Origin of the sequence: Burkholderia perseverans, assembly GCF_022870505.1 — a bacterium.
GTDB classification, from domain to species: domain Bacteria; phylum Pseudomonadota; class Gammaproteobacteria; order Burkholderiales; family Burkholderiaceae; genus Burkholderia; species Burkholderia plantarii.
Genome location: NZ_CP045094.1, coordinates 928110 through 981696, shown reverse-complemented (window position 1 = coordinate 981696; position 53587 = coordinate 928110). Strand labels below are relative to the sequence as shown.

45 protein-coding genes and 4 tRNA genes (1 of these 49 running past the window's edge) are annotated in these 53587 nt (G+C 68.2%); 20 read left to right on the top strand and 29 right to left on the bottom strand.

Annotated elements, in window-relative coordinates:
• Window positions 1-188: 188 nt before the first annotated feature.
• Window positions 189-749, bottom strand: a complete 561-nt coding sequence (gene greB, locus BpN12_RS18970) for a transcription elongation factor GreB (RefSeq protein ID WP_246797033.1) — start codon at window positions 747-749, stop codon at window positions 189-191.
• A 114-nt stretch (window positions 750-863) separates the two neighbouring features.
• On the opposite strand from greB, the gene BpN12_RS18965 reads away from it, so the two are divergent.
• Window positions 864-940 (top strand) — tRNA-Arg (locus BpN12_RS18965).
• A 59-nt stretch (window positions 941-999) separates the two neighbouring features.
• A tRNA-Arg gene (locus tag BpN12_RS18960) sits at window positions 1000-1076 on the top strand.
• Window positions 1077-1258: 182 nt separating this feature from the next.
• Here the strand turns inward: BpN12_RS18960 and BpN12_RS18955 are convergent.
• From BpN12_RS18955 to BpN12_RS18940, 4 genes are all read right to left on the bottom strand, one after another.
• The gene (locus BpN12_RS18955; protein ID WP_246797032.1) at window positions 1259-3634 is read right to left on the bottom strand and encodes a RelA/SpoT family protein; all 2376 of its coding nucleotides are present in this window, start codon (window positions 3632-3634) and stop codon (window positions 1259-1261) included.
• Window positions 3635-3700: 66 nt separating this feature from the next.
• On the bottom strand, window positions 3701-3904 hold the full coding sequence (gene rpoZ, locus BpN12_RS18950) for a DNA-directed RNA polymerase subunit omega (protein WP_006999799.1): 204 nt from the start codon (window positions 3902-3904) through the stop codon (window positions 3701-3703).
• A 58-nt stretch (window positions 3905-3962) separates the two neighbouring features.
• A complete protein-coding gene (gene gmk / locus BpN12_RS18945) occupies window positions 3963-4637 on the bottom strand; it encodes a guanylate kinase (RefSeq protein ID WP_246797031.1) in 675 nt (224 codons plus the stop codon).
• 6 nt (window positions 4638-4643) lie between these two features.
• The gene (locus tag BpN12_RS18940; protein ID WP_246797030.1) at window positions 4644-5567 is read right to left on the bottom strand and encodes a YicC/YloC family endoribonuclease; all 924 of its coding nucleotides are present in this window, start codon (window positions 5565-5567) and stop codon (window positions 4644-4646) included.
• Window positions 5568-5789: 222 nt separating this feature from the next.
• Between BpN12_RS18940 and rph the strand changes: the two genes are divergently transcribed.
• The 4 genes from rph to BpN12_RS18920 all read left to right on the top strand — a co-directional run bounded on the left by rph (window position 5790) and on the right by BpN12_RS18920 (window position 8533).
• Entirely contained in the window at window positions 5790-6521 is a 732-nt protein-coding gene (gene rph, locus BpN12_RS18935) for a ribonuclease PH (protein ID WP_246797029.1), read from the top strand.
• Window position 6522: 1 nt separating this feature from the next.
• The gene (gene rdgB / locus BpN12_RS18930; RefSeq protein WP_246797028.1) at window positions 6523-7167 is read left to right on the top strand and encodes an RdgB/HAM1 family non-canonical purine NTP pyrophosphatase; all 645 of its coding nucleotides are present in this window, start codon (window positions 6523-6525) and stop codon (window positions 7165-7167) included.
• Window positions 7164-8381 carry a radical SAM family heme chaperone HemW gene (gene hemW / locus BpN12_RS18925; RefSeq protein ID WP_246797027.1) on the top strand — a complete coding sequence of 406 codons (1218 nt, stop codon included), beginning with the start codon at window positions 7164-7166 and terminating at the stop codon, window positions 8379-8381. The genes rdgB and hemW overlap by 4 nt, the downstream gene beginning before the upstream one ends.
• Window positions 8382-8445: 64 nt before the next feature.
• Window positions 8446-8533: transfer RNA gene (locus BpN12_RS18920), tRNA-Ser, on the top strand.
• A 312-nt stretch (window positions 8534-8845) separates the two neighbouring features.
• On the opposite strand, the gene BpN12_RS18915 is transcribed toward BpN12_RS18920, so the two are convergent.
• Window positions 8846-11164: an FAD/NAD(P)-binding protein gene (locus tag BpN12_RS18915; protein WP_246797026.1), complete on the bottom strand. Its 2319-nt coding sequence runs from the start codon at window positions 11162-11164 to the stop codon at window positions 8846-8848.
• Between the two features lie 42 nt (window positions 11165-11206).
• Here BpN12_RS18915 and BpN12_RS18910 point away from each other — a divergent pair, with 42 nt between their 5' ends.
• From BpN12_RS18910 to BpN12_RS18895, 4 genes are all read left to right on the top strand, one after another.
• Window positions 11207-12052, top strand: coding sequence for a hypothetical protein (locus BpN12_RS18910; protein ID WP_246797025.1), 846 nt, complete (start codon window positions 11207-11209; stop codon window positions 12050-12052).
• 353 nt (window positions 12053-12405) lie between these two features.
• Window positions 12406-12903, top strand: a complete 498-nt coding sequence (gene tolA, locus BpN12_RS18905) for a cell envelope integrity protein TolA (RefSeq protein WP_246797024.1) — start codon at window positions 12406-12408, stop codon at window positions 12901-12903.
• Window positions 12904-13371: 468 nt separating this feature from the next.
• Window positions 13372-14682 (top strand): MFS transporter, encoded by a 1311-nt coding sequence (locus BpN12_RS18900; RefSeq protein ID WP_246797023.1) that lies wholly within the window; start codon window positions 13372-13374, stop codon window positions 14680-14682.
• Window positions 14683-14907: 225 nt separating this feature from the next.
• Window positions 14908-16578: a chloride channel protein gene (locus BpN12_RS18895; RefSeq protein WP_246797022.1), complete on the top strand. Its 1671-nt coding sequence runs from the start codon at window positions 14908-14910 to the stop codon at window positions 16576-16578.
• A gap of 141 nt (window positions 16579-16719) precedes the next feature.
• On the opposite strand, the gene BpN12_RS18890 is transcribed toward BpN12_RS18895, so the two are convergent.
• The 11 genes from BpN12_RS18890 to BpN12_RS18840 all read right to left on the bottom strand — a co-directional run bounded on the left by BpN12_RS18890 (window position 16720) and on the right by BpN12_RS18840 (window position 27938).
• Window positions 16720-17040, bottom strand: a complete 321-nt coding sequence (locus BpN12_RS18890; RefSeq protein WP_246797021.1) for a YXWGXW repeat-containing protein — start codon at window positions 17038-17040, stop codon at window positions 16720-16722.
• Window positions 17041-17404: 364 nt separating this feature from the next.
• Entirely contained in the window at window positions 17405-17659 is a 255-nt protein-coding gene (gene minE, locus BpN12_RS18885) for a cell division topological specificity factor MinE (RefSeq protein ID WP_012734892.1), read from the bottom strand.
• Window positions 17660-17671: 12 nt separating this feature from the next.
• On the bottom strand, window positions 17672-18487 hold the full coding sequence (gene minD / locus BpN12_RS18880) for a septum site-determining protein MinD (RefSeq protein ID WP_012734891.1): 816 nt from the start codon (window positions 18485-18487) through the stop codon (window positions 17672-17674).
• A 62-nt stretch (window positions 18488-18549) separates the two neighbouring features.
• Window positions 18550-19380 (bottom strand): septum site-determining protein MinC, encoded by an 831-nt coding sequence (gene minC / locus BpN12_RS18875; protein ID WP_246797020.1) that lies wholly within the window; start codon window positions 19378-19380, stop codon window positions 18550-18552.
• 189 nt (window positions 19381-19569) lie between these two features.
• On the bottom strand, window positions 19570-20208 hold the full coding sequence (locus tag BpN12_RS18870) for a GNAT family N-acetyltransferase (RefSeq protein ID WP_246797933.1): 639 nt from the start codon (window positions 20206-20208) through the stop codon (window positions 19570-19572).
• A gap of 328 nt (window positions 20209-20536) precedes the next feature.
• Window positions 20537-21217 (bottom strand): class I SAM-dependent methyltransferase, encoded by a 681-nt coding sequence (locus BpN12_RS18865; protein ID WP_425306367.1) that lies wholly within the window; start codon window positions 21215-21217, stop codon window positions 20537-20539.
• A gap of 361 nt (window positions 21218-21578) precedes the next feature.
• Window positions 21579-21669 (bottom strand) — tRNA-Ser (locus BpN12_RS18860).
• A gap of 161 nt (window positions 21670-21830) precedes the next feature.
• Window positions 21831-23132, bottom strand: coding sequence for a serine--tRNA ligase (serS, locus tag BpN12_RS18855; protein WP_246797018.1), 1302 nt, complete (start codon window positions 23130-23132; stop codon window positions 21831-21833).
• A 180-nt stretch (window positions 23133-23312) separates the two neighbouring features.
• Window positions 23313-24620 (bottom strand): replication-associated recombination protein A, encoded by a 1308-nt coding sequence (locus BpN12_RS18850; RefSeq protein ID WP_246797017.1) that lies wholly within the window; start codon window positions 24618-24620, stop codon window positions 23313-23315.
• A 239-nt stretch (window positions 24621-24859) separates the two neighbouring features.
• A complete protein-coding gene (lolA, locus tag BpN12_RS18845; protein ID WP_246797016.1) occupies window positions 24860-25561 on the bottom strand; it encodes an outer membrane lipoprotein chaperone LolA in 702 nt (233 codons plus the stop codon).
• A gap of 64 nt (window positions 25562-25625) precedes the next feature.
• Window positions 25626-27938 (bottom strand): DNA translocase FtsK, encoded by a 2313-nt coding sequence (locus BpN12_RS18840; RefSeq protein WP_246797015.1) that lies wholly within the window; start codon window positions 27936-27938, stop codon window positions 25626-25628.
• 300 nt (window positions 27939-28238) lie between these two features.
• Between BpN12_RS18840 and trxB the strand changes: the two genes are divergently transcribed.
• The gene (gene trxB / locus BpN12_RS18835; RefSeq protein ID WP_042624100.1) at window positions 28239-29198 is read left to right on the top strand and encodes a thioredoxin-disulfide reductase; all 960 of its coding nucleotides are present in this window, start codon (window positions 28239-28241) and stop codon (window positions 29196-29198) included.
• A 183-nt stretch (window positions 29199-29381) separates the two neighbouring features.
• Window positions 29382-30179, top strand: coding sequence for a Smr/MutS family protein (locus BpN12_RS18830; protein ID WP_246797014.1), 798 nt, complete (start codon window positions 29382-29384; stop codon window positions 30177-30179).
• Window positions 30180-30589: 410 nt separating this feature from the next.
• Here the strand turns inward: BpN12_RS18830 and BpN12_RS18825 are convergent, their stop codons facing one another.
• From BpN12_RS18825 to BpN12_RS18810, 4 genes are all read right to left on the bottom strand, one after another.
• The gene (locus tag BpN12_RS18825) at window positions 30590-31708 is read right to left on the bottom strand and encodes an ABC transporter ATP-binding protein (RefSeq protein ID WP_246797013.1); all 1119 of its coding nucleotides are present in this window, start codon (window positions 31706-31708) and stop codon (window positions 30590-30592) included.
• 113 nt (window positions 31709-31821) lie between these two features.
• Window positions 31822-32679, bottom strand: coding sequence for a carbohydrate ABC transporter permease (locus BpN12_RS18820; protein WP_198249986.1), 858 nt, complete (start codon window positions 32677-32679; stop codon window positions 31822-31824).
• The gene (locus tag BpN12_RS18815; RefSeq protein WP_246797012.1) at window positions 32669-33610 is read right to left on the bottom strand and encodes a carbohydrate ABC transporter permease; all 942 of its coding nucleotides are present in this window, start codon (window positions 33608-33610) and stop codon (window positions 32669-32671) included. The genes BpN12_RS18820 and BpN12_RS18815 overlap by 11 nt, the downstream gene beginning before the upstream one ends.
• 142 nt (window positions 33611-33752) lie before the next feature.
• A complete protein-coding gene (locus BpN12_RS18810) occupies window positions 33753-35000 on the bottom strand; it encodes an ABC transporter substrate-binding protein (RefSeq protein ID WP_246797011.1) in 1248 nt (415 codons plus the stop codon).
• Between the two features lie 527 nt (window positions 35001-35527).
• Here BpN12_RS18810 and zwf point away from each other — a divergent pair.
• From zwf to BpN12_RS18795, 3 genes are all read left to right on the top strand, one after another.
• A complete protein-coding gene (gene zwf, locus BpN12_RS18805) occupies window positions 35528-36997 on the top strand; it encodes a glucose-6-phosphate dehydrogenase (protein WP_246797010.1) in 1470 nt (489 codons plus the stop codon).
• A 100-nt stretch (window positions 36998-37097) separates the two neighbouring features.
• Window positions 37098-37778, top strand: a complete 681-nt coding sequence (gene pgl, locus BpN12_RS18800) for a 6-phosphogluconolactonase (protein WP_246797009.1) — start codon at window positions 37098-37100, stop codon at window positions 37776-37778.
• The gene (locus BpN12_RS18795) at window positions 37756-39672 is read left to right on the top strand and encodes a bifunctional transcriptional regulator/glucokinase (RefSeq protein ID WP_246797008.1); all 1917 of its coding nucleotides are present in this window, start codon (window positions 37756-37758) and stop codon (window positions 39670-39672) included. Before pgl ends, BpN12_RS18795 begins: the two co-directional genes overlap by 23 nt.
• Window positions 39673-39811: 139 nt before the next feature.
• Here BpN12_RS18795 and BpN12_RS18790 read toward each other — a convergent pair whose 3' ends face one another.
• On the bottom strand, window positions 39812-41026 hold the full coding sequence (locus BpN12_RS18790) for a Bcr/CflA family multidrug efflux MFS transporter (protein ID WP_198250005.1): 1215 nt from the start codon (window positions 41024-41026) through the stop codon (window positions 39812-39814).
• A gap of 287 nt (window positions 41027-41313) precedes the next feature.
• Here BpN12_RS18790 and BpN12_RS18785 point away from each other — a divergent pair, with 287 nt between their 5' ends.
• The 4 genes from BpN12_RS18785 to BpN12_RS18770 all read left to right on the top strand — a co-directional run bounded on the left by BpN12_RS18785 (window position 41314) and on the right by BpN12_RS18770 (window position 45033).
• Window positions 41314-41769, top strand: coding sequence for a hypothetical protein (locus BpN12_RS18785; protein ID WP_246797007.1), 456 nt, complete (start codon window positions 41314-41316; stop codon window positions 41767-41769).
• A 179-nt stretch (window positions 41770-41948) separates the two neighbouring features.
• A complete protein-coding gene (gene hemL / locus BpN12_RS18780) occupies window positions 41949-43241 on the top strand; it encodes a glutamate-1-semialdehyde 2,1-aminomutase (RefSeq protein WP_246797006.1) in 1293 nt (430 codons plus the stop codon).
• Between the two features lie 17 nt (window positions 43242-43258).
• Complete coding sequence (gene ribD / locus BpN12_RS18775) at window positions 43259-44377, top strand: bifunctional diaminohydroxyphosphoribosylaminopyrimidine deaminase/5-amino-6-(5-phosphoribosylamino)uracil reductase RibD (RefSeq protein WP_246797005.1); 1119 nt, start codon at window positions 43259-43261, stop codon at window positions 44375-44377.
• 26 nt (window positions 44378-44403) lie between these two features.
• On the top strand, window positions 44404-45033 hold the full coding sequence (locus BpN12_RS18770) for a riboflavin synthase (RefSeq protein ID WP_246797004.1): 630 nt from the start codon (window positions 44404-44406) through the stop codon (window positions 45031-45033).
• Between the two features lie 150 nt (window positions 45034-45183).
• Here the strand turns inward: BpN12_RS18770 and BpN12_RS18765 are convergent, their stop codons facing one another.
• The 3 genes from BpN12_RS18765 to BpN12_RS18755 all read right to left on the bottom strand — a co-directional run bounded on the left by BpN12_RS18765 (window position 45184) and on the right by BpN12_RS18755 (window position 48571).
• The gene (locus BpN12_RS18765; protein ID WP_246797003.1) at window positions 45184-46197 is read right to left on the bottom strand and encodes a phosphatidylinositol-specific phospholipase C domain-containing protein; all 1014 of its coding nucleotides are present in this window, start codon (window positions 46195-46197) and stop codon (window positions 45184-45186) included.
• Between the two features lie 388 nt (window positions 46198-46585).
• Window positions 46586-47194, bottom strand: a complete 609-nt coding sequence (locus tag BpN12_RS18760; RefSeq protein WP_246797002.1) for a carboxymuconolactone decarboxylase family protein — start codon at window positions 47192-47194, stop codon at window positions 46586-46588.
• Between the two features lie 27 nt (window positions 47195-47221).
• A complete protein-coding gene (locus BpN12_RS18755) occupies window positions 47222-48571 on the bottom strand; it encodes an MFS transporter (protein ID WP_246797001.1) in 1350 nt (449 codons plus the stop codon).
• Window positions 48572-48756: 185 nt separating this feature from the next.
• On the opposite strand from BpN12_RS18755, the gene BpN12_RS18750 reads away from it, so the two are divergent.
• A complete protein-coding gene (locus BpN12_RS18750; protein ID WP_246797000.1) occupies window positions 48757-50139 on the top strand; it encodes an LLM class flavin-dependent oxidoreductase in 1383 nt (460 codons plus the stop codon).
• A gap of 78 nt (window positions 50140-50217) precedes the next feature.
• On the opposite strand, the gene BpN12_RS18745 is transcribed toward BpN12_RS18750, so the two are convergent.
• The 4 genes from BpN12_RS18745 to pheA form a co-directional block, all read right to left on the bottom strand.
• Entirely contained in the window at window positions 50218-50934 is a 717-nt protein-coding gene (locus BpN12_RS18745; protein ID WP_246796999.1) for an LbetaH domain-containing protein, read from the bottom strand.
• A 470-nt stretch (window positions 50935-51404) separates the two neighbouring features.
• Window positions 51405-51995: a shikimate kinase gene (locus tag BpN12_RS18740; RefSeq protein WP_246796998.1), complete on the bottom strand. Its 591-nt coding sequence runs from the start codon at window positions 51993-51995 to the stop codon at window positions 51405-51407.
• Window positions 51992-52834 carry a hypothetical protein gene (locus tag BpN12_RS18735; protein WP_246796997.1) on the bottom strand — a complete coding sequence of 281 codons (843 nt, stop codon included), beginning with the start codon at window positions 52832-52834 and terminating at the stop codon, window positions 51992-51994. Before BpN12_RS18735 ends, BpN12_RS18740 begins: the two co-directional genes overlap by 4 nt.
• Window positions 52831-53587, bottom strand: partial view of a prephenate dehydratase gene (gene pheA / locus BpN12_RS18730; RefSeq protein WP_425306351.1) — the 3' portion only. Its footprint extends 401 nt past the window's final position; the window shows 757 of its 1158 coding nt (coding positions 402-1158); the start codon falls outside the window, past its right edge; the stop codon is at window positions 52831-52833. Before pheA ends, BpN12_RS18735 begins: the two co-directional genes overlap by 4 nt.

Genomic DNA, 53587 nt, shown 5'->3' with positions numbered 1-53587 from the left:
AGCATGAAGGTCAGGTGGTCGGTCAGCATCGCGCCGAAAAGTTAACACTTCAGCGCAGCGTTTACAACCACTCCTTCCCAAAACAAAAATGCCGTCCAGTTGCTTAACTGAACGGCATTAGCCCCTCGGGGCGCTTTTTTGTTTTCGGGCGAGACGACGAGATGCCAGCGCGGCCGACGGCCGGGCAGCTACGCGGCGGCGGCCGGGTAACGGACGTCGAGCACGTCCACGGGCTGCGGGCCGCCCGGCGTCACCAGCGTGACGGTATCGCCGATGCGCGCCTTCAGCAGCGCGCGCGCGATCGGCGAGACCCAGCTGACGTGGCCGCGGTCCAGGTCGACCTCGTCGACGCCGACGATCGTGACGGTGTGCTCGTCGCCGTCCTCGGTCGCGTAATCGACGGTCGCGCCGAAGAACACCTGGTCGGCACTCTCCTGCCGGCTCGCGTCGACCACCTCGGCCAGATCGAGCCGCTTGGTCAGGAAGCGGATCCGCCGGTCGATCTCTCGCAGCCTGCGTTTGCCGTAGATGTAGTCGCCATTCTCGGAGCGGTCGCCGTTCGAAGCGGCCCACGACACCAGCTTGACCACCTCGGGACGCTCCTCGTCGATCAGGTGCAGCAGCTCGTCGCGCAGCCGCTTGTGACCGGCCGGCGTGATGTAGTTCTTCGCGCCGGCCGGGATCGGCGGCAAGGCCGCGTCGAGCTCGTCATCGTCGCCATCCGACTCCTTCACAAACGCCTTGTTCATTCCGTTCCAGACCACCCATGAGATGCTTCAAGGTTACACGAATGGCCTTCCTGAAGAAATTGGCGTCAAACACTTCCCTTTTCAAAAAAGGTTGCTATAATCTCACTTCTGCGTGCGGCTGTAGCTCAGTTGGATAGAGTACTTGGCTACGAACCAAGGGGTCGTGGGTTCGAATCCTGCCAGCCGCGCCACTTTTTAACGGGTTGTCCTACGGGATCTCCCGGCAGTACGATGCAGTACCGTTTTGCGTGCGGCTGTAGCTCAGTTGGATAGAGTACTTGGCTACGAACCAAGGGGTCGTGGGTTCGAATCCTGCCAGCCGCGCCATCTTTTGAAGGGCCTTCCTCCGGGAAGGCCCTTTTGTTTTTCCGGACCTTTTCTTTTGTCGGTCCAATTCGCGGGCCCATGTATTCGCATCGGCATCGTCCGCATCCCCTTCATGAAAAAAGCGGCACGCCGCTTTCGCGCGTACCGCCTCCCCACTGCGGCGGCCTGCGCCGCCAGTTCCGTCAGTAGTCCTGCCGCTCGCGGTCGATCCGCATCCCGCCATCGTGGCGCGTATGGGCCGTGTCGTCGCTCGAGCGCTCGCGCATGATCCGCATCACGTCCGGGTTGGTCCGCACGCGCCGCATCACGTTCGCGAGGTGGACGCGGTCGCTCACCTGGATCACGAAGCGCAGCACCGTCGATTCGTGCGACAGATCCTCGTCCATCGCGATGTGGACGATGTTCGCGTCGGCCGAGGTGATGTCGGCCGCGACGCGCGCGAAGATGCCCTTGGTGTTCTTCACCAGCACCTTCACCGTCACGTCGAACAGGCGGCCCGGCTGCGGCGCCCAGGCGACGTCGATCCAGCGGCCCGGATCGCGCCGGTGGATGCGCTGCGCCACCCGGCAATCCGTCGTATGGATCGCCATGCCCAGACCGATACCGATATAACCCATGATGCTGTCGCCCGGAATCGGCCGACAGCAGGCCGAGAGCTGCACCGACATGCCCTCGGTGCCGGTGATCGCGACGGGCGGCGCGTTGTGCGCCGGGCGGTCGGCACGCGGCATGTCGTCGTCGGCGTCGCGCCCGCTCATCAGCACCTCGATGCGCTTGGCCATCACCGCCGGCACGCGCCGGCCGAGGCCGATGTCGGCGAAGATTTCCTGGCGGCTCTTGTTGCCGGTCCACTGCACGAGCTTTTCCCACACGTCGGGCTGCACGTCGGCCAGCGCGAGACCGTAGCCCTTGAGGCTCTGGTCGACGAGCCGCTCGCCCAACTGCACCGATTCGTTCAGGCGCATCGTCTTCAGGTAGTGGCGGATCGCCGAACGCGCCTTGCCAGTGCGCACGAAGCCGAGCCAGACCGGATTCGGCTTCGAGTACGGCGCCGTGATCACCTCGACGATGTCGCCGCTCTTGAGCTCGGTGCGCAGCGGCAGCAGTTCGTTGTTGATCTTGACGGCCACGCACTGGTTGCCGAGATCGCTATGGACGGCGTAGGCGAAGTCGAGTGCCGTCGCGCCGCGCGGCAGCGCCATGATCTTCGACTTCGGCGTAAACACGTAGACGGCGTCCGGGAACAGGTCGATCTTGACGTGTTCGAGGAACTCGCTCGAGTCGCCCGCCTCGCTCTGGATGTCGAGCAGCGATTTGAGCCACTGGTGCGCGCGCATCTGCACGTCGTTGAGATCGGCGCCGCCGTTCTTGTAGAGCCAGTGGGCGGCCACGCCGGCCTCGGCGATCTCGTGCATCTTGCGGGTGCGGACCTGGAACTCGATCGGCGCGCCGAACGGGCCGACCACCGTGGTGTGCAGCGACTGATAGCCGTTCACCTTCGGGATCGCGATGTAGTCCTTGAACTTGCCCGGCACGGGCTTGTAGAGCGAATGCAGCGCGCCGATGCAGGTGTAGCACTCGAGCGGATGCTCGACCACCACGCGGAAGCCATACACGTCGAGCACCTGCGAGAACGACAATTGCTTGTCGCGCATCTTGCGGTAGATGCTGTAGATGGTCTTCTCGCGGCCGGTGATCTCGGCATCGAGCTTCGCGTCCACCACCGTGCGCTGCGCGGCCTCGAGGATCTTGCCGACCACTTCGCGGCGGTTGCCGCGCGCGGCCTTCACGGCCTTCTCGAGCGTCGCGTAGCGATGCGGGTTGAAGTTCGCGAAGCTCATCTCCTGCAGCTCGCGATAGGTATTGTTCAGGCCGAGCCGGTGCGCGATCGGCGCATAGATGTCGAGCGTCTCGCGCGCCACGCGGCGGCGCTTCTCCATCGGCACCGCGCCGAGCGTGCGCATGTTGTGCAGACGGTCGGCCAGCTTCACGAGGATCACGCGCACGTCGCGTGCCATCGCGAGCAGCATCTTGCGGAAGTTTTCCGCCTGCGCTTCCTCGCGGCTGCGGAACTCCATCTTGTCGAGCTTGGACAGCCCGTCGACGAGTTCGGCCACCTTCGGACCGAAGCGCTCGGCGAGCTCGCTCTTCATGACGCCCTGGTCTTCCATCACGTCGTGCAGCAGCGCGGCCATCACCGCCTGCGCGTCGAGCTTCCAGCCGGCGCAGATTTCGGCGACGGCGACGGGATGGGTGATGTAGGGTTCGCCGCTCTGGCGATATTGACCGAGGTGGGCTTCGTCACTGAAGTGGAACGCCGCCTTCACCTCCTTGATCTCTTCCGAGGGCAGATACTCGGCAAGCGCGGCCGTCAGCTTCGCGATCGAAACGACGCCGTGCTTGCGAGGTTGCTCCGGAGTGGCGGTCGGCCCGAACAGATGGCGAAACGATTGTTCGAGGACCGCGTCGATGTACTGCCGCGCCGGCGAGGTGACCGTCGCTTCCGTGCTTTCGGCCGGGCCGGTTTCCCCGGAGGCGGACGATGGTGAGTTGCTCATATTCGCCTCCTCAGGTTGGCACGTCGGGTTGCGCGGGACTACATGACTCGAGTGACCGAGTGTGCCTTAAACCGGCACTTTCTTCAGCATCTCGATGCCGACCTGGCCCGCCGCGATCTCGCGCAGCGCAACCACGGTGGGCTTGTCGCGGCTTTCGATCTTCGGCGTATGGCCTTGCGCGAGCTGCCGCGCGCGGTAGGTGGCGGCGAGCGCCAGTTCGAAGCGATTCGGGATTTGCTTCAGGCAGTCTTCGACGGTAATGCGAGCCATGTTGGTGTTCCTTCTGAATATGTTGCCTATTCTACCTTATGTCCCTCGTCCCTCGCCTTCACTCGGCGTGCGGGAGATGGATGCCCAGCTCGATGAAAAGCTCGGCGTGGCGTGCGTACTGCGAAGCGAAGCGCAGCCGCGTGGCGGCCACGATGCGCTGCAGCTCGGCGAGCGCCGTGTCGAAGTGTTCGTTGATCACCACGTACTCGGCCTCGGAGGCGTGCGCGATCTCGCTGCCGGCAGCGAGCAGACGCCGCGTGATCACGTTCGGCTCGTCCTGGCCGCGTTTCTTCAGACGCTCCTCGAGCGCCGCGAGCGAGGGCGGCAGGATGAAGATGCCGACCGCGTTGCGGAACTGCTTCTTGACCTGTTGCGCGCCCTGCCAGTCGATCTCGAGCAGCACGTCGCGCCCGCTCGCCATCTGCTCCTCGATCCAGACGCGCGAGGTGCCGTAGTAGTTGCCATGCACCTCGGCGCTTTCGAGGAATTCGTGCGCCGCGTGGCGCGCGCGGAAATCCTCGACGCTCGTGAAGTGATAGTGCTCGCCGTCCTGCTCGCCAGGACGCGGCTTGCGCGTCGTGTACGAGATCGACAGGCGGATCTCGTCGTCCTTGGCGAGCAGCGCGTTCACCAGCGTCGACTTGCCCGCGCCCGACGGCGCCACCACCATGAACAGGTTGCCGGGATACGCGCCGGCATGCAGCGCGTGCGCGTCTCGGTTCGATTCGGTCATCTTGCCTTACTCCAGGTTTTGCACTTGCTCGCGCATCTGCTCGATCAGCAGCTTGAGCGCCATCGACGCGTCGGCCAGTTCCTTGGCCGCCGCCTTCGAGCCGAGCGTGTTCGCCTCGCGGTTCAGCTCCTGCATCATGAAGTCGAGCCGCTTGCCCACGCGTCCGCCCTTCTCGATCACGTGGCGCGTCTCGTTCAGATGCGCGGTCAGTCGCGACAGCTCTTCCGCGATGTCGATGCGGATGCCGTACATCGTCACTTCCTGGCGGATCCGCTCCGCCGCTTCCTCGCGCGTGACCACCGTCTGCGCGCCCTCGGGCGCCGCGATGCCGAGCGCTTCCTGCAGGCGTTCGACGATCTTCTGCTGGTGCTTCGTGATCAGCTCCGGCACGAGCGGCGTGATGCGCGCGACGATCGCCTCCATCTCGGTGGCGTTCGCGAGCAGCATCGTGGCCAGTTGCGCGCCTTCGCGCGAACGCACCACCACCAGCTCGCCGATCGCTTCCTTGCCGCAGGCCAGCACCGCGTCGCGCAGCGCCTCGGCCGACACGCCGCTCTCGGCGAGCACGCCGGGCCAGCGCAGGATCTCGCCCGCGCGCAGCCGGCCCGCGCCGGGGAACGCGTCGAGCACCGAGCGCTCGAGCTGGGCGAGCTGGCCGAGCGCGGTGCCGTTCAGCGCGCCGGCCTGGGCCGTCTGCTCGCTGCGCTGCAGGTTGATGCGCACGTCGACCTTGCCGCGCGAGAGCTTGTTCATCAGCATCTCGCGCAGCGCCGGCTCGCAGACGCGCACGTCGTCCGGCATCCGGAAATTGAGGTCCAGGAAGCGCGAGTTCACCGTGCGCAGTTCGACCGACACGCTGGTGGTGCCATTGCCCGAAGTGGCCACGAGTTCGCGCGTCGCGCTCGCGTAGCCCGTCATGCTGTAGATCATGGTTGGTCTCGCCGGTGAATGGGCCGTACTGGCCCGGGATTCCAGAGGCGCCCGGCGCGGTCGAAGCACGGGGCGCGAAACCCGCATTATCCCATTTTTGACGACGCCCCCGCCCGCGCGTCCCCGCGCACGCATGCCCGCCACGCGCCGCGCGAGCGCAACCGATGCGCGGCGGCCTTGCGCGGTAAAATCGCGGTTTCCCTCCGGATGCCCCACCCCACCATGACGAATCCTTCCCTGCGCCCGAGCGGCCGCCAAGCCGACCAGCTCCGCGAGGTGCGCCTGACGCGCCACTACACGAAGCATGCCGAAGGATCGGTGCTCGTCGAATTCGGCGACACCAAGGTGATCTGCACGGCCAGCGTGGCCGAGCGCGTGCCCGAGTTCCTGCGCGATCGCGGCCAGGGCTGGCTCACCGCCGAATACGGCATGCTGCCGCGCGCCACCCACACGCGCAGCGACCGCGAGGCCGCGCGCGGCAAGCAGACCGGCCGCACCCAGGAGATCCAGCGCCTGATCGGCCGCGCGCTGCGCGCCGTGGTCGATCTCGAACAGCTCGGCCCGCGCACCATCCACATCGATTGCGACGTGATCCAGGCCGACGGCGGCACGCGCACGGCCAGCATTACGGGCGCGTTCGTCGCCGTGCAGGACGCGATCGAGAAGCTCGTCGCCGCCGGCAAGCTCGAACGCTCGCCGATCAACGATTCGGTCGCCGCGATCTCGGTGGGCGTCTATCAAGGCACGCCGCTGCTCGATCTCGACTACGCCGAGGATTCGCGCTGCGACACCGACATGAACGTCGTGATGACGGGCGCGGGCGGCCTCGTCGAGGTGCAGGGCACGGCCGAGGGCGCGCCGTTCACGCGCGCCGAGATGAACGCGCTGCTGGACCTCGCGCAGAAGGGCATCGGCGAACTGATCGCGCTGCAGAAAGCGGCGCGGGAAGCGTGACATGAGCCGCCACATCGAACCGGCTCGCGGCGGCGAACCGGCGCCGCTCACGCGCATCGTGCTCGCCTCGAACAACGCCGGCAAGCTGCGCGAATTCGCAGCGCTGTTCGAGACGGTCGGCATCGAGATCGTCCCGCAGGGCAAGCTCGACGTACCCGAAGCCGAGGAGCCGTACCTGACCTTCATCGAGAACGCGCTGACCAAGGCGCGCCACGCCTCGCGCGCGACCGGCCTGCCCGCGATCGCCGACGATTCTGGCCTCTGCGTGCGCGCGCTGCGCGGCGCGCCCGGCGTGCATTCGGCGCGCTACGCGCAGCGCGCTGGACTGGAGAAGAGCGACGCGGCCAACAACGCGCATCTGGTCGCGCAACTGCAGGGCATCGACGACCGGCACGCTTATTACTACTGCGTGCTCGCACTGGTTCGGCATCCCGACGATCCCGAGCCGCTGTTCGCCGAAGGCCGCTGGCAGGGCGAGGTGATCGACGCGCCGCGCGGCGCGAACGGCTTCGGCTACGATCCGCATTTCCTGCTGCCGACGCTGGGCGCGACCGTCGCCGAACTCGAGCCGGCCGCGAAGAACGGCATCAGCCATCGTGCGATCGCGCTGCGCGCGCTGCTCGCGCGCCTCGGAGAAGACGCGTGAGCCAGGCCGCCGACACCGGGCAACGGATCGTCGCGACGTTCGCGTCGCCGGGCAGGATCCGCCTCACCTCGCTGCCGCCGCTCGCGCTCTACGTGCATTTCCCGTGGTGCGTGCGCAAGTGTCCGTACTGCGATTTCAACTCGCATGAATGGAAGGGCGAGCGGTTTCCCGAGCAGGAATACCTCGACGCGCTGCGCGCCGACCTCGAACAGGCGCTGCCGTTCGTCTGGGGCCGCCAGGTGCATACCATCTTCATCGGCGGCGGCACGCCGAGCCTGCTGTCGGCGAGCGGGCTCGACCGGCTGCTGTCCGACGTGCGCGCGCTGCTGCCGCTCGACGCCGATGCCGAGATCACGCTCGAGGCCAACCCGGGCACGTTCGAGGCGGCCAAGTTCGCGCAGTTCCGCGCGAGCGGCGTGAACCGGCTGTCGATCGGCATCCAGAGCTTCAACGAGGCACACCTGAAGGCGCTCGGCCGCATCCACGACACCGCGCAGGCGCGCGCGGCCGTCGAGATCGCCGCGAACACGTTCGACAATTTCAACCTCGACCTGATGTTCGCGCTGCCGAACCAGAGCCTCGACGAATGCCGCGCCGACATCGAGACCGCGCTCGCCTACGCGCCGCCGCACCTGTCGCTCTATCACCTGACGCTCGAACCGAACACGATGTTCGCGAAGTTCCCGCCGGCGGTGCCCGACGACGACGCGTCGGCCGACATGCAGGACTGGATCCACGCGCGCACGGCCGAGGCCGGCTACGGGCGCTACGAGGTATCGGCCTATGCGCAGCCGAACCGCCAGTGCAGGCACAACCTCAATTACTGGCGCTTCGGCGACTATCTCGGCATCGGCGCGGGCGCGCACACGAAGCTGTCGTTCCCGAACCGGATCCTGCGGCAGGCGCGCTACAAGCATCCGGCCACCTTCATCGAACAGGCCATGGCCGGCACGCCGGTGCAGGAGGAACGCGAAGTCGGGCCGCGCGATCTGCCGTTCGAGTTCATGCTGAACACGCTGCGGCTGGTGGAAGGGTTTCCGGTGGCGAGCTATGTCGAGCGCACCGGGCTGCCGTTCTCGACGATCGAGCCGGCGCTGGTGGAAGCGGAACGGCGCGGGCTGATCGAGCGCGACTTCGAGCGCATCGCGCCGACGCCGCTCGGCCAGCGCTTCCTCAACGATCTCCAGGAACTGTTCCTGCGCGACGACGCGTGAGGTGTGGGCGCCATCGCGCCAAAGGGACGGACAGCGCCGGCATTTCGGTTACAATGCGCGGCTTGGAAGCGTGGCCGAGCGGTTTAAGGCACCGGTCTTGAAAACCGGCGACGGGCAACCGTCCGTGAGTTCGAATCTCACCGCTTCCGCCACGGCGGTGTTTCACGCAGATCCATAAAATCCCGCAAAGCCTTATCTAACAAGGCTTTCCGGCGAATCCAAAATTCCGCGAGATTCCAAAAATTCCCGTTTTCGTCGGGTACTTTCTGGACCTTCGCCGATGCCCGAATATCTTCGTCGTGACCTCCAATGCCGTTCGGCCAAATCGCGCGAACATGCCTGTCGTCTCAGCGACGGAGGCGGCCTTGCCTTGCTGATAAGACCGAACCGCCTGAAGCGCCGGCAGACGACAGGAAGGGACTGCTCCAGCGTCACCCTGGATCTCGCGCACACTTCGTCGGCACTTACCGGCGAGGAACCGGAATGACGCCGTTTGCGGTGTATTCGAAGTCCAGTTCGTGATCGGCATGCGGCTTCCAGCCCGTCATGTCGAGCACGATCGAATCCGCGATCTGTTTGGTCAGCGGTTCGAGGCCGGGCACGGCCTCGGAGATGACGTTGCTGAGCGGATCGCGGTCGCGGTTGGTGGGGAACATCAGTTCGCCTCTCGCCAATGAAGAGCCGAGGTACAGGTTCGGCACCGGTTGGCCGGCGAATCGCTCGGGGTCGGGCACCGCGCGTCCCGTTTCGTCCATTCTCGCGCCGACGCCCGTGGGGTGCGGCTGGATCAGGCCCTGTCCGACGAGGCCCGCGCTGAGCGGATCGACGTCGTCCGCGTTCGGGTCGAAGACCGGAACATGCCGGCGTCCGGAGAAATTGGCGATGTAGTCGAACGTCTCCGTCTTGCCGTCGGCGAACGTGACATCGAAACGGTCGCCGTTCTTTTTCACGCCGGCGATCATCGTCGCCTCGACCCGGCCGGTGTCGCGCAGGAAGCGGTTGACCGCGATGTTGGCGTCCGTGTTGGAGGTGCGCGATGTCGTGATCCACGCAGAGTGGGGCGCATCGATTTCCTCGAAAAACCGCTTCACCGTCTCGTTCGCGACCGCTTCGCCGTGCGCGTCGCGGAACTGGGGACCACGCAGGTTTTCGTAGCGGAACGTCGCGTATTGCGCGAGCAGCGCGCGGCAGACGCGCGTGCGGTCGAACGGCTGGCCGCGAATGACGAGCGGCGCGTCGGTCACCGGTTCGTAGGTGTCCGCCACCGATTTCGCGGCAAGAAACGCTTCCTTCACCTTCGTGACGTGGCTACCGACGATGTTGCCGTTACCGCTGAAAAACGCCCGGCTGACGAGGCGCGAATTCAGCGTCTCGTAGATCTCGTCGAGTTCGGCGAGCATCGGCTCGTAATCGTCGCCGAGGCACTGCTCGAGCGGCGGCATGTCCTGCGGTAGTTCGTGCGTGAGCCCGTTGCGCGAAACGACCTTGAAATTGTCGACCTTCAGATGCAGCAGACTTTTGGCGACGTCGTTCATCGTGAGCCCGGAGCCGACCATGAGCCCCCGGCGATTCTGCATTCGCGCGGGATGCTCGTGCGCTTCCGAGAGCAGCCGGCCGTACACGTCGTCGCCCGAATAGAAATGCGGGTCGTCCTCGATCCCCTTCAGCACGTCGGGCACCACGTCGCGTTCCTGCCCGGTTCCCAGCACGACACGCCGCGCGGTCAGCTCCTGCAGCTCGCCGGAACCGGGCTTTTTCAGCGTCAATCTGAACAGACGCGTGTCCTTGTCGTAGTCGATCCGCACGACGTCGCCTTCGATGCCGCGCACGTTGACCCGCTTGCTTCTCGCGACGACCCGCTTGACGGTATCGACGACATAGCGGCGGAACGTGTCGCGCGACACGTTCTTGCCGGAATGGCTGCCGGGATGAAGCAGCCGCTGTTTCCGGTTGTAGGCCGACAGCGAGTGCGGATTGCGGTATTCCGAGTCGATCGCGTAGCGAATCCCGTTTTCCGGCTTGCTGTAGGGTTTGGCGAACCGGACGGGCCGTTGACCGTTCAGCCGCCGCTCCTCGAAGTCGAGCGTGCATTTGAAGAGCTCGGCGTCGATCGGCGGTCGCTTGCCGCAGTTGAACTCCATCAGGTAATCCTGCAGGTTCACCTGATGACGCTTGGCATCCCACGACGGATAGCCGCGCGGACCGTACGCGCGACCGACACCATCGAGCGACGTCCCGACGATCGCCATCTTGACGTTGCCATCGGCGCTTTGCTGGTTGACGCGCTGCGCTTTCGGCGCGGCCTTGCGGGTGTCCGCGATATGGCCGATCGTAAAGTGACTGAAATAGCCGCCGCCGACCGCGACGACGTCGAGCGGTTCGGCCGGTGCCGCGGCCTTCTCCCGGGCTGACGCGGCTTTCTTCAGGCCGACGAGGTCGCCGATTTTCCCGAAGTGCGAAGCGGACGGTCGGGCCGCGGACGCATCCGACGACGACACGCTGCCCGACGTCGACGGTTCGGATGTTGCCTCGGTCGAAGCCGGCGGCTCGAAATGGGGACGTTTAGGGCCATCGGTGCGCATGATGTTCGTGGAATCCGGGCGAAGATTCCCATCCTGTCGGAAATGACATGGCGCGCGGCGGCGTTGCGCGAAGCCCCGTCGAGGATCGCGAAACAGGCCCCATCCCGCCTGGCCTGCCTTGCGCGCGCATCCGCCCCGGCCCGCGAACTGCCGGGCCATTGCCGGACCGAAAAAAGCTTGGTTCCCGTTCCGTTTGCCCATACGATCTCGTGATCGAACCGGCCAGGACGAGTGAGCGCAATCATGATGAATCGCGGCAACCCAGGCAACAGCGGCGGCAACGGCAATGTCGGCCGCGACGAGCCGGTTCTCTCCACGCCCGTCGTCCCGGCACAGCCTCCCCGCCCCCACATCACCACGAGCGTCAGCATCACCGACAAGCAAGGCCGGCCCCAATCACAGGAATTCGCGCGTCGCAACAGCTTCCATATGGAGATCGGTGCGCACCACGAGGGGAAGCAAGTCGGCACCCTGCAGATGACCTTCCATCAGAACCAGGCAGTGCCCAAGGATGTCCCTACCGTCGATGTCGGCAGGCGAATCCCGGATCAACCTACCGCCTACATTTCGCGCATCGACAACCACACGTTCGATATTTTCAATCCGACGACGCAGATCAAGGGCGTCGGCTCGGCATTGATGAACAAGGCAGAAGGCCAGGCGAGCGAGTTTGGCGCGACGAAGATGAGTCTGGACCCGGCGCCTACCGACCGCACCCGCACGCAAGTCACGGAAGTTCCGCACGACAACAGCGTGCTTCGCTTCTTCGGTGCCACGAAGAAAGTCGAAACCCAGCAGCGGGCAACCTTCGACCCGACGCCGTTCTATGAACATCGAGGATACGCAAAGGACCCCATGCAAATGGAAGCCCATCGCGAGGTGTTCATCAACGGGATGAAGCCCGACCCGAAAACGGGGGATCTGGAGGCGATCAAGGAAATGGCCGTGGGCTATGCGCAAAGAGCGACGGGGCTGTACAGCAAATCACTGTCGCCCGCATTACCACATTCATCGGCCGCCAGTTTCTCCAGCGGACTTTCGCCGCTGGTCCCGCACACGCCGCCGACGAAGCGAACCACCGGCGAGTGACGGGCACGGCGCCCTGACGGCCGGCTGCACCGCGCGACAAGTGGGCCATCCGACGCTTTGCGAACGGCACGGCGGATAGCACCCGATCGCACCGAAAGAAATTCGCAAGCATCAGGCCATCCCGGGACATTCGCGGCGGCATCGCCATTCGTCTCCCGGCTCGATCCCGCTCGCGGCCGGAACGGGTTACGCCCCACTCTCATGGCGGATCGTGCCCGGGGCGCCCGGACGTTCATCGGCCCGGGCATCGCCGCCACGAGGCGCCACGCCCTCACGATCGTTTCTCCTGATGGTTTTCTCCGGCACGCCGGCTATGCTGAAAGCGATCCGATCGCTCCCCGACAGCCGCCGTCATGTCGCCATCGCCTCACCCCGTGTCTCCCAGCCGCTTCGCGTGCCTCGTCGCGATGCTGGCCGGCGCGCTCGTCGCGGCCGGCTGCACGATCACGCTGCCGCAGCGCGCGCTGGTGCTGTCCCCCGCGCCGGCGGCGAGCGGCACGACACAGGCCCAGTATCGCGACGCGGTCGCGCAGCGGATTCTCGACGCGAACGCCACCAGCGTCCTGCACGGCACGCCGCAGGCGATGCTGCGCTCGCTCGTGGTGGTGGCGTTCACCGTCGATCGCGACGGGCGGCTCATGCGTTCGTCGGTCTATCGCAGCAACGGCGACGACGGCGCCGAGGCGATCGCGCTGCAATCGCTGCGCCGCGCGGCGCCGCTGCCGAAGCCACCGGCGACGCTGCTCGACGGACACGGCCAGCTGGACATGATGGAAAGCTGGCTGTTCAACGACAACGGCCAGTTCCAGCTGCGCACGAAGGCGACGCAGCAGGCGCAGACGATCGATTGAGGCGCGCACCGCATGGGTCGCCGCCACGCATCCCGCCCGTTCCCGGCCCTCCGCCGGGCCGACCCGATCGACGCGTCACCATGCATGGCGCGCCGCCGCGCATCGCCGTGCACACGCGCCGCCGGATCGATTCCAGTCGAGCCGGCCCGCGCCATGCAGGCTTCGCACGCCTGCACGCCCCCGCGCCCGCGCGATTCGGTGCGCGCAGGCGGTTGTTATAATGCCGGCCATCCCGCTCCGTCTTTCCAGACCGCTCGCCGCGGGCCGCCTACCCGGCCGGTCCGCCGCGCGAGCCAGACAGGCCGGCGCTCGCGCGACGCGCGCGAGCCGCCCTAGGACGCGCGCCGGCCCTAGTGCCGCCCGCGACATCGGCACCGGCGCCACGCGCCCGGCTGCCGGCTCCATTCCAATCATTCGAACATCCGGCCGGCACCCCGCGTGCCGTTTGCCCCGCACCACGGAAACATCATGTCCTCTACCCCAGCGACGGCCGACGCCGCGCAGCACGGATCGAGCACGGTCAGCCAGCGGCGCATCGTCTTCGCCAGCTTCATCGGCACCGCGATCGAGTTCTACGATTTCTACGTCTACGCCACCGCCGCCGCACTCGTGATCGGCCCGGTGTTCTTCCCGCACGGCTCGGCAACGGCGCAGGCGCTGTCGGCGTTCGTCACGTTCGGCATCGCGTTCATCGCGCGGCCGATCGGCTCGTTCCTGTTCGGCCACTTCGGCGACCGCTTCGGCCGCAAGTCGACGCTGGTCGCCTCGCTGCTGGTGATGGGCGTGTCGACCACGGCGATCGGCTTCGTGCCCGGCTACGCGGCGATCGGCGCACTCGCGCCGGTGCTGCTCTGCGTGCTGCGCTTCGGCCAGGGCATCGGCCTGGGCGGCGAATGGGGCGGCGCCGCGCTGCTCGCCACCGAACACGCGCCGCCCGGCAAGCGCGGCTGGTTCGGGATGTTCCCGCAGCTCGGCCCGTCGATCGGCTTCCTGATGTCGAACGGCCTGTTCTTCGCGCTCGCGATCGGCCTCAGCGACGACCAGTTCCGCGACTGGGGCTGGCGCGTGCCGTTCATCGTCAGCGCCGTGCTGGTGGCGGTGGGCCTCTACGTGCGCCTCAAGATCACCGAAACGCCGGCGTTCCAGGCCGCGATCGAACGCAACGAGCGCGTGCGCGTGCCGGTGGCCGCGCTGCTCTCGAAACACTGGGCGCCCACCCTGCTCGGCTCGGTCGCGATGATCGTGTGCTACACGCTGTTCTACATCTCCACGGTGTTCTCGCTGTCCTACGGGGTCGGCAAGCTGCACATCGCGCGCCCGAGCTTCCTCGGCCTGCTCTGCATCGCGGTGGTGTTCATGGCGATCGCCACGCCGATCTCCGCGTGGGCCGCGGACCGCTTCGGCCGCAAGCCGATCCTGATCGTCGGCGGCCTCGCCGCGCTGCTGTCGGGCTTCACGATGGAACCGCTCCTCGGCAGCGGCTCGATGCCGCTCGTCGCGCTGTTCCTGATCATCGAACTGTTCCTGATGGGCATCACGTTCGCGCCGATGGGCGCGCTGCTGCCGGAGCTGTTTCCGACCCACGTGCGCTACACCGGCGCCGGCGTCGCCTACAACCTGGGCGGGATCCTCGGCGCGTCGGTCGCGCCGTATATCGCGCAGCTGCTGGTCGCGCGCGGCGGGCTGTCGTGGGTGGGCGGCTACGTGTCGGTGGCCGCGGCGCTCAGCGTGATCGGCGTGCTGCTGATGCGCGAGACGCGCGACGCACGCCTGATGTGAGCCGACGGCGGGCAGGCGCGACGCGACGCGTCGGGCCTGCCCGCCGACCGGCCGCGCGCGGGTGCGCCGACGCGGCGCCCCCCTCCACCTTCCGGCGCGAATCCGAGGCGCATCGAGCGGCACAATCGCGCTGCTTCGCCCGCGTCACAGTCGGGCCATCCGACGCCCTCGCACCGGATCTCCGTATAATTCCATTTTGTCCGCGCCGCCTACCGCCATGCCGCCATGCAACGGTTGACCGATTTCCTCCCGACGCTGACACGCCGCTCGCTACGACTCTGGCGCCTGTACGGCGTGTTCTGGCTCGGCGCGATCGTGGTCGGCATCACCGCCGTACTCTACGCACGCCTGATCGACTGGGGCTACGAGACGTTCCGCTCGCTGCAGCAGGCGCACGCGTGGCTGCCGCTGATCCTGACGCCGGCCATCGCCTCCGCCTCGGTATGGCTCACGCGCCGCTTCTTTCGCGGCGCCGAGGGCAGCGGCATCCCGCAGGTGATCGCAACGCTGCAGGCCAGCCCGAGCGCGTTCGGCTCGCGGCTGCTGACGCTGCGCATCCTCGGCGGCAAGATCCTGATCTCGCTGCTCGGCATCCTCGGCGGCTTCACGATCGGCCGCGAGGGGCCGACGGTCCAGATCGGCGCCGCGCTGATGTTCAACCTGCGGCGCTTCTATCCACGCTCGAACGCGCTGATCGAGCGCCAGCTGGTGCTCGCGGGCGCGGCGGCTGGCCTGTCGGCGGCCTTCAACACGCCGCTGGCCGGGATCGTGTTCGCGATCGAGGAACTCACGCGCAGCTTCTCCGAGCGCGCGAGCGGCGTGCTGATCACGGCGATCATCATCGCCGGCGTGATCGCGCTCGGCATGAACGGCAACTACACCTACTTCGGCACGATCGACGTCGGTCCGCACTTTCCGCGGCTGATCGCGGTGGCGGTGCTGGTCACCGCGATCGTCACCGGCATCGCGGGCGGCCTGTTCTCGTGGCTGCTGCTCAACACCAACCGCTGGCTGCCGGCCCGGCTGCTGACGATGTATCGCGGCCAGCCGGTCGCGTTCGCGGCGCTGTGCGGCCTCGTGATCGCGGTGGTCGGCCTCGTCTCGGGCGGCACCACGTTCGGCAGCGGCTATGCGGAAGCGCGCGGCCTGCTGGGCGGCCATTCGCAGCTGTCGATGCTGTATCCGTTCGAGAAGATCGTCTCGATGGTCGCGTCGTACCTGCCCGGGATTCCCGGTGGGATCTTCGCGCCGTCGCTGTCGATCGGCGCCGGTTTCGGCAACCTGCTGCACCTGGTGTTCATCCATGTGCCGCTACCGATGTTGATCGCACTGGCGATGGTCGGCTATCTGGCCGCCGTCACGCAATCGCCGATCACCTCGTTCGTGATCGTGATGGAGATGATCAACGGGCATGCGCTCGTGATCTCGCTGATGGCCACCGCGCTGATCTCGAGCCGCGTGTCGCGTTTCTTCGTGCCGCCGCTCTACGAGGCGCTCGCGCACCGGTACCTGCATCCGCCCGCGCCGCCGGCCGCCGCGGCGGCAACCGGCGCGGCCGCCGCCACGGCCAGCGACGACCGCCTCACGACGCCGGCCGATGCCACCACCTCGCCGGCCGATCCGCTGCGCACGCTGACGCACGGGCCGGACGACGAGACCGGGGCCGATCGAGCCGCGGGCAGCGGGACGGCAGCGCGTGAGCCCGATGCCACCGGTGGCAGCCAGGCCCCCGTTCCGGACGTCGCTCAGGATACCGAAACAGCGTCGTCGGCCCGGAACGACGCAATCGATGCCGCCGGCACGGCAAACCACGACACCGCCACGCCTCCCGCGAATCCGCCCGCGCCGCGCGACGCGAACAGCGCGAACGACGCGAACGAACCGCCGGCGCGCTGACCGCGCCACGACCTCGCCTCAATACACGACGACGTGCGCCGGATGGTAATACACCGGCCGCGCCGGCACGACCACGCACCCGGCCAGCACGATGGCGGCGAGCGCGACCACGACCAGGGTCCGTTTCATGATGGCGCTCCGTCAGGCCCAGTGGCCGCGCACCCAGATCCAGTTCGGACCGCGCGCCACCCAGTGCCCCGGTACCCAGTGCAGGCCGACGCGCTCGGCCTGCCAGTGGCCCGCGACCCACACGTAGTGGCCGCGCCGCCAGTCCCAATGGCCGCGATCCCAGACATAGCCGACCCGCGCGGCCGGCACCACCTCGTAGCGCGGCGCCGGCGGCGCGCTCGGCGCGACGATCACCACTTCCCCGGCGGAGGCGGCGAGCGGCGCGACGGCAGTCCCGACGGTAGCGAGCACGAGCGCGAGCGGCAGCAGATGGCGAGCGGTGGAACGAATCATGGTGACCTCCTTTGTCGTCGATTCGGATACGCGTTTCAGGCGCGTACCGGTTCAATGCGCGAGCCGCGCGAACGGCCGACAACGGCCGTGTTACGACGCGGGGCAAAGTGCAACAGCTCGTAAGGGCGCCGGGCGGCAGAGGTGAAGGCAAGACGGCAGTCGGCGCGCGGGCGACGCAGCGGCGACGCATGGAGATGGTCAGAGCGGGCCGCGAAACGAGCGGCGCGGGCGGCGCGAACGGCCGACGAGGGGAAATGGGGAAAACGGAAAAGGCGGCAACCACACCGCAACCCGGCGGTGCCATGCCGAACGACAACGAACCACGCGCGCGCCGCGGGCGCGGCGCGCGTCCGACGCACGGCGCTCAGGCCTGCGGAATCTCGATCTTGACCTCGAGCACCTCGAGATCGTCCTGACGCTCGAGGCTCACGCGGATGTCGTCGTTCGAGATCTTCACGTACTTCGAGATCACGGCGAGCAACTCCTTCTGCAGCGCGGGCAGATAGTCGGCGGGCGGCCGGCCACCGATGCGCTCGTGCGCGATGATCAGTTGCAGACGCTCCTTCGCGACGGCGGCGGATTTCTTCTTCTCTCCGAGGAGAAACGACAGAATCGACATGAGGTGCCTCCGTTACTTGCTGCCGAACAGGCGTTGCAGCAGGCCCGGCTTCTGGTAGTCGACGAAGCGCAGCGGCTTGTCTTCACCGAGGAAGCGGGACACCACGTCCTTGTAGGCCTCGGCCACGTCGGTGCCGTCGAGATGCACGGCCGGCAGGCCCTGGTTCGAGGCGTGCAGCACCGCTTCGGACTCCGGAATCACGCCGATCAGCTTGATCCGCAGGATTTCGCCGATGTCCTCGAGCGAGAGCATCTCGCCTTCGCTGACGCGCTTCGGGTTGTAGCGCGTGATCAGCAGGTGCTCGCGGATCGGCTCGCCGCCGTCGGCCGCGCGCTTGGTCTTCGACGACAGGATGCCGAGAATGCGGTCCGAGTCGCGCACCGACGACACTTCCGGGTTCGTGACCACCACCGCCTCGTCCGCGAAATACATCGCGTGCAGCGCGCCCGACTCGATGCCGGCCGGCGAATCGCAGACGATGTATTCGAAGTCCATCGCGATCAGGTCGTTGATCACCTTCTCGACGCCTTCGCGCGTGAGCGCATCCTTGTCGCGCGTCTGCGACGCCGGCAGGATGAACAGGTTCTCGCACTTCTTGTCCTTGATCAGCGCCTGATTCAGGTTCGCCTCGCCCTGGATCACGTTGACGAGGTCATAGACCACGCGCCGCTCGCAACCCATGATGAGATCGAGATTGCGCAGGCCGACGTCGAAGTCGATCACGGCCGTCTTGTGGCCGCGCAGCGCCAGCCCGGAGGCGAAGCTCGCGCTCGTCGTCGTCTTGCCGACACCGCCCTTGCCCGAAGTCACCACGATGATTTTTGCCATTACCCTACCCTGTATTCGTCAATGAATCCGATCGATCCGCGTTCGCGTCACGCGCCTGGCGTTCAGGTCAGCCGCAGCGGTTCGATCATCAGTTTCTCGTCCTCGAGCCGGATCTGCACCGACTTGCCGCGCACGTCGGCCGGCAGCGGGTTCTCGGTGGTTCGATAGATGCCCGCGATCGAAATCAGTTCCGGCTCGAGGCACGTGCAGAAGATCCGCGCCTCGTGGTTGCCGTGTACGCCGGCCAGCGCCCGGCCGCGCAGCGGCGCGTAAATATGGATGTTGCCCTCGGCGATCACCTCGGCGCCGTTGCTGACCGGCGCGAGCACGACCAGGTCGCCCTTCGCGTAGACCTGCTGGCCCGAGCGCAGCGGGCGATCGATCACGAGCGTCTGCGGCGGCGCCGAAGCGGCCGGTGCCGATGCAGCCGCAGCCGCCACGTCGCTGGCCGCCGCGGCAGCTGCCGTCGCCGCAGCGCCTGCCGCCGCTTCCGGCGTCTCGCCGCCGGCCTCGGCCGGTGCGTCGCCGCTGGTGCCCGATGCCGCCTCGTGCGCCGCCCTGCCGGCCGGCGCGCGGCGATCGCGCGCCTCGAGCAGCGGCAGCCCGCCGGCGGCGGCCCAGCCATGCTGCTCGGCCTGCGCGACCACGCCGATCGGGCGCATCCGCACTTCGTCGAGCAGCGCGCGCAGCGCGGCGAGCGACACCTGCTCGCCCTCGGCAAGCCGCCGCACGTCGATCGCGACGACGTCGTCCGCGAAGAATTCCGGCGTCGCCTCGAAGCGCTTGACCAGCTCGGCCCGCAGCGCATCCAGATCGACCGTCTTCACGACGAACAACAAGGTGTCGACCGAGCCGCTGCGAAGCTCGAAGAATGGCGATTTTTTAAGCGACATGGACGTCCTGCAAAAATTTTTTGCGTATTTTACAGGCGTCCGCGCGGGCGGCCATCATTTTCGGGCGGCCTGCGGCGGTGGCGGACAAGCGGGCGGGCAACGACGCGCGATAACGGGCAACCTTGGCATGCGGCCGACGGTTGCCTTGGCGGCCGGCGGCGGAAACGGGCGGCGTGGCGCCCCGCCCGCTCAGGCGCCGAAGCGCCAGACGAACAGCGACTTCATCGCGCCGGGCACGCGCGCGATCGGCGCATGCTCGCCGAGGTTCGCGAAGCCCATGTGTTCGTAGAAGCGGATCGCGTTGAGGTTCTGCTCGGCGATCCAGGCGTAGATCTCGGTCGCGCCCTGCCCGGCAAACCAGTCGCGCGCCGTGTTGACGAGCAGCACGCCGCCGCGCAGATGGCGCACCGCGTGCGCGACCCACAGCTCGCTGACGAACGCGCGGCGCTCGGGCGTATTGTCGAAGTACGCGCCGATCATGCCGGCCGGATGGCCCTCGGTGTAGAGCAGGAAGGTGGTGGACTGGTCGGAGCCGGCGCGCTGCGCGACGATCGAATCGGCCGCGTCCGCGTCGAACGACAGCTCCGCCTCGGGGGTTTCACCCGGCGCATAGGGCTCGCGCAGCGAGGCAGCACGCAACTCGCGATACACATTGCCCTGATCGGCGGCAATACGGCGGACGGTCAAAGTCGAACTCATGCAGGGACACCCTTCGGACAGCAAGTGATTAGCTTCAACCGAAAGCGGGGTATGAGTCAAATCGTTATTTTCAAACGTCGGAACGATTCGAAAGAATGAAAAATCGGCATGCCGGCGCACGAAAAATATGGTGCGGCGCACATCTGGTTACGAGATATTTCAGCGTCGATGTTTCGCTTTTCGATCAGGGCGTTCTGAACCGTCTCCACCATGCCGGATGCGCTTCGTTGCACTGTCCGGCAATCCTCATGCCGCGGCGCAGCAATTCGAATTCGTTAGCTGCCTATCATTGAATGGCGCGATTGGAATATTGGGGAGGGAATTAGATGTCGCGCGAATCTCGCTCGGGAAAGCCGGCTCATGCCGATGCAGCCCGTCCCGAAAGCGTTCGCGCGGCGCGCACGGAACGCGAAAATGCCGCGGAAGCGCTGCCGCTTCGGCGGCCCCGGCCGAAGGATCAGAACCCCTTCCAGTAATCGACGAAACCGGGCTTGTAGTGGAAATAGGTGGTCTGCAATTCGCGATTGATCATCGCGACGCGCGCCTCCAGTTCGCCGAGCAGCGGATGGTCGCGCTTGAACAGGTACCAGCTCTTCGCCTGGGGCGAATAGATCGAGGCCGCGTAGCCCCATTGGTCCATCAGCAGCGCCATGCTGCGGTTCGTGTGGAACGCCGTGTGGACCATCGTGTTGATGTAGAACCAGTTCGGATCCTTCGGCACGCGCTCGGCGATCACCGTGTGCAGCATCAGCACGCCGTCGTCGCGCACCAGCGCGTCCACCTCGTCGAGCGCCGCGCGGTCGAGCACGTGCTCGAACATCGCGCTGTTCACGACCAGCTGGTAGCGCGACAGATCCGGTTCGGCAACGTAGCGCACGCTCGGGTCGGCGGTCTGCACGTAGCGGTCGAACAGGTTGATGTCGACGCCGAAATACTTCTTCAGGCAGCGCGAGAACGTGCCGTAGCCGGCGGCGTAGTCGAGCACGTCGTCGAGTTCGAGCACGCCGTTACCGGCCAGCAGCTTCAGCGCGAGCGCCTGGTCGATGTAGGGCGGCTGGTTCGTGGTACGCGAAGCCAGATCGGTTTCGAACGTGTGATGCCAGCTCGAATTGAGCTGCGACCACTGCGCCTCGCTCATCTCCTGGTGCGTGCGCGACACGGTGAAACCGCAATGCCCGCACTTCCAGAAATCGACGGTCAGCGTTTCCGGAAACGGACTGCCCGGATACGTCGGGTAATCCTTCGAGAAGAAATACTCGGTGTCGTGCCGGCAGATCAGACAAGCGTGGTCGTCCATACCTTCGTCCAGGATTTCGAGGTTCGATCCGGCGCGCCGCTCGGCGCCGGCAAGCGGATATTACGGCCGGCCCGCACGCATTCTTTAGCCGGCCTCGCCGGGCATTTACCCGCATCGTCGAATCGCGCAACGATGCCGGAAAAAGACCGGCAAAAGAAAAACCCCTCGACTCTTTTCAGATTCGAGGGGTTCTTCATGTATCTGGCGGAAAGGGTGGGATTCGAACCCACGGTACGGTATAACCGTACACCGGATTTCGAGTCCGGCGCATTCGACCTCTCTGCCACCTTTCCTTCTTTGCTGCTTCGCCGTTCGTTAGGTCGTGTCCCGGCGAAGCAAAGATTATAGAACAACTCTTTTCAAACTTCCAAGCCCTTTCCGCAAAAAATTTATGCGGCGCGAGCATCGCGATCGAAGCGCCGTGGCCGACATTTCGGGCGCGATCCGGGCAAGCTCAGGCCGCCGCGTTCGGCGCCGCGATCGTCTCGAGTCCACCCAGGTACGGACGCAGCGCGACCGGCACCGTCACCGAGCCGTCGGCGTTCTGGTAGTTCTCGAGCACGGCCACCAGCGTGCGGCCCACCGCGAGTCCTGAACCGTTCAGCGTATGCACGAGTTCGGGCTTGCCCTGCGCGTTGCGGAAGCGCGCCTGCATGCGGCGCGCCTGGAACGACTCGGTGTTCGAGCAGCTGGAGATCTCGCGATAGGTGTCCTGCGCGGGCAGCCATACTTCGAGGTCGTAGGTCTTCGCGGCCGAGAACCCCATGTCGCCGGTGCAAAGCGTGATCAGCCGGTACGGCAGTTCGAGCTTCTGCAGGATCGCCTCCGCGTGGCCGACCATTTCCTCGAGCGCCGCATACGACGCGTCGGGCGCCGTCACCTGCACCATCTCGACCTTGTCGAACTGGTGCTGGCGGATCATGCCGCGCGTGTCGCGCCCGTAGGCGCCGGCCTCGGAGCGGAAGCACGGCGAATGCGCGGTCAGCTTGACCGGCAGCTCGGCCGCGTCGAGGATCGACTCGCGCACGCTGTTGGTCAGCGTGATCTCGGAGGTCGAGATCAGGTACTGCGTGACGGTGTTCTCGCCGCCGCCCTTCTCGACGCGGAACATGTCGTCGGCGAACTTCGGCAGCTGGCCGGTGCCGCGCAGGATGTCCGGGTTCACGATGTACGGCGTGTAGGTTTCGGTGTAGCCGTGCTGCTGCGTGTGCGTGTCGATCATGAACTGCGCGAGCGCGCGGTGCAGGCGCGCGATCGGGCCGCGCAGCATCGTGAAGCGCGCGCCGGACAGCTTCGCGCCGGTCTCGAAATCAAGGCCGAGCGGGGTGCCGACGTCGACGTGATCGCGCACCTCGAAATCGAATGCGCGCGGCGTGCCCCAGCGGCGCACTTCGACGTTGCCGGCCTCGTCGGCGCCCACCGGCACGCTCTCGTGCGCGAGGTTCGGCATGCCGAGCATCAGGTCCGACACCGCCTCCTGGATCTCGTCGAGCTTCGCGGCCGACGCCTTCATCTCGTCGCCGATCCCGCCCACTTCGGCCATCACGGCCGAGGTGTCCTCGCCCCGCCCCTTCATCGCGCCGATCTGCTTGGACAGGCTGTTGCGGCGTGCCTGCAGCTCCTCGGTGCGGGTCTGGATCGCGCGGCGGTCGGCCTCGAGCGAGGAGAACGCGGCGACGTCGAGGGTGTAGCCGCGATCGGCGAGGCGCCTGGCGACGCCGTCGAGGTCTTTGCGCAGCAACTGGATGTCGAGCATGGGAGGACCGGAGAATCGTTGTGTGAAACGCGAATTCTAACGCACCGCGCGGCGGCGCCGGCTGCCGCGCGGTGTGAAGTGCGCAACGATTTCGCACCGGCCGGTCACATTCGTTTCACGCTCGGCTCGAGGCCGTCGCGCCGGACGGGCGGCGCCGGCGCGCGGGTGCGCCGGCCGCGCTCACTCCTTGCCCGCCTCGCGGTCGAGCTCGCGCAGCCAGGCGAGCTTCTCGGCGATCTTGGTTTCGAGCCCGCGCGGCACCGGCAGGTACCAGCGCGGCTCGCGCATGTCGTCGGGGAAATAGGTCTCGCCGGCCGCGTAGGCGTTGGGCTCGTCGTGCGCGTAGCGGTACTCGTGGCCGTAGCCGAGTTCCTTCATCAGCTTGGTCGGCGCGTTGCGCAGATGCACCGGCACCTCGCGCGACTTGTCCTGCCGCACGAACGCCATGGCCGCGTTGAACGCGTTGTAGCCGGCGTTGCTCTTGGCCGCGCAGGCCAGGTAGATCACCGCCTGGCCGAGCGCCAGCTCGCCCTCGGGCGAGCCGAGCCGCTCGAAGGTCGCGGCCGCGTCGTTGGCCATCTGCATCGCGCGCGGATCGGCGAGCCCGATGTCCTCCCAGGCCATCCGCACGATGCGGCGCGACAGGTACTTCGGATCGGCGCCGCCGTCGAGCATGCGGCAGAACCAGTACAGCGCCGCGTCCGGGTTCGAGCCGCGCACCGACTTGTGCAGCGCCGAGATCTGGTCGTAGAAGTTGTCGCCGCCCTTGTCGAAGCGGCGCGCGTTCAGCGTCATCGCGTTGGCGACGAAATCGGCGTCGATGCGGTTGGTGCGCGCCGACAGCGCGGCCGTCTGCGCCTGTTCGAGCAGGTTCAGGAAGCGCCGCGCGTCGCCGTCGGCATAGCCGATCAGCGTATCGACGGCGAGCGGCTCGAACTCGAGCCCGTCGAGCGCGATCTGCTGCGCGCGCGCGAGCAGCTGGCGCAGCTCGTCGTCGCTGAGCGACTTCAGCACGTACACCTGGGCGCGCGAGAGCAGCGCCGAGTTGACCTCGAAGCTCGGGTTCTCGGTGGTCGCGCCGATGAACGTGACGAGGCCCGACTCGACGAACGGCAGCAGCGCGTCCTGCTGGCTCTTGTTGAAGCGGTGGATCTCGTCGACGAACAGGATCGTGTGGCGGCCGCTGCGATTCAGCGTGTCGCGCGCCTGCTCCATCGATTCGCGGATGTCCTTCACGCCGCCCAGCACCGCCGAGATCGCGATGAACTCGCAGTCGAACGCGTGGGCGGTGAGCCGCGCGAGCGTGGTCTTGCCGACGCCGGGCGGCCCCCAGAGGATCATCGAATGCGGCTTGCCCGACTCGAACGCGAGCCGCAGCGGCTTGCCGTCGCCGAGAAGGTGCGTCTGGCCGATCACCTCGGCGAGCGTCTTCGGGCGCAGCGCCTCCGCGAGCGGGCGGCGCGGTTCGACTTCAAACAGGTCGGCCATGACCTCGACTCCTACGTTGTGCGGCGCGACGTCCATCGCCGCGCGGCCGGACATTATGACAGCCGCGCGCGCGGCGCACCGCTGGCCGGATGGACGGGTGCGCGTCCGAGCGCGACATCGCGCGGGCGGCGCGCGGCGGCGTTCCGGCCGCCTCGTCCCATGCCGCGACGGCCGCCGCCAAACGAAACGGGCCTGCCATCGCTGGCAGGCCCGCGCGACCGGCGCCGGACGGGCGTGACTCAGCCCTTGATCACGTCGGCGCCCTTCGGCACCGCGAAGTGGAACTGGTCGGCCGGCAGCGACGGATTGGTCTGGATGTTGGTGAAGGTCAGCAGCGTGACGTTGCCGAACACGTCGTGCAGCTCCATCGCGGCCAGCACGCCGCCCTTGAAGCCGATGCCGATGCGCTGGAACTGCGTGTCGCGCGCCTTCGGCAGCATCTCGACCCAGTCGATGCCGCCCTTCTCGCCCGCGTCGCGCAGCGTGTAGTTCTTCTCGATGTCGTTGCTGCCGAACAGGATCGCGGCCGGGCTCGCGCCGAGCGCGCCGGCCAGCTTGCGCTCGGTCACCTGGTTCAGGTCCTTGTCGTAGACGTAGAGCGAGTCGCCGTCGGCCTGCAGCAGTTGCTGATACGGCTTCTCGTAGGACCAGACGAACTTGCCCGGACGCGAGAACACGAAGCTGCCGCTCGAATTGTCGGTGGGCTTCGCGGTGGTGGTCGCGATCGCGCCGCTGGCGGCCTTCGAGGGCGCCTTGACGATCTGCTGCGTGAAGCCGCCGCGGGCCGACTTCACCTGCGCGACGAACGCCTTCAGCTCGTCGGTGCCGCCCGCGAACGCGTGCGTGGCGACGCCGAGCAGCGCGGTGCCGGCCAGCGCGGCGAGGAAATGGCGCACCGCGCGGCGGGCGGACGAGGAAGCGGCGAACGGGAATGCTTGCATCTGGTGGGTTTCTCCTGATTGGCGGGCCGGGCGGCCGGCGCGGGGTGGTGCCGGGCGGACCGGATCACTCCGCGTCGCGGGCCGGCACGAGGATTTCGCGGTTGCCGCTCGACGACATCGCCGAGACGAGCCCCGACTGCTCCATCTGTTCGAGCAGGCGGGCGGCGCGGTTGTAGCCGATGCGCAGGTGGCGCTGCACGAGCGAGATCGAGGCGCGGCGATGCTTGACGACGATCTCGACGGCCTGGTCGTATAGCGGATCGGACTCGCCGCCGGCCTCGCCGGTTCCCGCGCCGGGCGCACCCTCCTCGCCGTCGGCGGTGCCGCCCTCGAGCAGACCCTCGATGTAGTTCGGCTCGCCGTGCTCCTTGAGCTTCTCGACCACGCGGTGGACTTCCTCGTCGGACACGAACGCGCCGTGGACGCGCACCGGCAGGCCGCTGCCGGGCGGCAGGTAGAGCATGTCGCCCATGCCGAGCAGCGATTCGGCGCCCATCTGGTCGAGGATCGTGCGCGAATCGATCTTCGACGACACCTGGAACGCCATGCGGGTCGGCACGTTGGCCTTGATCAGGCCGGTGATCACGTCCACCGACGGGCGCTGGGTGGCGAGGATCAGGTGGATGCCGGCCGCGCGCGCCTTCTGCGCGATCCGCGCGATCAGTTCCTCGACCTTCTTGCCGACCACCATCATCAGGTCGGCCAGCTCGTCGATCACCACCACGATGTTCGGCAGGCGGCCGAGCGGCTCCGGATCCTCGGGCGTCAGGCTGAACGGGTTCGGGAGCTTCTCCTCGCGCCGCGTCGCCTCGTCGATCTTGTTGTTGTAGCCGCTCAGGTTGCGCACGCCGAGCTTGCTCATCAGCTTGTAGCGGCGCTCCATCTCGGCCACGGTCCAGTTCAGCGCGTTGCCGGCCTGGCGCATGTCGGTCACGACCGGGCAGAGCAGGTGCGGAATGCCTTCGTAGACGCTCATTTCGAGCATCTTCGGATCGATCAGGATCATCCGCACCTGTTCGGCCGTGCTCTTGTAGAGCAGCGACAGGATCATCGCGTTGATCCCCACCGACTTGCCCGAGCCGGTGGTGCCGGCCACCAGCAGGTGGGGCATCTTGGCGAGATCGGCGCATACCGGCTTGCCGCCGATGTCCTTGCCGAGCCCCATGGTCAGCGCCGACGAGGCCGAGCCGTACACCTCGGAGCCGAGGATCTCGGACAGCCGCACGGTCTGGCGGCGCTGGTTCGGCAGCTCGAGCGCCATGTAGTTCTTGCCGGGGATCGTCTCGACCACGCGGATCGAGACGAGCGACAGCGAGCGCGCGAGATCCTTCGCGAGGTTGACGATCTGGCTGCCCTTCACGCCGGTGGCGGGCTCGATCTCGTAGCGCGTGACGACGGGGCCGGGATAGGCGGCGACCACCCCCACCTCGACGCCGAAATCCTTCAGCTTCTTCTCGATCAGCCGCGAGGTGAATTCGAGCGTGTCGGCCGAGATCGACTCCTGCGCCTGCGGCGCCGGATCGAGCAGCGAGACGGCCGGCAGCGTCGAATCGCCGGGCAGGTCGGTGAAGAGGGGCACCTGGCGCTCGCGCTCGACGCGCTCGGACTTGGCCGGCGTGACCACCGGCGGCACGATCGTGACGGGCTCGTGCTCCTCGATGCGCACCCGCTCTTCCTCCACCTTGCCCTCGCGGCGCACCGCGGCGGCCTCGCCGAGCCGGCGGTCGCGCTCGGCCTCGCGGCGCAGCTTGGCGAGCGTGAAGGCGTTGATGATGGCGTCGCCGACGCGCTCGCAGACCGACAGCCACGAGAACCGGAAGTACAGCGACAGGCCGATCGCGAGCGCGATCAGCAGCGCCAGCGTGCCGCCCGTGAAGCCGAGCGCGTGCGAGATGCCGCGCGCCACCGTCTCGCCGATCACGCCGCCCGGCGCGCGCGGCAGCGGCACCTTCAGCGACCACATGCGCAGCGCCTCGATGCCGTCGCTCGCGAGCAGCACCAGCACGAACGCGAGGCCCTCGGCGAGCCAGCCGACCGGGCGGGCCGGCTCGTCGTCGGACGCCGCCTCGTGGCGCGTGATGCGGCGGTAGTTGGCGGCGATCCGGCGCGCCAGCAGCGCGACCAGCCAGTAGGCGGAGATGCCGAACAGCAGCAGCAGGATGTCGGCCGTCCAGGCGCCGACGCGGCCGGCCCAGTTGGCGATGTGGTCGACCTGCGCCGCGTGCGTCCAGCTCGGGTCGCGGCGGCTGTAGCTCACGAGCGCCATCAGCAGGAACGCGAACACCGCGACCTGCAGAATCCAGCGAATCTCGACGAACAGCCGCGACATGCGATGCGGCAGCGCCTGCGCCTGAGCCGTATAGGGAGCTTTTGCCATGAATCCGTGTAGAAGTGGCGCCCACGCCGGGGCTGCCGATCGTTCGATCGCGATTATTGTAAACGCTGGCGTGACACGGCAAGTGTAAATGACGGTAACCAGCCGATCGACGCATGCTATCGGCGCCATTGAAACGTCGGTTCGGCGGCGCAGCAAACGCCCCTTTATAATGCGCGTCTGGTACCCATCTACGGCATCGTTCCGGTGCGCCGCCGCTGTTTCGCGCCGCCGCCCCGCTTTGCCCCCTCGCCGCACGCCGCGCCATCCCGCCCGTCCGGCCGCTTTTTACGGATCCTGCACATGTCCACGAAACACGCGAAAGTTCTGATTCTCGGCTCCGGCCCCGCCGGCTACACGGCCGCCGTCTATGCGGCGCGCGCCAATCTGTCGCCGCTGCTCATCACCGGCATCGCGCAGGGCGGCCAGCTGATGACCACGACCGACGTCGAAAACTGGCCCGCGGACCCGAACGGCGTGCAGGGCCCGGAACTGATGCAGCGTTTTCTCGAGCACGCGGAGCGTTTCAACACGGAAATCGTGTTCGACCACATCCACACCGCGAAGCTCGACGAGAAGCCGATCCGCCTGATCGGCGACTCCGGCGAATACACCTGCGACGCGCTGATCATCTCGACCGGCGCCTCGGCGCAGTACCTCGGCCTCGCCTCGGAAGAAGCGTTCATGGGCAAGGGCGTGTCGGCCTGCGCGACCTGCGACGGCTTCTTCTACCGCAACCAGGAAGTGGCCGTGATCGGCGGCGGCAACACGGCTGTCGAGGAAGCGCTGTACCTGACCGGCATCGCGAAGAAGGTCACCGTGATCCACCGCCGCGACAAGTTCCGCGCCGAGCCGATCCTGATCGACCGCCTGCTGGACAAGGAAAAGGAAGGCAAGGTCGAGATCAAGTGGAACCACGTGCTCGACGAGGTGACGGGCGACGATTCGGGTGTCACGGGCGTGAAGATCAAGCACACCGGCACCGGCGAGACCGAGCAGCTCGCGCTGCAGGGCGTGTTCGTGGCGATCGGCCACAAGCCGAACACCGACATCTTCCAGGGCCAGCTGGAAATGAAGGACGGCTACATCGTCACCAAGAGCGGCCTGGCCGGCAACGCCACGGCCACCAGCATTCCGGGCGTGTTCGCGGCCGGCGACGTGCAGGACCACATCTACCGCCAGGCCATCACCAGCGCCGGCACCGGCTGCATGGCCGCGCTCGACGCGCAGCGCTACCTCGAGAGCCTGCACGACGCGAACTGAGCGGCGCGGCGCGCGGCGACGCTACAATGAGGTCGCCGCGCACCGCACCGCCCGCAGTGAGGCGACGTCCGCCCTGTCCGCCGACGTCACCGCGCTCGCCCGAAGGCCGCTGCCGTGCGCAGCGGCCTTTTTCATTGGCGCGCGCCCGGCCCCGGCCGGCCGCCCTTCGATCCGTCGACCATCATGGCGAAGAACCAGCCCCACCCGAGCGACCCGGCCAAGCGCCGTGCCGCCGCCCCCGTCAAGCCCGCCGAGCCGATCGTGCCGGCCCCGGCCGCCACCGCCGCCGCGCTGAAGAGCCAGGGCCTGGCCGGCCTCGGCTCGCTACGCGATGCGCTCAAGGGTCAGGCCGAGCGGCAGGCGCGCGCGCTCGCGCAGGCCCAGCGCGATATGCGCGAGGCCGAGGCCAACGCGAACCTGTTCCGCGACGAGATCGGCGCGATCACGCCGCTCGCCGCCCCGCCCCGCGCCCCGGCGCGACGCGAGCCGCCCCAGCCGCTGCCGAAGCAGACGCGCCGCGACGAAGAGGCGGTGCTGTCCGAGACCCTGTCCGACGAATTCGATCCGGAAACGCTGCTCGACTCCGACGAAAGCCTCTATTACCACCGCCCCGGCATCAGCCGCGACGTGGTCCGGAAGCTGCGCAGCGGCGCCTGGATCGTCCAGTCCCAGCTCGACCTGCACGGCATGCGCCGCGACGAGGCGCGCGAGGCGCTCGCCGCGTTCATTCGCGAGGCCGGCAAGAAGGGGCTGCGCTGCCTGCGCGTGATCCACGGCAAGGGGCTCGGCTCGATCGGCAAGGAGCCGGTGCTGAAAGGCAAGGTGCGCGCGTGGCTGGTACAGAAGGAGGAAGTGATCGCGTTCTGCGAGGCGCGCGGCCACGACGGCGGCGCCGGCGCGGTGCTGGTGCTGCTGCAGCCGGCCTCGGCGCTCGGCGCCATCGGCACGGGCGAACGCGGTACGCCGCGCGAGGCGCTCTGACGGTTTTCGACGGCGGGCGGGCGCGGATGGCTCGCCGGGTGCCGGCAGCGTTCAGGCCGGCCGCGTTGCCGCGCGTGGCCGACGGCTGGCCGGCATGATAGCCGGCTCCCGGTCACGGCATCGACACGGCCGGTGGCGCGGACATCGAGCCCCGAAGCGACAGCCAACCGGCGGCCACGGGGTACCGCTTGCACTGCGGTCAACCGGCGACGGCCCTCCCGAGTAGCGTCTGCCCGACGGCATCCGATCGACCATTCGGAACACTGGAACACGGCCTCCGCGCCCCACCTTCCGCCGTCCGCTCTTCACCGCCGCGCCCCAAAAGCCAACGGGCCGCCCGCAGGCAGCCCGTCGTCACGCCGGCATCCCGGGCGGCGGCGCGCCCAGGCACGCCGCCCCCGCTCACCGCGTCACGCGATCCGCGCTTCCGTGGCCGGATCGAACGCCACCGCCTTCGACACGTCGAACAGCAGCTTCAGCTGCTGCTGCGGCTGCGGGTTCGCGGCCGGGTGGACGCGGCTCACGATGCGCTTGCCGTTGACCTGCGCGAACACGTGCGTGTCCGGGCCGGTCGGCTCGGTCACGTCGACGATCACGTCGAGCGGCTGCAGCGCCGAGGCCTGGCCGTCGTGCGCGTTGCGCGCGTCGGTGATGCGCTCCGGACGCAGGCCGAGGATCACCTCGCGGCCGAGGTGGCCGTTCATCTTGGCGCGCTCGAACGGCAGGTTCAGCACGCCGCGCGTGGCGCCCGTGTCGATCTCCAGGCCCACGCCGCCGCCCTGCTCCACCACCTTGCCGTGGATGAAGTTCATCGGCGGCGCGCCGATGAAGCCGGCCACGAACAGGTTCGACGGCGAATCGTAGATGTCCTGCGGCGCGCCGAACTGCTGCACCACGCCGTCCTTCATCACCGCGATGCGGTCGCCGAGCGTCATCGCCTCGATCTGGTCGTGCGTCACGTAGACGATGGTGGTGCCGAGGCGCTGGTGCAGCAGCTTGATTTCCGCGCGCATCTCGATGCGCAGCTTCGCGTCGAGGTTCGACAGCGGCTCGTCGAACAGGAACAGCGACGGGTCGCGCGCGAGCGCCCGGCCCATCGCCACGCGCTGGCGCTGGCCGCCCGAGAGCTGGCCCGGCTTGCGGTCGAGCAGGTGCTCGATCTGCAGCATCGCGGCCACGCGGTCGACGATCTGCTTCTGCTCCTGCTTCGGCACCTTGCGGATGTTCAGCCCGAACGAGATGTTCTCCTTGACCGTCATCGACGGATAGAGCGCATAGGACTGGAACACCATCGCGATGTCGCGATCCTTCGGCGACAGGTCGTTGACGACCTTGCCGCCGATCCGGATCTCGCCCTTCGTGACGGTCTCCAGGCCCGCGATCATGTTGAGCAGCGTCGACTTCCCGCAGCCCGAGCCGCCGACCAGGATCAGGAACTGGCCGTCCTCGATATCGATGTCGACGCCCTTCAGGACCGGCACCCCGTTCGGATAGGTCTTGTACACGTCACGGATGGAAAGGCTTGCCATGCTGTGAATCCTCTGTCTCGGTGCGGCGCCGCGCGCCGCGTCTGTTCTGCGCGCCGCGCGGAGTGCCCGCGCGGCCGGTTCGTTCGGAAATCGTTCAGGAAAAGCCGCGTCCGTCAGCCCTTCACCGCGCCCGCGGTCAGCCCGCGCACGAAGTAGCGGCCGGCGATCACGTAGACGAGCAGCGTCGGCAGCGCGGCGATGATCGCGCCGGCCATGTCGACGTTGTATTCCTTCACGCCCGTCGACGTGTTCACGAGGTTGTTCAGCGCGACCGTGATCGGCATCGAATCGACGCCGGAGAACACGATGCCGAACAGGAAGTCGTTCCAGATCTGCGTGAACTGCCAGATCAGGCAGACCATGAAGATCGGCAGCGACACCGGCAGCAGGATCTTCGTGAAGATCGTGAAGAAGCCCGCGCCGTCGATGCGCGCGGCCTTCACCAGCTCGGCCGGCACGCTCACGTAGAAGTTGCGGAAGAACATGGTGGTGAACGCAATGCCGTACACCACGTGGACCAGCACCAGCCCGGCCGTGGTGTTGGCGAGGCCGAAGTAGCCCTCGACGCGCGCCATCGGCAGCAGGATCACCTGGAACGGGATGAAGCAGCCCACCAGCAGCACCGTGAACAGCGCGTCGGCGCCGCGAAAGCGCCAGTGCGTGAGCACGTAGCCGTTGAACGCGCCGATCAGCGACGAGATCAGCACGGCCGGGATCACCATCTTCAGCGAATTGAAGAAGAACGGCTTCATGCCGTCGCAGCGCACGCCGGTGCAGGCCGTGCCCCAGGCCTTGAGCCACGGGTCGATGGTCCAGTGGGTCGGCGGCGTGAGCAGGTTGCCGGTGCGCAGCTGATCGAGGTCCTTGAAGGACGTGGACAGCATCACGTACAGCGGCAGCAGGAAGTACAGGGCGAACAGGATCAGCACCGCGTAAATGACGCCGCGGCTGATCGTCATCTTAGGCTGCATTGCGGGTGCTCCTCGATTCCATATACATCAGCGGCACGAGCACCGCGACCACGGTCGCGAGCATCATCACCGACGAGGCCGCGCCCACGCCGAGCTGCCCGCGATTGAACGAATAGGTATACATGAACATGGCCGGCAGCGACGACGAGGTGCCGGGGCCGCCCGCCGTCAGCGCCACGACCAGGTCGAAGGTCTTGATCGTGAGGTGGCAGAGGATCAGCAGCACCGAGAAGAACACCGGGCGCATGCTCGGGATCACGATCTTGCGGTAGATGGTGGGCAGCGTCGCGCCGTCCACCTGGGCCGCCTTGAAGATCTCGCCGTCCACGCCGCGCAGGCCGGCCAGGAACAGCGCCATCACGAAGCCGGTCGACTGCCAGACCGCCGCGATCACGACGCAGAAGATCGCCTTGTCCGGATCGTCGAGCCAGCCGAACGAGAAGCTGGTCCAGCCCCAGTCCTGCAGCACCTTCTCGAGGCCGAGACCGGGGTTCAGGATCCACTGCCAGGCGGTGCCGGTGACGATGAACGAGAGCGCCATCGGATACAGGAACACCGCGCGCAGCGCGCCCTCGTTGCGGATCTTCTGGTCGAGCAGGATCGCGAGGAACAGGCCGAGCACCACGCAGATCACGATGAACGGAATGCCGAACCAGCCGAGATTCGCGGCGGAAGTCCACCAGACGTCGTTCTCGAACAGGTCCGAATAGCGGCCGAAGCCGTCGAACGTGTAGTTGGGCAGCAGTCGCGACTTGGTCAGCGACAGGTAGCCGGTGATGATGATGAAGCCGTAGATGAACACGACGGCGATCGCGATGCTGGGAGCGAGCACCAGCTTCGGGATCCAGCGATCGGCCAATGCGGAGAGCGGCGACGCATGGCGGCCGACGTCGGCGCGACCGGGTTCGTTTCCGCTGAGAGGGGCAGCCACTTGATTCGACTCCTGGAACGGGGCGCCGGCCGCCTTGAAGGAAGGCGCACGGCATCGGGGTGCGGCGCGGGCCCGCGAGGGCCCGTTTGCGTCGGGTCGGGCGGTGCCGGCGCTCAGGCTGCCGGCGCCGCCCGCTGCGCGCTTACTTCACCTTGGCGGCCTTGGCCAGCGCTGCCACCGCGGCCTTCGGATCTTCCTGCGAGTTCATGAACTTCGTCACGACGTCCGAGATCGCGCCGGCGGTGGCATCGCCCTGCGCCATGCCGTGCGCGAGCGACGGCACGTAGCCGCCCGCCTTCAGGGCGGTCTGCTCGTCCGCGTAGGACTTCTTCGCGCAGTCGTCGAACTTGTCCATCTTCACGCCCAGGCGCACCGGGATCGAGCCCTTCAGCAGGCTGAACTGCTCCTGGAAGCCCGGCGTCATGATCGTCTTGGCGAGCGCCAGCTGGCCCGGCGTGGCCTTGTCCGAACCCTTCTGCTGGAAGAACACGAACGAGTCGACGTTGAACGTGTAGCCGCTCGCGGTGCCCGGCACCGGCGCGCAGATGTAGTCCTTGCCCGACTTCTTGCCGGCGTTCTCGAACTCGCCCTTGGCCCAGTCGCCCATGAACTGCATGCCGGCCTTGCCGTTGATCACCATCGCCGTGGCCAGGTTCCAGTCGCGGCCGTTGCGGCTCGCGTCGAAGTAGCCCTGGATCTTGCGCACCGTGTTGAACACGTCGAGCATCTTCGGCGAGGTCAGCGCCGACTGGTCGAGGTCGACGATCGCCTTCTTGTAGAAGTCGGCGCCTTCGGACAGCACCACGTCCTCCCACAGCGTCAGGTCCTGCCACGGCTGGCCGCCCATCGCGATCGGCTGGATGCCGGCGGCCTTCATCTTGTCGGCGACCTGGAAGAATTCCGGCCAGCTGGTCGGCACCTTGCCGCCGACCTTGTCGAGCGCGGCCTTGTTGATGTACAGCCAGTTCACGCGATGCACCGAGAACGGCGCGCCCACGTAGTGGCCCTTGTACTTGATGATCTTGTCGATTTCCGGCGGCAGGTTCTGCTTCCAGTCACCCGCGACCGAGTCGATGTTGACCAGCACGCCCTGGTCGGCCCAGTCCTGGATCAGCGGACCCTTGATCTGCGCGGCCGACGGCGAATCGCCGCTGATCACCTTGGTCTTCAGCGCGGTCATGGCCGCCGCGCCCGCGCCGCCCGCCACCGCGAAATCCTTCCACACGTAGCCCTGCTTCTGCAGGTCGTCCTTCAGCGCGCCCACCGCCTTCGACTCGCCACCCGAGGTCCACCAGTGCAGCACCGTCACGTCCTCGGCCGCCTGCGCCGTGGCGGCGCCGATCATCAGGCCTGCGGCGCACAGCGCGCCCATCATCGCGCGAACTTTCATTTACTTATCTCCTCCAGATTGGATTGAACCAACTCGTAAGGCTTTCGACTCCACGAAAGCCGGCTTGCTCGGGAACCTGCGAAACGAAACAACCGGGATGACACGCCGCGAACGACCGGAACCGGTCGGGCCGTTGCCGGCCGCGGGCGCTCAGGAACTGAGTGGATCGAGATTCAAGGCTTGTCTCCTCCGATCTTGATGGTTCCGGTTCCGCCGTCGCGCGACACCGAACCTCGGGGCCGTCGCGGACCGGCGCATGATGCGTTTCGCCATTGTCCTTTAACATTCGGTCTCGGCGCGCTGCCGCACCGGCCGTCCCCGCACGAAGAACGCGCTTCCCCGATGGATCGTGTGCGCTTCTTTTTCTTCGTTCGGGCCTACCCCTTGCGGCGGATTGTAGTTAAACTACAATTCAGTGTCAAAAAAAATTTTATCGCACTACGGCTCCGATTCGTGCGATCCGCGCCCGTCGGATCGAGGTCGGATTCATGCCGTGATGCGGGGCATTTCCAACCGGGCGGAGACACATGCAAACCGATTCCAGCTTCACCTTCGTTCTGTTCGGCGGCACCGGCGACCTGTCGATGCGCAAGATCCTGCCCGCGCTGTTCGAGGCGCACCGCGCCAACATGCTCGCCGAGGCGGGACGCATCGTCGCCGTCGCGCGCCACGAGTCGGATCGCGCCGCCTATCACGGCTGGGTCGAGGAACACGTGAAGCCGCATGCAAGGAAGGCGTCCGGCAGCGCGTTCGACGAAGCGGCCTGGCGGCGGTTCCTCGAGCGCATCGACTACGTCCATCTCGATCTCGGCCGCCCGGAAGACTACAAGGTGCTGCGCGACGCGATCGGCACGCTGCCCGGCACGCGCGTGTTCTACCTGGCCACCGGCCCGTCGCTGTTCGAGCCGATCTGCAAGGCGCTGGCCGGCGTGGGCCTCAGCGAAGGCGCGCGCATCGTGCTCGAGAAGCCGCTCGGCTACGATCTCGCCTCGTCGAACGAAATCAACGACGCGGTGGGCGAGATCTTCGCCGAGGACCAGATCTACCGGATCGACCACTATCTCGGCAAGGAGCCGGTACAGAACCTGCTCGCGCTGCGCTTCGGCAACGCGCTGTTCGAGCCGCTGTGGCGCCGCGAATGGGTGGAGAGCATCCAGATCACGATCGCCGAGGAACTCGGCGTGGAAGCGCGCGGCGATTTCTACGACAACACCGGCGCGCTGCGCGACATGGTGCAGAACCACCTGCTGCAGCTGCTGTCGATTGTAGCGATGGAGCCGCCGCATTCGATGGATTCGGATTCGGTGCGCGACGAAAAGCTGCGCGTGCTGCGCGCGCTCAAGCCGATCGACCCGCGCGACATCAGCAAGGTGGCCGTGCGCGGCCAGTACCACGGCGGCACCATCAAGGGCACCCAGGTGCCCGCCTACGCCACCGAGCCCGGCGTGAAGCCCGACAGCACCACCGAAACCTACGTCGCGCTGAAGGTCGAGATCGAGAACTGGCGCTGGGCCGGCGTGCCGTTCTTCCTGCGCACCGGCAAGCGGCTCGCCGACCGCGTCGCCGAGATCGTCGTCAACTTCCGCGCCGTGCCGCATTCGGCGCTCGGCGCCTCCGCGCTGCGCGCCGGCGCGAACCGCCTGGTGATCCGGCTGCAGCCGAACGAGTCGATCCGCCTCTACTGCCTCGCCAAGCAGCCCGGCGAGGGCATGAACCTCGCGAGCGTGCATCTCGACCTCGCGTTCGACCAGTTCTTCAAGGAAGGCCAGATGGAGGCCTACCAGCGCCTGCTGCTCGACGTCATCAACGGGCGCCTCGCGCTGTTCGTGCGCCGCGACGAGCAGGAAGCCGCCTGGCGCTGGGTCGAGCCGATCCAGAGCGAATGGCAGAAATCGCTGAAGCCGCCGAAGCCCTACGCATCGGGCACCTGGGGGCCGGCCGCCGCGAGCGCGATGCTCGCGCAGCACGGCACCTGCTGGCTGGAAGAAGAGAATTGACCGACATCTCGATGCGCGCGGCGGCTCGCGGCCGGTCGGCCACGCCGCGTCATCGGCAATGCATGACACCCGAAATCAATAAAAGCAGCCTGGAGGAGAAGTGATCGAGCTTCACCCATTCGAAAGCCCGCACACACAGTGCGAGGCGCTCGCGCAGGCGGTCGGCGCGGCGCTGCAAGCGTCGCTGGCCGGGCAGGCGCGCGCGACGCTCGCCGTCTCCGGCGGCACCAGCCCGCGGCCGTTCCTGCAAACGCTGTCCACCCACGCGCTCGACTGGGCGAGGATCGACGTCACGCTGGTCGACGATCGCTGGGTGCCGGCCACCGATGCCGCGAGCAACGCGCAGCTGGTGCGCGACACGCTGCTGCGCAACGAAGCGGCTCACGCGCGCTTCCTGCCGCTTGTCGACGTCTCCGCCACGCTCGCCGCCCAGGTCTCGGTGCTGAACGCCGACCCCGACTACCGGCAGCCCGACGTGGTCGTGCTCGGCATGGGCGAGGACGGCCACACCGCGTCGATCTTCGCCGACGCGCCCGAATGGGAGCTGGCGACCAGCACGCCGGCACGCTACGTCGCCGTGCATCCAGGCGCCGCGCCCCACCCGCGCGTGAGCCTGTCGCTCGACGCGCTGCGCCGCGTCGATCACCTGTTCCTGCTGATCGCGGGCGCCCGCAAGCGCGACGTGCTGGAGGCCGCCGCCGCGGCGCCGCAGCGCAACGCGATTTCCCAACTGGCCAACGACAAGGGGACGAAGCTCGATGTCTACTGGTGCGCAAACTAAACCGGCAGCCGGCCAGCACGCCGACGGCCCGCGCCTTTTGGCCGACGTCGGCGGCACGAACGCGCGCTTCGCGCTCGAAGTGGGCCCCGGCGAGATCACGCAGATCCGCGTGTACCCCGGCGCCGACTACCCGACGCTGACCGACGCGATCCGCAAGTATCTGAAGGACGTCAAGATCGGCCGCGTCAATCACGCCGCGATCGCGATCGCGAACCCGGTCGACGGCGACCAGGTGCGCATGACCAACCACGACTGGAGCTTCTCGATCGAGGCCACGCGCCGCGCGCTCGGCTTCGACACGCTGCTGGTCGTCAACGATTTCACCGCGCTCGCGATGGCGCTGCCGGGCCTGACCGACGCGCAGCGTCAGCAGGTGGGCGGCGGCACGCGCCGCCAGAACAGCGTGATCGGCCTGATGGGGCCGGGCACCGGGCTTGGCGTGTCGGGGCTGATCCCGGCCGACGACCGCTGGATCGCGCTCGGCAGCGAGGGCGGCCACGCCACCTTCGCGCCGATGGACGAGCGCGAGGATCTGGTCATGCAATACGCGCGCAAGAAGTTTCCGCACGTCTCGTTCGAGCGCGTCTGCGCCGGGCCCGGCATCGAACTCGTCTACCGCGCGCTGGCCGGACGCGACAAGAAGCGCGTGGCGGCCGGCTTCGGCACGCCCGAGGTGGTCGAGCGCGCGCACGCGGGCGACGCGCTCGCGCTCGAGGCGGTGGACGTGTTCTGCGCGATCCTCGGCACCTTCGCCGGCAACCTCGCGGTCACGCTCGGCTCGCTCGGCGGCGTCTACGTGGGCGGCGGCGTCGTGCTCAAGCTCGGCGAGCTGTTCCTGAAGTCGCGCTTTCGCGAGCGCTTCGAATCGAAGGGACGCTTCTCCGACTACCTCGCGAACGTGCCGACCTACCTGATCACGGCCGATTACCCGGCGTTCCTCGGCGTCTCGGCGATCCTCGCCGAGCAGTTGTCGAACCGCACCGGCGGCGCCTCGTCGGCCGTGTTCGAGCGGATTCGCCAGATGCGCGACGCGCTCACGCCGGCCGAGCGCCGCGTGGCCGATCTCGCGCTGAACCATCCGCGCTCGATCATCAACGATCCGATCGTCGACATCGCGCGCAAGGCCGACGTGAGCCAGCCCACCGTGATCCGCTTCTGCCGCTCGCTCGGCTGCCAGGGGCTGTCGGACTTCAAGCTCAAGCTCGCCACCGGCCTGACCGGCACGATCCCGATGAGCCACAGCCAGGTGCATCTGGGCGACACGGCCACCGACTTCGGCGCGAAGGTGCTCGACAACACGGTCTCGGCGATCCTGCAGCTGCGCGAGCACCTGAACTTCGAGCACGTCGAGAAGGCCATCGAGATCCTGAACGGCGCGCGGCGCATCGAGTTCTACGGGCTCGGCAACTCGAACATCGTCGCGCAGGACGCGCACTACAAGTTCTTCCGCTTCGGGATTCCGACCATCGCCTACGGCGACCTCTACATGCAGGCGGCCTCGGCCGCGCTGCTCGGCAAGGGCGACGTGATCGTGGCCGTCTCGAAGTCGGGCCGCGCGCCCGAGTTGCTGCGCGTGCTCGACGTGGCGATGCAGGCCGGCGCCAAGGTGATCGCGATCACCTCCAGCAACACGCCGCTCGCCAAGCGCGCGACGGTGGCGCTGGAGACCGATCACATCGAGATGCGCGAGTCGCAGCTGTCGATGATCTCGCGGATCCTGCACCTCGTGATGATCGACATCCTCGCGGTGGGCGTCGCGATCCGGCGCGCCTCGCCGAACGCCGAGATCAACGAGGCCGTCGCGCAGGCGCGCTCGCGCGCCGGCGACGACGAATCGGCCGACGTGCTCGACTGGCTCAGCCACGGCGCGGCGCCGGCGGCCGCGCGCGACTGAGGCGACGCCTGCCGCCGCCGGGCGGCGAAAACAAACAGGGCCGGCGCTTTCGGGCGCCGGCCCTGTGTTTTTTCCTGCCTCGTTTTTCCGCTTCGTTTTTCCACTCCGGCCGCCGGCTCCTTCGCGGCCCCTGCTCGCCTCAGTCGCCGCGCACCGGCCGGCCGTGCCAGCGCAGCACGAGCCGGCGGCCGACGAAGCAGAGCGCGCCCGTGACCGCGATCGTCACGCCCATGCCGAACGGCGTGCCGTCGGCCAGCAGCCCCACCACCGCGCTCGCCACGGCGCCGAGCCCGAGCTGCATCGCGCCGAACACGGCGGCCGCGGCCCCGGCGTTGTGCGGATAGCGGTGCATCAGGTCGGTCGAGCAGTTCGCCGACAGCAGGCCGAGCACACCGACCACGAAGAACAGCCCGGCCACGATCGACCAGAGCCCGCCGATCCCGGTCAGCGCGAAGAACGCCACCGCGAACGAGGCGATGCAGCTCACCAGCGAGGCCGCCGAGATCAGCCGCAGCGAGCCGAGCCGGCCGACCACGCGCGTGTTGATGAAGTTGCCGGTGATGATGCCGATGATGTTCAGGCCGAACAGCAGGCCGTAGTGCTGCGCCGAGACGTGGAAATACTCGATGTAGACGAACGGCGTGGCGGTGATGTAGGTGATCATCGAGGCGAACGCCATCCCGCCGCACAGCATGTGCCCCCAGGCCACCGGGTCGCCGAGGATGCGCCCGTAGGCCGCGAACGAAGTGAGGATCGCCGAGGAATGGCGCCGCGCCTTCGGCCAGGTCTCCGGCACCTTCAGGAACGCGGCGATCGCGCAGCCGAGGCCGAACAGCGTCAGCACCACGAACACCGTGCGCCAGCCCGCGAAGCGCAGGATCTGGCCGCCCACCAGCGGCGCGACCAGCGGCCCGACCGAGGTGACGATCGCCACCATCGACAGCACGCGCGCCGCGTCGGCCGGCTCGTGCGCGTCGCGCGCGATGGCCCGCGACAGCACCGAGGCGGCGCCCGCGCCGAGCGCCTGCAGGAAGCGCAGCACGATCAGCGTGCCGATGCTCGGCGCGACGAAGCAGCCCGCGCCCGCCACCGTGAACAGCACGATGCCGCCGAGCAGCACCGGCCGGCGGCCGAGCGCGTCCGACAGCGGGCCGTACAGCAGCATGCCGAGCGAGAAGCCCGCGATGAAGCTCGTCAGCGTCCATTGCACGGCCGCCGCGCTGGTGCCGAGGCTCTCGGCCACCGACGGCATGCTCGGCAGATACATGTCGGTGCCGATCGGGCCGCAAGCGGCCAGCGCACCAAGCAACAGGATCAGCCGGGCGTCGGGCCGGCGCCGTACCACGTTCGACATGGGAAATTCTCGGGAGCGGCCGGGACTTCGCGCGCGTTCCGGGGCGACTCGCTGCAAGGCGCTTCGGCTCGATTCGGCGCGGCCCGGCTCGGGCGGGACGGGCAGCCGGACGGCCGCCGCAAGGCGACAATTGTACGCGCTTGTCCGGAATCGTTCGTCCGGCACCGCCGCCGCGAGCGCGGGGCGGGCGTCAAGGCGGCGCCGAAAACGATCGGGTAAGCTCGCGGGGGCGGGTTCCTCCCGGGGACGCCCCCCGAATCCGCCCGACTCCCGTTGACCCGACCAAGATGACCGCCTTCCTGCTGATCTGGAGCCCCAAGAAATGGCCGTGGCCCGAGTTGCCCGAACTGGCCGCGCGCGTGCGCGCCGGCGAGGCCGTGCGCGACGTCTGGGGCTGCGGTTTCTCGCGCAGCATCCTGCCCGGCGACCGCGTGTTCCTGCACCGCGTCGCGCAGGAACCGAAGGGCGTGTTCGGCTCCGGCTACGTGGCGCGCGCGCCCTACGAGGTACCCGACGCCGGCACCAAGCGCGGCTACCGGCTCTGCATCGACTTCGTCTACGACTGGCTCGTCGACGCCCACGCCGAGACCGTGATCCCGCGCGACGCGCTGCGCGTCCACCCGTTCTCGGTGCAGACCTGGGACGCGCAGACCTCCGGCACCTCGATCAAGCCGATGGCCGAGGGCGCGCTGGAAAAGCGCTGGGCCGAGCTGACCGGCCGGCGCAAGCCGCCGCCGCTGTAGCGGGCCGCCCCGCCGCCGCCCGTGAACCGCTGCGCGGCGGCCCCCCGGCGACCCGCCGCGTCACTCTTCGGTACAATCTGCCCATCGTGTTTCGCACGGTTTCGTGCGTTCGCGGCCGGGACAGCGCGGCGGTCGTCGCGCCCCGCCCGGCCGCCGCCTCTCATCGCAGGTCCTTATCCATGTCGAACAACCAAACGCTCTTCGAACGCGCCCAGCAGACCATTCCGGGCGGCGTCAACTCGCCCGTGCGCGCCTTCCGCTCGGTCGGCGGCACGCCGCGCTTCGTGTCGCGCGCCCAGGGCCCCTACTTCTGGGACGCCGACGGCCAGCGCTACATCGACTACATCGGCTCGTGGGGGCCGATGATCCTCGGCCACGTCCATCCGGAAGTGCTGGCCGCCGTGCAGGCCGTGCTCGCCGACGGCTTCTCGTTCGGCGCGCCCACCGAGGCCGAGATCGAGATCGCCGAGGAAATCTGCAAGCTGGTGCCGTCGATCGAGCAGGTGCGGATGGTGTCGAGCGGCACCGAGGCCACCATGAGCGCGCTGCGCCTCGCGCGCGGCTTCACCGGCCGCAGCCGGATCGTCAAGTTCGAGGGCTGCTACCACGGCCACGCCGACAGCCTGCTCGTGAAGGCTGGCTCGGGCCTGCTGACGTTCGGCAACCCGACCTCGGCCGGCGTGCCCGCCGACATCGCCAGGCACACCACCGTGCTCGAATACAACAACGTGGCCGCGCTCGAGGAAGCGTTCGGCGCGTTCGGCGACGAGATCGCCGCCGTGATCGTCGAGCCGGTGGCCGGCAACATGAACCTGGTGCGCGGCACCCCGGAATTCCTCAACGCGCTGCGCGCGCTCTGCACCCAGCATGGCGCCGTGCTGATCTTCGACGAGGTGATGTGCGGCTTCCGCGTCGCGCTCGGCGGCGCCCAGCAGCACTACGGCATCCAGGCCGACCTGACCTGCCTCGGCAAGGTGATCGGCGGCGGCATGCCGGCCGCCGCGTTCGGCGGGCGTCGCGACATCATGGCCCAGCTCGCGCCGCTCGGCAGCGTCTACCAGGCCGGCACGCTGTCGGGCAACCCGATCGCCGTGGCCGCGGGCCTGAAGACGCTGCAGCTGATCCAGGCGCCCGGCTTCTACGACGCGCTCACCGCGCAGACCCAACGCCTCGCCAGCGGCCTCGCCGCCGAGGCGCGCTCGGCCGGCATCGCGTTCAGCGCCGACGCGATCGGTGCGATGTTCGGCCTCTACTTCACCGAGGCCGTGCCGACCAGCTTCGCCGACGTGACCAAGAGCGACATCGCGCGCTTCAACCGCTTCTTCCACCTGATGCTCGACGAAGGCGTCTACTTCGCGCCGTCCGCGTATGAGGCCGGGTTCGTCTCCAGCACCCACGACGACGCCGTGATCGACGCGACGCTCGCCGCCGCGCGCCGCGCGTTCGCCGCGCTTGCCGCGCCCGACGCCTGATTACCACGGAGAACCGGATGTTCTCGGATACTGATTTCGCGCACATGCAACGCGCGCTCGACCTGTCGTCGCGCGGGATGTACACGACCACGCCGAATCCGCGGGTCGGCTGCGTGATCGTGAAGGACGACGTGGTGATCGGCGAGGGCTACACGCAACCGGCCGGGCAGGACCACGCCGAGGTGCAGGCGATGAAGGACGCGCGCTCGCGCGGCCACGACCTGCGCGGCGCGACCGTCTACGTCACGCTCGAGCCGTGCAGCCACTTCGGCCGCACGCCGCCGTGCGCGCAGGGGCTGATCGACGCGCGCGTGGCCAAGGTGATCGCCGCGATGGAAGATCCGAATCCGGTCGTCTCCGGGCGCGGCCTCGCGATGTTGCGCGACGCCGGCATCGAGGTGCGCTGCGGGCTGCTCGCGCAGGAAGCGCGCGAGATGAACATCGGCTTCGTCTCGCGCATGACGCGCGGCCGGCCGTGGCTGCGCATGAAGATCGCCGCCTCGCTCGACGGCCGCTCGGCGCTGCCCACCGGCGAGAGCCAGTGGATCACCGGCGAGGCCGCGCGCCGCGACGGCCACGCGTGGCGCGCGCGCGCCTGCGCGATCCTGACCGGCATCGGCACCGTACTCGAGGACGATCCGCAGCTGACCGTGCGCGACATCGACACGCCGCGCCAGCCGCTGCGCGTGCTGGTCGACAGCCGCCTCGACCTGCCGCTCGACGCGAAACTGCTGGCCGGCGCGCCGATCCTCGTGTTCTGCGGCAAGCTCGACGCCGTCAGCGAGGCGCGCGCCGCCGCGCTGCGCGATCGCGGCGCCGAGGTGATCGCGCTCGCCGATGCGAACGGCAAGGTCGACCTGCCCGCCATGCTCGCGGTGCTCGGCAAGCGCGGCATCAACGAGCTGCACGTGGAGGCCGGCCACAAGCTGAACGGCTCGCTGCTGCGCGAGGGCTGCGTGGACGAGCTGCTCGTCTACCTCGCGCCCACCCTGCTCGGCCCCGAGGCGGCCGGCATGTTCAACATCGCGACGCCGCCCACGCTGGCCCAGCGCACGGTGTTGCAGTACCACTCGATCGACCGGATCGGCGACGACCTGCGCGTGCTCGCGCGGCTGGTCGGCGCGCCGGCACCCTGACTCTTCTCGTCCACGGAATTCACACGATGTTTACCGGAATCGTCGCGGCTGTCGGCCGCATTGAAACCATCGAACCGCTCGGCAGCGACGCCGATGCCGGCGTGCGCCTCGTCGTCCGCGCGGGCGGCCTCGATCTCGACGACGTCGCGCTCGGCGACAGCATCGCGATCCAGGGCGCCTGCATGACGGCGATCGAGAAGACCGCGCAGACGTTCACCGTCGACGTGTCGCGCGAGAGCCTGAACAAGACCGCGGGGCTGACCGAGCCCGGCGAGGTGAACCTGGAGAAGGCGCTGCGCGCGCACGACCGGCTCGGCGGACACATCGTGTCGGGGCATGTGGACGGACTCGGCACGGTCACGCATTTCGCGCCGGTGGGCGAGTCGTACGAGCTGCGCGTGCTGGCGCCGAAGGAACTCGGCAAGTATCTCGCCTATAAAGGCTCGATCACGGTGAACGGCGTGAGCCTGACGGTGAACGCGGTCAGCGATCTCGCGGACGGCTGCGCGTTCTCGATCAACCTGATTCCGCACACGGTGCAGGTGACGACGCTGCGCCATGTGAAGCCGGGGGTGAAGGTCAATCTCGAGATCGACATGATTGCGCGGTATGTGGAGCGGATGCTCAACGCGGATCTCGACGGCGCGTCCCGGTGAAGTAATCGGTTTTTCGCTTTTGCGTCTTCGGCCGCTGTCCTGAATCAGGACGGGATGGCCGAAGCCAGCCAGCCCGTTCATGCCGGTGCACCGGCACGAACGGCAGGCACGAACCGCACCCCGCGTTCCCGCCCCGGGGTCACCCGCCGCTTACGGCTGAACCCAGGACGCGAGCCCGCCGTAGCTGAAGCCGGCCTTCTGATGCCGCTGATGCTCGATGATCAGGTTTTCCAGCGATTCGCCGCTGTCCCCGGTGTTCGACACGAAATCGATCGGGATAACGCCGACCACCGAACCGAAATCGTAGTTCTTCAGAAACTTCTGCAGCCGGGCATTCATCCCGGCGGCGTTCCTTCCCGGTGACTGAGCCCCCCAGCTGTAGCTCGCGAAATTGAGCGTCATCTGGCCTTGCTTCGCCCAGGCATCGGCACCCTCGATGTACTTTTCCACCTCGTCGCCTTTTTCCGTGCCATTCCATTTCGACCAGCCGTTTTGCGTCTGGAACAGCGTCGAGCTGGACACATCGTCGATTTCGCAGCCGTTCCAGACCATGCCACCCTGGCCCGGAAGGCTGCCCGGCTTCATATTGGTCGGCCATCCACCGCCGGCCGTCGCCCGGATCAGGATAATTCGCCCCCTGACATCGCCAACCTTGGGAAAATCGCTGACCGGATTTCCCGCCGCGTCCTTCTTCAGCGCATCGCCGAAATACCAGTAATTCAGATAAGGCTGGGTCATTTCCGTGAATTTCTGCGCGAAGGCATCACCCTCGGTGGTGTCCTCCATCTGGAGATTCATGAGAATGAATTCGGAAGGATTCGCGGCCAGAAACGCCACGCACTGCGCCTGGATCTCCTGGAACGTGATGGCCTGATTCATGCTGCCGTGCCGGACGAACAGGTAGATCTTCGGATCGCCGGGCTCGTCGACCGGCGATCCGGCCTCCCCCGTCGGCGCGACGATGTCGCAACGCACGTCCAGGAACCGGATACCGCGGCTCAGCTGATCGATGACGGATCGCCACTGGCAATGCGCGGAAGATCCACCATATCGCGCGCACGATTCATGCGAACCGGGAATACTGACTTCGCAAATCGGCGCTGCATCGTCAATGGCGGACATCCAGTTATTCGACCAGGTCACGACCACGTTTGCATCGGACATCGTGCTTCTCCTGAACAGGTGAACTACCCCGAAACCGTGAAAGTTGATTGATTTGATATTCTCGCGGCAGTCGTTACCAGAATTCTGCCGCCGACAGTGTGCCTCAGCGTCGGGAAACAAGATATAGCGATAAAAAGCGCCTCGAACTCAAGTCGATTTCGAGTTCGATAATCGAAGGGATGACATCAGCGAAAGGCGGGGATATCGGGAAAATCGCACCGATATGGGGAGACGGCCGTGCGTCCGGGGCCGTGATCGCACGACCGGTTGAATCGGCGCGATGACGTGAAACCGCCGGCAGGCCTGAAACCTCGCCGGCGATTGCAGTAAAAAAACGGAGACGGTTCGGGCCGCCTCGCTGGTCGTCCAGGCTGCCTACTCCGGCAGACTAGTCGCGAAACGCATCGACCACATGCAGCACATGCGCGTAGACGGCGCCGGCCCGCAGCACGACGGCAATCGCATAGGCCTCGTCGAGCGCCGCGGCCGGCTGCCCGGCCGCCAGCGCCACGTCGTGAAACACCCGCCGCCGCGCCTCGTTGGCCTGCGCATAGGCCGCCGCCGCGGCCACCACCCAGACGAGGCCCGGCGCCAGCACCTCGGTATCGAACACCGCCTGCGCGAACCGCAGACGCTGCCGCGCCAGTTCCGTGTCCTGCACGGCGGCCTCGTCCTCGACCGCGAGGCGCCCGTCGGCCACGCTCACGCGCGCCTCGCCGAACGCCTCCAGCGCCGCGCTGACGTAGCTGACCGCGACCGCCTCGGGCTCGCTCGCGCCGGTGCGGCGCGCGGCGATCGAATGATGCTCGATGCAGAACGCGCAGCGCGTGACCTGCGCGATCGCGACGGCCACCAGATGCTTGTCCTTCTCGGCCAGCGTCCCGGTCCGCCACACCGAAGCCGACGACAGCCCGCGAAACGCCTTGGGGCCGCCATGCTGCCGTTCGAGCGCGCCGAGAATCCGCGCTTCCTCGTCATGCGTTCGTGTTCCGCTCATCTGCTCTCTCTTCCGTGAAAAATGCGCTCAGCGCGCATCGGCGACGGCATCGCGGCCGGCCGGCACCACCACGCGGCCCGCGATCCGGCGCGCCGGATCCGCCGCGGCCAGCACCGCGATCAGGCTCAACCCGCCGAGCGCGCTGATGTAGGCGCAGATCAGCCATGGCTTGCCGTCGCCGAGCGCCAGCAGCGCCGCCGCGACGAACGGCGTGAGCCCGCCCGAGATCAGCGTACCGATCTGGTAGCCGAGCGAGATCCCACTGTAGCGCACCTCGACCGGAAACTGCTCGGCGAACCAGGCCGCGCCGGGCGCGTAGATCGCGGCGTCGAACAGCGCCAGTTCGATCGCGAACACCACGGGCAGATAACGCAGGTCGCCGTGATCGAGGAACCAGAAGAACGGCCAGACCAGCAGGCTGATGCCCGCCACGGCCCATACCGCCGGCCGGCGCCGGCCGATCCGGTCGGACAGCGCGGCCCACAGCGGCGTGGCGACGATCGCGAACGCCGAGCCGATGATCACGGCGCTCAGCGCCGACGAGGCCCCGCCGCGCTTCAGGTTCAGATAGCTGATCGCATAGGTCGTGACGATCGCGTACATGGCCGGCTGCAGGAGCCGCAGGCCGATCGTCACGAGCAACGCGCGCCGGTGATGCCGGAACACCTCGGCGACGGGCAGCCGCCGGATCCGGCCGTCGGCCTGCGCCGCGAGGAACGGCTCGGGCTCGCGAATCCGCGTGCGCACGAATACGCCGACGGCCACCAGCACCACGCTGAACAGGAACGGCAGCCGCCAGCCCCAGGCCGCGAACGCGTCGGGCGCGAGCCACGCGCGCACGGCGAGGAAGGTGCCCGACGCGAGCAGCATGCCGGCGGCCGAGCCGACCTGCGTAAACGAGCCGAGCAGCCCGCGCGAGCGTTCGCCCGCATGCTCGACCGACAGCAGCGAAGCCCCGCCCCACTCGGCGCCGGTCGCGATGCCCTGCAGCAGCCGCAGCGCCACCAGCAGCCCGGTGGCGAGCAGCCCCGCGCTCGCGTAGGTGGGCAGCAGCCCGGTCAGCACGGTGGCGATGCCCATCAGCACGAGCGAGAACACCAGCACGCGCTTGCGCCCGATGCGGTCGCCGAAGTGGCCGGCGAACACGGCGCCGAGCGGCCGCGCGAAGAAGCCGACACCGTAGGCCGCGAACGCGCCGAGGATGCCGGTCAGCGCGCTGGCCGAGGGGGGAAAGAACGCGTGGCTGAAGACGAGCGCCGAGGCGGTGCTGTAGATGTAGAAGTCGTACCACTCGATGGTGGTGCCGATGAAGGCGGCGAAGCCGACGCGCGCGGCGCCGGCGGCAGGCGTCGACGACGCCGTGGAACGGGTGGACATGATGCTCGAACCGGATGGGACGGCGCAGTAGACCATCGATTTCCACCACGTTCCAACGAGATTTCCTGCTTAGCATCGAAGCGGATCGCCTCATAACAATATGAACGATTCACGCTTCGCGAGGCACGGCGCCGAACCTAGAATGGCTCGCTTTCCTCCTGCCCCGGCCGCCGCGGCCCGCCGTGATGCCTCGTCAAATCCGTCTGAACGCCTTCATGATGAACTGCGTGGCGCATCTCGCGCCGGGCCAGTGGACCGCGCCGGACGATCGCTCGGTCGACTACCTCGACCCCGCGTACTGGGTTGGGATCGCCCGCACGCTCGAGGCGGGCCTGTTCGACGGACTGTTCCTCGGCGACGTGATCGGCGTCTACGACGTGTTCGGCAGCACGCCCGACGCCGCGCTGCGCACCGCCGCGCAGGTGCCGATGAACGATCCAGCCGTACTGATCCCGCTGATGGCGCACGCCACGCGCCATCTCGGCTTCGGCCTCACGACCTCGGTGGCCTACGAGGCACCCTACCTGCTGGCCCGGCGCTTCACCACGCTCGACCACCTGAGCGGCGGACGCATCGCCTGGAACATCGTGACCTCGTACCTGCAGAGCGGCGCGCGCAGCCTCGGCGACGACGCGCTGCTCACGCACGACGCGCGCTACGAGCGCGCCGACGAGTTCATGGAGGTCTGCTACCGGCTCTGGGAAGGCAGCTGGGAAGACGGCGCGCGGCTGCGCGACCGCGAGCGCGGCGTCTATGCCGACCCGGCGCGCATCCACGCGATCCGGCACGAAGGCACGCACTTTCGCAGCGAGGGCGTGTTCCAGTGCGAGCCGTCGCCGCAGCGCACGCCGCTGCTGTTCCAGGCGGGCGGCTCGGCGCGCGGCACGCGTTTCGCGGCCCGGCACGCCGAATGCATCTTCCTCGGCGCGCCGACGCGCAACGGCCTGCGCAGCTCGGCGCGGGCGATCCGGCAGGCGCTCGTCGACGCGGGCCGCGCACCGGACAGCGCGCGGCTGTTCGCGATGCTGACGGTGATCGTCGACGCCACCGCCGAGGCCGCGCAGGCCCGCTACGCGGCCTGTCGCGAACGCGCCAGCCACGAGGGCGCGCTCGCGCTGCTGTCGGGCTGGACCGGCATCGACCTCGCGCGCTACCGCCCCGACGACACGCTCGCCTATGTCGATACCGACGCGGGCCAGTCGGCGCTGGCCTCGTTCAGCAAGCTCGATCCGGACAAGGTGTGGACCGTGCGCGACGCGACGGAATTCGCCGCGATCGGCGGGCGCGGCGCGGTGGTGGTCGGCGACGCGGCGCAGGTGGCCGACGAACTGCAGGCGATCGTGGACGACACCGGCATCGACGGCTTCAATCTGGCGTGGGTGGAGTCGCCGCGCACGTTCGAGGACGTGGTGCGCTACCTGGTGCCCGAACTGCAGCGGCGCGGCGCCTACAAGACGCGCTACGAGGCGGGCACGTTGCGGGAGAAACTGCTGGGCGGCGCGGCCCGCTTGAGCGCACCGCACGTGGGCGCGCGCTTTCGTGCGGCCGGTGCGGCCGGCGCGGATTGAACTTCGGTTGAACGGCGGCCAACCCGCCCCGCGCCACGACCGAACCCGGCCGCGGCGCCGGCATCCCCTCACGCCGTCTTACTTCCCCGCCTTCTGCGCGCCCGCCTTGACCCGCTTCAGCTCGGCCAGCACTTCGAGCGCTTTGCCCTCGTCCTCGGTCAGGTCGACCATGAACGCCTCGTTGTTGGCCTTGATCCATTGCAGCGGCATGTCCCACCACGCCAGCTCGAGCAGACTCTCGCGCACGCGCTCCGGGAACCGGAACCGCACCAGCCGCGCCGGCGAGCCGACATAGATGCCGTAGGGCTCGGCGCGGAAATTCGGCGGAATCACCGACCGCGCGCCGATCACGCAGCCGCTCCCGATCTCGCTGCCCCCGAGCACCATCGTCTCGTCGCCGATCCACACGTCGTTGTGGACCACGGTATCGCCGTACTGCGGCTGGGGCGTGTTCAGCAGGCCGTCGCCGAACACGCTGAACATGCAGGTCGAGATCGTCTTGATGTCGTGCTGGCCGTTGAGCAGGAAGCGCAGGCGCAGGCCGCCGGCGACGAACTTGCCGATCCGCAGCGCCTGCTGGTCGAAATCGTACTTGGCGATCGAGCCGACCCCGAGGCCCGAGCCGCGGCCGATGTGGAAGGTGCCCGCCGTGGCTTCCTCGTCGAGCCAGTTCTTGAAGAAGTTGTTCGGAATCGTCGAGTACGCGCCATCCCGGTAGGTGAACACGATGAAGTGTTTGGCGAACTGGTGATTGGCCGCGATCCCCGTGCAATCGTCCGATGTGGTTACGTTCATGGTGAAGTAGGGAAGAGATGGCGTCGACGGCTCGCACGGCGGCCGGCGCGGTTCCGTTGGAATGGCCGAAGCCATGATGCCTCGGAGTCGGACGATAGCCCCGCGACCGCGGGCACGGGCCGCCCGGCTGTGCTCGCCGGAGCCGGCGACGGGATTGCCGCTTACCGCCGGTGTCGCCCGGCTATCGCGGGTGCAATTGTAGTATGAAAAAACGGCTGATCCATGACCGCCGTGCGGCCGGCGGCGGACGCCGAATCGCCCGCCGGCCCCCGCCCCGGCAGGCCATGTGTCGGGCACCGTGGACGCCGCGCCGCCGGCCAGCCGAGACCCGGCCGCGTCCGGCGCGCCGCGCATGCCCTCGCGCAGGACGCGGCGAGCCGCGCGAGGGCATGGCCGGCACCGGAACGCGCGGAAGCAGCGCGCGTTGCGGTGCCGGGCCGGGTCTCCTCCCTGGCCCCCGGCCGCTGCGGCTACGCCGCGCCCGGCCCGGCCTGCCCCATCTCCTCCACCACGCGCGCGATCGACGCCACCACCCGGTCGGCCAGTTCCATCGGCGTCGCGCCGGCCGACTCCAGCACCAGATCCGCGCACTCGCGATAGAGCGGATCGCGCTGCGCATACAGCTCAGTGAGCCGCTGCAGCGGATCGGCGACGCGCAGCAGCGGCCGCCCGCCCTGCACGCGCGCGCGCTCCCACAGCCGCGCGGGCGCCGCGTGCAGGTAGACCACGAAGCCGCGCGCGCCCAGGGCCGCGCGATTGCCGGCACGCAGCACGGCGCCACCGCCCGTGGCCAGCACGATGCCGCTGCGCTGCGTGAGTTCGTCGAGCAACTCGGCCTCGCGCAGCCGGAACGCCGCCTCGCCCTCGCCGAACAGCGCCTCGATGGTCCTGCCCGTGCGCCGCTCCAGCTCCCAGTCGGCATCGAGGAACTCGCCGCCGAGCAGGCTGCCGATGCACTGGCCGATGGTGGTCTTGCCGGCCCCCATCATGCCGACCAGGAAGATCCCGCGATCCAGGCCCGCGCTCGCGGGCGCGCCGGCCGGTGGCGTCGCCGCGCTCACAGGCGCTGCCACAGCGACGCGCGCGGCCGCGTGGCGAGCACCACGCGGCGCTCGCGCACGGCGTTCGCGAGCACGTCGAGCGTGGCCTCGACCATGTCGACGTTGTGCGTCGACCATTCGTAGGCGCCGTCGGCCCCGGCTTCGTCGGGACGATGCGGCAGCGTGCTGCCCGGCGTGGCGTCGAGCAGCGCGCCGACCACGTGCGTGATGTCATCGCGCACCGCGTCGCCGAAGTAGCGCGCGAGCGCATGGCCATGCTGCGCGAGCCCCGGCCGATAGGTCAGGTCGACCACCAGCGCCTGCGCCGAGGCCACCGTCTGCCCGTAGGCGCGCCCGAGCGCGGCGTGGCGCGCGACGCCGGGCGGCACGATGATGCCGGGCAGCAGCCCCGGCCCCGCTCCCGTACCGGCGCGCCGCGGCGCCACCATCCGCGACGGCGGCTTCAGGTTGCCGGCCTGCAGGTCGCTCAGCATCCCCGCCTCGAAATTCCAGCGGATCGCCCAGGCCGCCTGCGCGGCCAGCTCGGCATCCTGCGCCAGCTCGGCCGCCGAGAACGCGGCGGCCACGCCGTTCAGCGCCAGCGTGCGCGCCAGCTGGTCGAGCGGGCCGGCGGCATCCGGCCCGGCCGCGGCGCCCGGGCCACGCCGCTGCCGCGGGCAGACGCAGGCGAGCAGCTCGACGTCGTCCTCGTAGTCGCGCGCGAGCTGGCGCAGCCACTGCTGGAAGCTCGGCTGGCGCAGCCGCGCCGGCTCGCTCTGCAACAGCAGCAGCAGGCGGTCGTCGCGGCCCTGCACGATGGCCGCGATGCGCTGGTGGACGCGGGCGAGATCGAGCTTCATGACAGGTCTCCCGCGGCAGTGGCCGGACGCAGCGCGTCGACCGTCACGAACGCGCTGTCGAAGCGCGGATAGGAACCGAGCACGCGATACGACTCGGCCACGGTGCCGAGCTCGTCGAGCGCGGCGGCCAGCTGCGGATCGTCGCGATGGCCGGCCACGTCGAGCAGGAACCGGTAGCGCCACGGCTTGGTGCGGCGCGGCCGCGCGTCCACCCAGAGCACCGACACGCCGCGCCGCCCGAACGGCGCGAGCAGATCGGCGAGCGCGCCGGGATGGTGATCGAGATAGACCGCGAGCGTGGTGCGGTCGAAGCCGGTCGCCGCGGTGGGCGCGTTGCCGAGCACCAGGAAGCGCGTGCAGTTGTCGGCATGGTCCTGGATGTCCTCGGCCACCACGCGCAGGCCGTACAGCGCGGCGGCATGCGCGCCGGCGATCGCCGCGCTGTCGGGCGCGGCGGCCGCGAGCCGCGCGGCCTCGGCGTTGCTCGGCGCCTCCTGGCGCGTCGCGCCCGGCAGCATCCGTTCGAGCCAGTCGCGGCACTGCGCGAGCGACTGCGGATGGCCGAACACGCGCGTCACGCCCGACAGCGAGCGGCCGGTGGAGAGCAGGCAATGCCGCACCGGGATCACCACCTCGCCCTTGATCGGCGCGCTGGTGTCGAGCAGCAGATCGACGGCGCGATTGACGGCGCCCTCGGTCGAGTTCTCGATCGGCACCACGGCGAACTCCACCTCGCCGCCCACGAAGCGGGCG

Coding starts and splice junctions, on each gene's coding strand:
- greB (WP_246797033.1), bottom strand. CDS start 749: ATGAACAAGGCGTTTGTGAAGGAGTCGGATGGCGACGATGACGAGCTC.
- BpN12_RS18955 (WP_246797032.1), bottom strand. CDS start 3,634: ATGAGCAACTCACCATCGTCCGCCTCCGGGGAAACCGGCCCGGCCGAA.
- rpoZ (WP_006999799.1), bottom strand. CDS start 3,904: ATGGCTCGCATTACCGTCGAAGACTGCCTGAAGCAAATCCCGAATCGC.
- gmk (WP_246797031.1), bottom strand. CDS start 4,637: ATGACCGAATCGAACCGAGACGCGCACGCGCTGCATGCCGGCGCGTAT.
- BpN12_RS18940 (WP_246797030.1), bottom strand. CDS start 5,567: ATGATCTACAGCATGACGGGCTACGCGAGCGCGACGCGCGAACTCGTG.
- rph (WP_246797029.1), top strand. CDS start 5,790: ATGACGAATCCTTCCCTGCGCCCGAGCGGCCGCCAAGCCGACCAGCTC.
- rdgB (WP_246797028.1), top strand. CDS start 6,523: ATGAGCCGCCACATCGAACCGGCTCGCGGCGGCGAACCGGCGCCGCTC.
- BpN12_RS18915 (WP_246797026.1), bottom strand. CDS start 11,164: ATGGGCAAACGGAACGGGAACCAAGCTTTTTTCGGTCCGGCAATGGCC.
- BpN12_RS18910 (WP_246797025.1), top strand. CDS start 11,207: ATGATGAATCGCGGCAACCCAGGCAACAGCGGCGGCAACGGCAATGTC.
- tolA (WP_246797024.1), top strand. CDS start 12,406: ATGTCGCCATCGCCTCACCCCGTGTCTCCCAGCCGCTTCGCGTGCCTC.
- BpN12_RS18900 (WP_246797023.1), top strand. CDS start 13,372: ATGTCCTCTACCCCAGCGACGGCCGACGCCGCGCAGCACGGATCGAGC.
- BpN12_RS18895 (WP_246797022.1), top strand. CDS start 14,908: ATGCAACGGTTGACCGATTTCCTCCCGACGCTGACACGCCGCTCGCTA.
- BpN12_RS18890 (WP_246797021.1), bottom strand. CDS start 17,040: ATGATTCGTTCCACCGCTCGCCATCTGCTGCCGCTCGCGCTCGTGCTC.
- minE (WP_012734892.1), bottom strand. CDS start 17,659: ATGTCGATTCTGTCGTTTCTCCTCGGAGAGAAGAAGAAATCCGCCGCC.
- minD (WP_012734891.1), bottom strand. CDS start 18,487: ATGGCAAAAATCATCGTGGTGACTTCGGGCAAGGGCGGTGTCGGCAAG.
- minC (WP_246797020.1), bottom strand. CDS start 19,380: ATGTCGCTTAAAAAATCGCCATTCTTCGAGCTTCGCAGCGGCTCGGTC.
- BpN12_RS18865 (WP_425306367.1), bottom strand. CDS start 21,217: ATGAGCGAGGCGCAGTGGTCGCAGCTCAATTCGAGCTGGCATCACACG.
- serS (WP_246797018.1), bottom strand. CDS start 23,132: ATGCTCGACATCCAGTTGCTGCGCAAAGACCTCGACGGCGTCGCCAGG.
- BpN12_RS18850 (WP_246797017.1), bottom strand. CDS start 24,620: ATGGCCGACCTGTTTGAAGTCGAACCGCGCCGCCCGCTCGCGGAGGCG.
- lolA (WP_246797016.1), bottom strand. CDS start 25,561: ATGCAAGCATTCCCGTTCGCCGCTTCCTCGTCCGCCCGCCGCGCGGTG.
- BpN12_RS18840 (WP_246797015.1), bottom strand. CDS start 27,938: ATGGCAAAAGCTCCCTATACGGCTCAGGCGCAGGCGCTGCCGCATCGC.
- trxB (WP_042624100.1), top strand. CDS start 28,239: ATGTCCACGAAACACGCGAAAGTTCTGATTCTCGGCTCCGGCCCCGCC.
- BpN12_RS18830 (WP_246797014.1), top strand. CDS start 29,382: ATGGCGAAGAACCAGCCCCACCCGAGCGACCCGGCCAAGCGCCGTGCC.
- BpN12_RS18825 (WP_246797013.1), bottom strand. CDS start 31,708: ATGGCAAGCCTTTCCATCCGTGACGTGTACAAGACCTATCCGAACGGG.
- BpN12_RS18820 (WP_198249986.1), bottom strand. CDS start 32,679: ATGCAGCCTAAGATGACGATCAGCCGCGGCGTCATTTACGCGGTGCTG.
- BpN12_RS18810 (WP_246797011.1), bottom strand. CDS start 35,000: ATGAAAGTTCGCGCGATGATGGGCGCGCTGTGCGCCGCAGGCCTGATG.
- zwf (WP_246797010.1), top strand. CDS start 35,528: ATGCAAACCGATTCCAGCTTCACCTTCGTTCTGTTCGGCGGCACCGGC.
- BpN12_RS18795 (WP_246797008.1), top strand. CDS start 37,756: ATGTCTACTGGTGCGCAAACTAAACCGGCAGCCGGCCAGCACGCCGAC.
- BpN12_RS18790 (WP_198250005.1), bottom strand. CDS start 41,026: ATGTCGAACGTGGTACGGCGCCGGCCCGACGCCCGGCTGATCCTGTTG.
- BpN12_RS18785 (WP_246797007.1), top strand. CDS start 41,314: ATGACCGCCTTCCTGCTGATCTGGAGCCCCAAGAAATGGCCGTGGCCC.
- hemL (WP_246797006.1), top strand. CDS start 41,949: ATGTCGAACAACCAAACGCTCTTCGAACGCGCCCAGCAGACCATTCCG.
- ribD (WP_246797005.1), top strand. CDS start 43,259: ATGTTCTCGGATACTGATTTCGCGCACATGCAACGCGCGCTCGACCTG.
- BpN12_RS18770 (WP_246797004.1), top strand. CDS start 44,404: ATGTTTACCGGAATCGTCGCGGCTGTCGGCCGCATTGAAACCATCGAA.
- BpN12_RS18765 (WP_246797003.1), bottom strand. CDS start 46,197: ATGTCCGATGCAAACGTGGTCGTGACCTGGTCGAATAACTGGATGTCC.
- BpN12_RS18760 (WP_246797002.1), bottom strand. CDS start 47,194: ATGAGCGGAACACGAACGCATGACGAGGAAGCGCGGATTCTCGGCGCG.
- BpN12_RS18755 (WP_246797001.1), bottom strand. CDS start 48,571: ATGTCCACCCGTTCCACGGCGTCGTCGACGCCTGCCGCCGGCGCCGCG.
- BpN12_RS18750 (WP_246797000.1), top strand. CDS start 48,757: ATGCCTCGTCAAATCCGTCTGAACGCCTTCATGATGAACTGCGTGGCG.
- BpN12_RS18745 (WP_246796999.1), bottom strand. CDS start 50,934: ATGAACGTAACCACATCGGACGATTGCACGGGGATCGCGGCCAATCAC.
- BpN12_RS18735 (WP_246796997.1), bottom strand. CDS start 52,834: ATGAAGCTCGATCTCGCCCGCGTCCACCAGCGCATCGCGGCCATCGTG.